The following is a 47712-nucleotide window of genomic DNA, read 5'->3' as shown; positions in this document are numbered from 1 at the left end:
GGTAGGTGGAAGTACAGTAATGTATGTAGCCGAGCCGTGCTAACAGACCGAGGGCTTGACCTCTCCTCTTTCGCTTTACTTGCAGTCTTCAGGGTTTTGTGTATTTTCGATTTTTCTTTTTAGATTTGCGATTGATAATTCCAATCTAAAATCCAAAATCCAAAATCCAAAATCGACAGGTTTTCCTGGTGTTGATTGCGCGGTGGTCCCACACTGATCCCTTCCCGAACTCAGAGGTGAAACGCTGCCACGGCCACGATAGTCTGGGGGTTGCCCCACGCCAAAATAGCTCTATGCCAGGTCTATCATTTCAAAGCTCCCTCCACCGGGGGCTTTTGTTTTGGCTTTTTTTATATCATATATTTAGGGTTTGCTGAATAAAGCCAAAAGCTAGAATAATCTAGAATAATCAAGAGTTTGAGGGGGATAAGAGGGGAGCGATGAAAATGAAAACCCATGCATTCATGAACCCTCAAGACATCTATGAGCATCGGTGAAAATGATGAAAGCCCTATTCGCTATTCCCTCTTCTCTCCCCTCAAGAATAACATTTTCAACAAACCCTATTTAGATATTGAGGGACGACAAAGAAGTAAAGTAGTTGCTGATAAGGCTTATATTCCTCAGACCCGGCTGATAAAATGGCTGCTTATTGCGATAGCTTGCGTGGCGTAGCCATACTAACACCATCATTTCCAAGACTAATTCCTGAGACTCATCCAAATTATAGATTTTCATCATCGTGGCTACATCGTCTTGGTTTTACTTTGCTTGTCGCACCCTCAACTCCCATTTTCATAGAAGAGGTTAATTAGTCTCTTGAATCTGTAACCTAACAGTGTGTTCGGTTGCACCACTCAGTTGTAGTTCCATGACTTCCCCTCCTAGTGGTTCTACACAATTGAGAAGCAATCGCAAATTGGGTGTACTCGCACCAGTATCAACATATAATCTATCAGCCAAGTTACTGATTTTTTTCCAGGTCATGTATAACTTGGCTATGCTTTGTTCCATCTGGGAAGCTTGGTTTACCAAATCAGCAGCAATACTTAAACAACCGATTCTTTGGGCTTCTTCTAATGCAGTTTCAATATCCACATTTTCCTCTGTCAATGCCTGAACTTGAGCAGCCGATTTGAGATATTTTGCTAGTTGACGGGCTTCTGTGGTGGCTTGTTTGAGGGTATCAACGTCAGGATTAGCAGCTATATCTCTTTGTAATGCTTTCTGGTGTGATTCAGGCAATTTTTCCATTTCCTTGACCAGAGGGGCAATATAGCGGGCAGGAAGGCTATTATCTGCGGCTTTTTCCTTGACTGGTTCAGGTAATAATTCTGAGGACATGGCTGTCCATTCGTCGGTGAGTTGCCGAACTTCTCTGCGGGTGATGCGATCGCCCTTTTGCGCGGCTTCACTCACCATTTGTTGGACTTCTGGGGCGGCTTTGGCGGTTTCTACAAATGCCCGTTTACTAAAGTTATTAACACTGCCGGGATCAAGTTTGCCTTCTTCTAACAGAGTATCAGCACTGTTAGCGAGTTGAATCCAGGAGTAAGCTTGAGTTTTGCTAATTTCCCTTTCCTTCAACCATTTGAGGAAACCAGTACCTCTACTATCACCGCCTTTTTTCTCTCTATCGCGGATAGCGCGTAAAATGCGACCTCGCCAAATTTCTGTTTGCAAATCAAAGCGATCGCATACTTGCCAAGCTACATCTAACTGCTGTAAAAAGTCAGATTCAGCAATTTGTTCGTCTTCTGGATCTGGTAATTCAAAGTCTAAGTCTACTGGCTGTTGCAGTGCAGCAGCAAGGTCATTTATAGAGTCGGTATCTTGCACGATGGATAGCTCTTTTGTGTATGCGATCAACTAACTGCCACAGATTCTGCGTACTTACACAGGATCAGCAACAATAAGCAGGTAAATATTATAATTGAAAATTTTAAAATTGATGAATGGGGTTTTTAACCCAACTTGATGGATACACAACACTGATCATGTCCTGTTTTTTTAGCTTCATAGAGGGCTTAATCATTGGTGCAGCCACGGGTAGCCAATAATTGAATTATAGCATCAATAAACTGAAAACTACCCAAGCAATCGAAATAATACCAAGAAATGCTAATTTTTCTCTCGCACGCCAGTGAGTGATAGTCAAACTTAAACCCGGACTCCCCAGCAACAATATGTTTAAGATACCCTAGAAGTTAGTCTCCGACGTTTTTAGCTAAAAATCACCATGAACCAGGTAGACTATCTACGGATTAGTTTAATTGATCGCTGTAATTTTCGTTGTCTGTACTGTATGCCAGAAGGCGCAGAATTAGACTATATCCTCAAACAACAGTTATTAACTGATCAGGAACTTCTCACTCTTATTCAAGACGTATTTATTCCTGTGGGTTTTACCCGCTTCCGCTTGACTGGTGGTGAACCTCTACTGCGTCCTGGTGTGGTGGAATTGGTGAAAAAAATTGCTAATCTTCCTCAAACTCAAGATTTGGCAATGACTACCAATGGGTTTTTATTAGCGCCAATAGCCAAAAATCTCTATGATGCAGGTTTAAGAAGAATTAATATTAGTTTAGATTCTCTCGAATCAGATACTTTTGAGCAAATTATCGGTAATCATGGACGTGGACGTTGGCAGCAAGTTTGGCAAGGTATTCAAGCTGCCTATAATGTGGGTTTTGACCCGTTGAAGTTAAATGTGGTTGTAATTCCTGGTGTCAATGACCACGAAGTTTTAGATTTAGCTGCCCTGACCATTGACAAACAATGGCACATCCGATTTATTGAGTTTATGCCTATTGGTAATGGGCAATTATTTAGCGATCGCGGTTGGATCTCTTCTGCTGATTTAAGACACAGCATCCGCGCACGTTGGGGTTTGACAGAATCGCAAGTTTGTGGTAATGGTCCTGCTGATGTCTTTCAAATTCCTGGAGCGAAGGGAACACTAGGATTTATTAGTCAAATGTCAGAATGTTTTTGCGATCGCTGTAACCGATTACGTCTGAATGCAGATGGTTGGCTACGTCCCTGCTTATTAAATGAAACAGGTCAAATTAATCTCAAGACTGCTTTACGTGCTGGGATTAGCACCTTGCAATTACAAGAACAAGTTCAGCAATTATTAAACTTCAAATCAGAAATAAACTTTAAACAACGCGACTCAGGTACTGTCGGTGCTTACACCCGTACCATGTCGCAAATTGGCGGTTAAAACAGTCCTGAGTTATGAGTCCTGAGTCCTGAGTCATAGTCATACAAACTCAGCACTCGGTACTCAGCACTCAGCACTTCATTAAGCCTGACGTGAGTAGTATTCCACCACCAGCAGTTCATTAACTTGTAGTGCTACCCATTCTCTTTCAATCACACCATTGACTTTACCAGCCAATTTATTTTTATCAAACTCCAGGTGATTAGGAAGGTTAGCTAGACCGGGATATTGCAAGTTAGTTTCTACCAATTTCTTGGATGCTTCTTTATCCCTAACAGCAATTTCTTCACCAGGACGGCACTGATAGCTGGCAATATTCACTACACGACCATTAACGGTGACATGACCATGATTTACCAGTTGACGTGCTGCGGGAATGGTGGGAGCCATGCCCATGCGAAAAACTGTATTATCTAACCGCATTTCTAACAATTGCAGCAAGACTTGTCCGGTAGAGCCAGTAACACGCCTAGCTTTACGTACATAGCGAAGCATTTGCTTTTCTGTCAAGCCGTAATTCAAACGGAGCTTTTGCTTTTCCTCTAGACGGATAGCATACTCAGAACGTTTTTTCCGGTTTTGACCATGTTGTCCAGGTGCATAAGCACGTCTAGCACTTTTCCGAGTTAAGCCTGGTAATTCGCCCAAGCGGCGGACAATTCTGAGGCGAGGCCCTCTATATCGGGACATGAGTTTCCTTAATTTAATCCTGTTTAAACTTTACCCAAATATTCTATTATGACATTCCTTGCTGCAATTAGCTAGAGGATTATCAATAAAATTATCTGTGAACACAAAACTCAAACAAATTGCTCTGATATCAATAAAATAGAGCATTTTGCCGTTTACTTGCTGTTGCTACCAAGCTAATGGTAGGTTTTTATCCACAGATATTAATTTTGCACTTGTGATGTGTGCTTCATGATTATACACAAAGACAGAAAAATCAGCACAATTCCATCCTTTGTTCACAAATCCTCTAAATAGGGCATCCTGATTTGACACTCAGCCCTAAAAGGTAGAGTCCCTACACCCCACACCCTACACCCTGTTCCTCGAAAATTCCTGAATTTGAGAACAGTTTGAGAAGATTCTAAGTTAGCATAGCCTTGGGTGTTTGGAGCATAGCGGAGAATAGCAATGATAAAAAGCCAAAAACGAATTAACAGCAGAATTTTCACTGTTCCAGTTATAACTATAGCTGGATTATTGACAAGCATTCTACCAAGCCAAGCTGTTATAGATTCTTATAGAAATGATTACCGTGCTTGTGCGGCACAATTATTGAGTGTGGGAGTTACAGCACAAGAAGCATCTAAAGGTTGTGCATCTGCACTCCGACCCAGAGAGTTATCTACCTGTGTGGCTAAAATCAAAAAGCAGACACAAATTAGCCCTACAGATGCCCTCTATTCCTGTAGTCAAGCACGCCGTCCTGAAGATTTAGCTGCCTGTGTCGTGGGTATTAGCAAAAGCACTAAGGAGGAAAATAACCAGGCTACTTTGGCCTACTGTGGACGCAGTTTATTACCCGTAACTTTTGCTCAGTGTGTGGTTGGCTTGCGTAAAGAAATTGATATAGCTCCGATTCAGGCTTTTGATGCTTGTATTGATGCCAGTGACCGAGCTAGTAACATTGGGGTGGGAACGACAACACCGCCAGGATTAATGCCTCGTTTTGAAACTGTTCCTATGCCGTCAACTCCCGGCAGCACTAAGTAAATTGATAACGCTGAAAAGCTGGTAGTTTAGTCATGATTGTAGGGTTGGTAAACTTTCCACCCTACCAGTCTGTCACATAAAAAACGACGGGTTAAGAGAAATTTGAGGAGTCTAGAAGATTAGGTTATTGTTTTAACCTAATTAATTTGATTTTTACTGACTATTTAAGACTATGTGAGAACTTTGCTTTCTACACATATTCAGACTTATATTAGCTTACTGGTCTTGATTACCAAAAACCATTTGTAGAACCATAGGCATACCTCCATCTCGGTGATATTTATCTGCCCAAGCACGGATGATTTCATCCAACTCTTCCATAGCCTGTTGCATTTGTTCAATGGGGATGTCCAGTTCTTCTACAGCACGCATAGAATTAGCTTTTCTTTCTGCCCAATCTTTCATCATGCGGAAATAGCGAGCGGTATCTTCCACCATTGTGTAAGTGCGCTCTTGGTCGTCTGCCGGGGCGTAAAAAGGACGAGTTAGGGCATAAAAAGGCATTCCCCAAGGTGAATCAATGCGTGTGACTGTTCCTGAGTATAGTAAACGGCGCTTGATATGTTCTGCCAAGGCTTCACTCAGGGGCATTTGGTGGTTGGGTGGCAACTCTTCTTGCGATCGCTTGTGCAGAAATTCGATTAACTCTAAAAACTCAAAGGAAGTTACTAACTGAGCATCAGGTAAGTTTTTAGGCAGCTTGCGTTCAATTTGCTTTTTTTCTTCGCTAGTTAGACTTGTACCAGGAACACGGGATCTTCCTGGCTGCCAAGGATATTTTTCCATCCACAGATATGGCAATTGAATTAAATAGCGGGGTTCTTGAGAACCCAACATTTTCAACAATTTACCTTCTGTCAGGGCTTGTCTTACTTCCTCAACAATTATTTTTACTCGCTTTGGCTCTAGATGGTGCAAATGTCCAGTCATTCGCAGGTTTTGTCCCTGCTCCAGATAGGTCATGTAAATTGCACACTTCGCTGCGGTTGCAGCTGCATCTAAAAATGCTCCATGCCTATGTCCACTTGTACGCATGGCACTGAAAGCTAGATAAAGCATGATCTGATCCATCGCACTTGGACCCAGACGTTTGATCAGATCTATGTCGTTACTCATATTCACAGACAGATGAATGGCACGTTTACAAGAGTGGTATTCAAATTAAACTACTAATTATACACCCAACTGCAATTTTTGTCTTCACCTGAAATGAAGATTTGTCATGTTTTCACCATAAATTTCCTATGGTTTTCATAATTTTAGGGTGTAAATCGTTAATCTTAACAAGAATGATGACTTGGCTTATTACCAAATCAGTGCATTGAGCTACATCAATTGCAAATTACTTGATGGAACTAATTTCAGTCATAAGTTGTTGCACATCTAAATTGCTTTTTTGTCAGATGAAAATCAGGATAAGAACCTGCTTGCTTATAAAAGCTAATCATAGTCTAGCACCAAATTTAATCTAGATTTAGAAATATGACAATTATCTGATATCAAAAGTAAATAATCCTGCTGGATATATACTTTTACAGCATATTGTATGTCAATCAATTACAACATTATTTAAATCAAAAAAACAAGTATCAAGAGGTTTTTACTCTTGGATAGAGTTAGCGTTGCTAAATCCCTACTGATTCCTGACTGCTGCTGTATATTTCTTGCTCATTTAACTTTTGGGACTAGAAGATTGAAGCTGACTTCGCATTTTTTCAAAGCTGACGGCAACTGCACCACCAGTTACTAATAGGACTCCCAAAATTTGGAGAATATCTAATTTTTCCTGAATGATTAATCCAGCAAAAATTACTGTTAAAACTGGAACAACAGCACCAATTATAGCCGAGCGTGGCCCACCTAATTTGCGAATTCCAAAGTTGTTAAATAAATATCCGCAAAGGGTGAGGACACCCAACATGAAAGCACTTAAAATCACTTCCAGTACATTAGCTGATCTGATGGCTAAACTCCAGTCACTTGGTAAAGGTATCATTAAGCAAATGAAGCTTAACAGTAACATGGTGGCGAAGTTGATTAAAGCAAAAGAAACTGGATGCAGTTTCGGAGCGCATAACCTAGTAAGAATTACGTATACAGCAAAAGCTATTCCGGACATAATTCCAGAAATAATTCCTAAAGAGGTATTACTATTACCAGTTGAATAACTACCCAAGATTAATAATTGACCACAAAAGATGCTGGAAATCGCACCAGAAGTGAATAAATTAGGACGTTCACGAAAGAGAAACCACGCTAACAGTCCAGTAATCATGGGATAGATAAAAAACAGGGCGATTGCAACTCCGGTGGTCACGTTACCAATAGCAATGTAAATGAGGACTTGAGATAAAAACAAAAATCCACCACTCACAGCTGATAACCATAAAACTTGTTGTGTTTTTTCTCGATTGGGAGTAGCATTTCTCCCGACTGAATCAAATAGATTTTGTAAGTCTTGCCAAACTGGGGGATGTAAGATAGGAGCCAAAAGTAACATCAATGGCACAACCACTAATAATCTGAGCATTAAAATTAAGAAAATATTCCCCAAGGTTGGTGATATCAATTGCTGTGTCTCGAAATTTCCGAGTAAATCAGAGCCTTGATTGAACAGCGCCTTTACAGCTACGTTATAAAGGGATGACATCACTGTTGACGATACAACCAACAAAAAACCTATCTGAATCGGCGACCAATTTGGAGAACTACGGGATCTTTGTCGTCGGGATGTTGTTTCCAGATTGGGTCTTAATGGTGGTTGGTATTTTGTTGATGGTGATGCTGAAAAATCAGGAATAGGAGATGAAATTGACTCAGAGGTCTTTTCCTGAGTTGTTGATTCTGTTGTTGATGGTGATGCTGAAAAATCAGGAATAGGAGATGAAATTGATTCAGATGTCTTTTCCTGAGTTGTTGATTCTGTTGTTGATGGTGATGCTGAAAAATCAGGAATAGGAGATGAAATTGATTCAGATGTCTTTTCCTGAGTTGTTGTTGTTGATGCTAAAGAATCAGGAATAAAAGATGAAATTGACTCAGATGTAGCTGGTGGAGTTGCTGATTCTGTTGTTGTTGTTGATGCTAAAGAATCAGGAATAAAAGATGAAATTGACTCAGAGGTCTTTTCCTGAGTTGCTGATTCTGTTGTTGATGGTGATGTTGAAGAATCAGGAATAAAAGATGAAATTGACTCAGAGGTCTTTTCCTGGGATGGTGGTAATGTAACCACAGCCTCCATTGATGATGAATTTTCTGTTTTTGGTAATTCCTGAGTTACCAAAGCAATTGGTTCCGCAATAATTCTTTCTGGTGATTTTTCTAAAAAACCGTTTTTGTGAGGTTCAGTCAGTTGTAGTACAGTTGGCATACCTCCTGTTACTACCTTAAGAGGAGTGGGTTCTTTGGTCTTTTCCAGTTCTGCTCGGAGACGATTCACAAATTCTGCCAAAATCTCTTCCCCTTGCTGCTGTTGGTCATACATTCTTAACAACTGCTGGGAAAGATGACTTTGATAATTTTTCAATTCTTGTTGCAGGGAACTAAAGGTAATGGTGACAGTATCATCGAGATTGTCGAGCATTTTGCTGACATTTTCATTGAGATCACTTACTACCGTAGAATTTACTTCAGCAGATTTGAGAGCGGCTCGTTCAGGAGATTCACTCTCAATAGATCCAATAGCTAAAGTTTTCAAAGAAGATTGAAGTTGGGAAGATATGTGCTTTGCCAAAACTTCCGCCAGCTGACGAATGAGAACTTGTTGTTCAGTAATTTGTCTGGCCTGTTGTAACTTTTCTTTTTCTTCTATCAATCTTTGAATATCGTTAGCTAAACGGGTTTTTTCAGCCTCCAGCCGCTTGACATCATCTTGCAAAGACCGGAGAACATTCTGTTGCAGATTTTCTAAGTCTTCAACTATATCCCAGAGAGCATTTTCAGCTGCTCTGGATAGGTCGCCTCTGCTTCGTTGGTTGTCTGGTCGCTTCTCAAATCGCCCCATTAGTTTCTAACCTCTAACACCTTGACGATAAATCAGTTATCAGTTGTCAGTCTGTTTACTGTTTACTGTTCACTGATAACTATTCGCTGTTCACTGTTTACTGTTCACCGTTTACTGTTCACTGATAACTGTTTCAAAGCCTTGCAGATTGGTAGGTTGTTAAAAACCAAAGTTTGTGCGAAGTGTAAATTGCGTGACAGTTTCCGTTGCTCTGAGGAATTAAAATATCGTTCTAGAAAAATAGAAGAAAATGCTATCTCCTGCACAATATTCTAATAAATAACCAGCTATTCTGCAAAAATATGCTTTAATTTTAATACTTATTGCAGAAGATAGCGGTTTGTGGGTTGGGATTTGGGATGTAGGGATACAGCACCGAAATTTTTTGAGTGAAACAGTAATCTTACTTATGCCTTGATTCTAGAATTTATTGCATTCATGATGAGAATGGCTAGGTAAGAATCTCCATAAATTTCAGTTTAAATTTAATATCATCCGGATAATACTGAATATTGAGGCGCTGATTACAGCACTGATGGGGACTGTAATTACCCAGGCTGCGGCGATTCCCTTGAGTGTTTGAAATTTAATTGATTTGAGATTCTGCACCAGTCCAATGCCAACTACACCACCAACAAGAGCGTGAGAGGTGGATACAGGCAATCCTAACCGGGAGGCTATTAAAATTGTGGTGGCGGTAGCAAGTTCGGCACAGAATCCGCTACTAGGTTGTAAGGATATGATATTTTCCCCAATTGTGGCAATAACTTTTTTGCCCCATATTGCTAATCCGGCAACAATGCCAGCACCTCCAAGGATCATAATCCATAAAGGTATGGAGATTCCATGGTTGGGGACGCTACTTGTCTGATTGATATAGAAGATTACTGCTAGAGGTGCGATCGCATTACCCACATCATTTGAACCATGTGCAAAGGCGACGAAGCAAGCACTTAATAGTTGGAAACGACCGAATAATTGCTCTGTGGGATTTTGGACTGTAGCAAAATCTAATTTTCGCCAGCTATAAATTGTTAGTCCGATTGCTGCTGTTGCGCCTGTAAAAATGGGGATGTCGTGAGCAGGTATGTTTAAACCGAATTTCTCAAGCACAAGATTTGTCAGTGGTTGAGTTAAGGATGGGAGAACTATTACACCAAATATACTCAGTAAAATTGTGCTTAACCAGGGAATCCATTCTTGTAATTGTCGGTGAGGATTAGGTTGCAATAAAATCCAGTGTTGGATGAGGCTATAAAAAAAAGCAGCAATAACTGCGCTAATGATTGGTGTTAATATCCAACCAATAGTAATTAAACCAATGGATGACAAATCTATAGCGTTTAATCCTAATGTTACCCAAGTAAACCCGGTGATCGCACCGACAACGGCATGAGATGAAGAGACTGGTAAACCCCGTGCTGTGGCTATTTGCAGCCATACTCCCGATGATATCAGTACCGTTGCCATCCCTAAAGCTAGGATTTGGGGTGTAGCGATGAATAAGTCGGGGTTGGCGATTTTTGTTCCTAGTGTTTCTGTAACTCCATGCCCGAATAATACCGCACCTGTAAATTCTAAGACTCCTGCAATAATGATTGCTTGTTTGAGGGTAACAGCTTTTGAACCGACAGAGGTTCCCATTGCATTAGCAACATCATTGGCTCCCAGGTTAAATGCGACGTATAAGGCCAGTATAACGACTATAACGAGAGAAATAGACATCTGGTTTGGGATGATGGGGATATGGGCAGATGATAAATATATTACTCCCCCTGCTCCCCCTGCCACCCCTGCTTCCTCTAAGGATAAATCAAAATTTTGTAAGTATCTGGTGTGGGTGCGATCGCTTGGTTTACAGCTTGTGATAAATCTTGCAAGGGATAGCGATCGCTAATCAAGGCTTTAACATCAATGCGACGATTAAAGACAATATCCGCAGATAGATTTTGCAGACGGTAGGATGAGCTATAGCTACCCATTAAATCAATTTCTCGACGGTAGAGAAGATTCGGGTTGATGGGAATTTCCACTTCATCGGGGAACTCAGCGAAAAAGAGAATTTTTCCACCTTTGCGGGTACAGTCTAATGCTTGAAAAAACGCTTTATCACTGGGTACTGCTAACAAGGTTACATCAACACCCATTCCTCCAGTTAAAGCTTGAATTTTTGCAGGTAAATCAGCATCTCGCGCATCAAAAGCTGCTTCTGCACCCACTTCTAGAGCTTTTTCAATTCTAGAGGGTAAAAGGTCTGTGGCGATCGCCTTTGCTCCTAAATACTTCACCAACATGATAAACATTAAGCCAATTGGCCCAGCCCCGGTTACTAACACAGTTTGTCCTGGTGCAATCTGGGCTTTTTTCACCGCTTTTAAACAGCAGTTAGTGGGTTCTACGAAACTTGCTTCTTCAAAACTGATATCATCAGGTATGGGAATTAACCCACCATTCTGCACAATATGACCTGGTACTTTCACATACTCGGCAAACCCACCACCACTAGCATTAAAACCTGCGGTAGTAGAAATATTTTTATAAACATCGCACATGGAAAAATTATCATTTAAGCAATAGGCGCAACGCATACATGGTATGTGGTGCATCACCGCTACCCGTTGTCCTACTGTCCATCCCTTCACCTGTGAACCAACAGCCGCAATATTTCCAGCGGTTTCGTGTCCAAATATGCGTGGTGGTTCATACAGAGGATAGCGAATTTTTTTAATATCTGACTGACACAAACCCACAACTCTCACCTGTACTAGCACTTCATCTGCTTCTAGGTTAGGAACTGGGATTTCTTCGTAGGATAATTGATTTACGCCTCTAAATACTTGTGCTTTCACGTTGGTTTCTGATTACTCAACGTTACTAGATTTAACATTTTGTGGTTGAGGTTAGGTTAGGAATTTGGAAATTTAATATTAATCCGTAAGAATTTAGGAGTCAGGAGTCAGGAGTCAGAATATGTGTGTGTAGCAGTTAGCTACAGTTTCACTGTAAATTAAAAATCTAAAATCTAAAATCTAAAATCTAAAATCTAAAATCGAATGACCGCTTTATTGACAAAATAACTATGGTTTGTTTTTTTTATGCAAAAATAACGCAGTTATGGCACTTTATCTAGATTCAGCGATCGCATCGGAAGCCGAAATTGTTAAACGATGGGGTTGGGTAAAAGGTATCACCACTAATCCCACGCTGTTAGCACAAGCCAATACCCCACCAGAAACCACCCTGAAAACCCTGGTTTCCTTAACCTCTGGGCCAGTTTATTATCAACTTTTAGCCTCTGATAAAAAGAGCATGATAGCAGAAGGCATCAAAGCCTTTACAATTATCGGTTCTCAAACAATATTAAAAATCCCGGCTACACCCCTTGGTTTTGAAGTCGTGGCCACACTTTCAGCAGAAATTACCTGTTCTGTGACCGGTATTTACAGTCCCGCACAAGCTGTAGTAGCCAAGGAAGCAGGTGCAAAAGTCGCCATAGCTTACGTCAATCGTGCCACACGCTTGTTAGGTGATGGTATTGCTTTAGTGCGGGACATGGCCAGCGTTCTCAAAGGTACTGGTGTAGAAATCTTGGCAGCTAGTATCAAGTCACCAGAAGCAGCCGCCGCATCTATCCAAGCAGGTGCCGATCATCTCACCTTACCTTTAGCAATGTTGCAAGCTATGGCCACACATGAACTTTCCCATCAAACCGTTGCTGATTTTGCGGCTGGTGGTGTTGGGTTAAAGATTTGAATTTTATTCCCTATACCCCAGACTCTCAACCCTACACCCTGACATTTTAGGGACTTCCAACTCAAAAAATATTCCATCGTTTGGGTCAGCAGGGGAAGCAGGGGAAGCAGGGGAAGCAGGGGAGGAAGAATCATTGGTTCTCACTCATTGAATAATTTAATTTCTGGAAGTCCCTTAATGAAGGGTTAAACCCCTCATAGCTAAAGTATTGATGTTGCATGGTAAGCTAAGTTAAAAATCCCTTTTCAGCTTATAAATCAATTGTGTTAAAAGCCACTGTAATGCAGTCATAATGCGGATGATGGGTGTCACCCCTCATTGATTTCCTCACAGTCTCTTGCTCGTAAACCGGAAGTTTTACTGTTGCATTAACAGAAATTAATGTTGTTAAATGTTAGAAATGAACAATCAAAAAATTTCAGAAAAATGCCAATTTGGCAACCATACCCTGATGAGGCAAGTTAAATTAAATTAGACAAACGAAAGCAAGGCAGTTGTTAAAAGGTTAAACAAAATCACAATTGAATTTTGTTAAATATGTCGAAAAAATAAATACAATTAGCGTTTGCTGCAATAGGAATACTCACTGAGTAGAGGCGTTATCGTTAAACTGTAATTACCCCCCTAATTAACGATTAGCGTTATGTGTATATTCCTGAATCGCTTCAGCAGCAAATAGTAGAGTGGGAGTGAATGGCGCTTGGTAATGCCTCCTCCCACTCTCTTTTTTTGGGGTAATACCAATTAGATCATGTCCGGTGAAACACTTACGATATCTGTTGGGGCTATTAATAGGGAATAGGAAATAGGGAATAGAGAAAAGCAAATATGTCCAAAACTTTTATACAGATGCAGACAAATAACTATATTTGATTATATTTTTGTTATTCAAACACAATACCTTTGGTCTACTAAATGAACATTCCTCCACCCAAAGCACACATAGTTATACATATTTCGCATTTCGTGGCATAAGTTATAAATAGTAATGATGCTTTGTGCAGATTTTCCCAAATTAATTAAATTTTTTTTTCTTAAACACTCATGTCTTCCACTCCCCAGTATCTTAGCGGTAACGATATTCGCGCTTTATTCCTCGACTTCTACACCCAACGGGGACACCAACCGCTTCCCAGTGCTTCCCTTGTACCAGAAGATCCCACGGTGCTGCTAACTATAGCGGGGATGTTACCATTTAAACCCATATTCTTAGGACAGCGCACACCGGAATTTAAACGCGCTACCACTTCTCAAAAATGTATCCGTACCAATGATATCGAAAATGTGGGACGGACAAAACGCCACCATACATTTTTTGAGATGTTGGGTAATTTTAGCTTTGGTGATTATTTTAAAGAACAAGCGATCGCCTGGGGTTGGGAAATATCAACAGAAGTTTTTGGTTTACCTCCCGAACGTTTAGTAGTTAGTGTCTTTGAAGAAGACGACGAAGCATTTAACATCTGGAAAGATAAAATTGGCGTTCCAGAAAAACGCATCAAGCGCATGGGTGCAGATGATAATTTCTGGGTTTCTGGTCCCACAGGTCCTTGCGGTCCTTGTTCAGAAATTTATTATGATTTTCACCCAGAATTGGGAGATGATCATATTGATTTAGAAGATGATACCCGATTTATCGAGTTTTATAACTTGGTTTTCATGCAATATAATCGGGATGCAGAAGGAAATCTCACCCCATTACAAAATAAAAACATAGATACAGGAATGGGTTTAGAGAGAATGGCGCAAATTCTCCAAAAAGTTCCTAACAATTATGAAACAGATTTGATTTTCCCCATAGTAGAAACTGCGGCGAAAATTGCCAAAATTGACTATCATCAAAGTGATGAAAAAACAAAAGTTTCCCTAAAAGTAATTGGTGATCATGTCCGTTCCGTTGTACACATGATTGCTGATCAAATTCGTGCTTCTAATGTGGGTAGAGGTTACATTTTACGGCGTTTAATTCGTCGCGTTGTTAGACATGGAAGATTAATTGGAATTTCTGGGGAATTTATTAACCAAGTTGCAGAAACCGCAATTTCTCTTTCTGAAAATGTTTATCCAAATTTGCGACAAAGGGAAGCAGCTATTAAAGCAGAATTAGCCAGAGAAGAAGCTAATTTCTTAAAAACCTTAGATAGAGGTGAAAAGCTGTTAGCGGAAATTATCCAAGAGGTGAAACAAAAAGGTTTAACTTCAATTAGTGGTGAAAGTGCTTTTACTTTATATGATACCTACGGTTTCCCATTAGAATTAACCCAAGAAATCGCCGAAGAACAGAATTTAACTGTTGATGTTGATGGTTTCAATGCAGAAATGCAAAAACAGGTAGAACGTGCAAAAGCTGCACACGAAACTATTGATTTAACTGTACAAGGTTCTTTAGATAAACTAGCAGAACATATCCATTCTACCGAATTTTTAGGATATACCCAAAACCAAGCAACTGCAAAAGTTGAAGTATTGTTAGTTAATGGTATTTCCCAAGAAGAAGCGGAAGCAGGAACAGAAGTACAAATTGTTTTAGATAAAACCCCATTTTATGCGGAATCAGGTGGACAAATCGGAGATAAAGGTTATATTTCCGGTGATGGGGTTTTAATTAGAATTGAAGATGTGAAAAAAGAATCTGATTTCTTTATTCACTTTGGTAAAATAGAACGTGGTACAATTAGAGTTGGTGATCAAATTACCGCCCAAATTGACACCGCTTGTCGTCGTCGCGCTCAAGCTAACCACACAGCAACTCACTTATTACAAGCAGCATTAAAGAAAGTTGTTGATGAAAGCATTTCCCAAGCAGGATCATTAGTTTCTTTTGATAGCTTACGGTTTGATTTTAACTGTCCTCGCGCTTTAACTGCGGATGAAGTTCAGCAAGTTGAAGAATTAGTAAATACTTGGATTTCTGAAGCGCATTCTGCCAAAATTGAAGTATTACCTTTAGCAGAAGCAAAAGCTAGAGGTGCAGTTGCAATGTTTGGTGAAAAATACGGTGATGAAGTGCGAGTAATTGATTTCCCTGGTGTTTCAATGGAATTATGCGGGGGAACTCATGTTAAAAATACTGCGGAAATTGGCGTTTTCAAAATCATCTCTGAAGCGGGAGTTTCTTCAGGAGTGAGAAGAATAGAAGCGGTGTCTGGTGCATCGGTTTTAGATTATTTAAATGTGCGAGATCAAGTAACAAAAGATTTGTGTTTCCGTTTTAAAATCAAACCCGAAGAAATACCCGACAGAATCACAACTTTACAAACCGAACTCCGCAACAGTGAAAAAACAATTCAAACCCTAAAATCACAACTTGCAATAGTTAAATCTGACAGTTTATTACAAACTGCGGAAACTGTAGGAGAACATAAAATTATTGTTTCTCAACTGGAAGATGTTGACGCAGAATCATTAAAAGATGCTGCTGAGAGATTACTGCAAAAAATTGGTAATGGTGCTGTGGTTTTAGGTTCTATTCCTGAAGAGGGGAAAGTAAGTATCGTTGCTGCTTTTAGTTCGGAAGTGAATAAAAAAGGAATCCAAGCAGGAAAATTTGTAGGTGCTGTAGCGAAAATTTGTGGTGGTGGTGGTGGTGGAAAACCCAATCTCGCGCAAGCTGGGGGAAGGGATGCAAGTAAGTTACCGCAAGCTTTGGAAAGTGCGAAGAATGATTTATTAGCAGGGTTGAAATAGGATTTAGATCCCCGATTTTTTTAAAAGAAGTCGGGGATTTGAATGTTATAATAAACCTACTCTCATTATTTCTCTGTTGTCTTCATCTTAAAAATTATGTTGAAAAGTGTAAAAATAGAGAATTTTCGAGGTTTCAAATCTTTTGAACTTCAACAATTAGGCAGAATTAACTTACTGGTTGGTAAAAATAATAGCGGTAAAACTTCAATTTTAGAAGCTATTCAGCTTTTATGTTCACGAACTAATCTTGAATCACTCGGTGAAATAATGATTAACCGGGGTGAGTATTTTTGGAGTGATGATCCAAGAGAAGAGCGTGAACTAGATATTTGTCATTTATTTTATGATCATCAATTTGATATAGATAGTCAATTTTCTATTTCAGGAATTAACGACGATGTTAAAGAAGAGTTCTCTGTCAATATAGGAAGCATAAAGTTACATATTGATGCTGATTTAGAAGAATTGGAAGAGTTGGATGAAGAAAAAAAAAGAGAACTTATTGAAGAGTTATCAAGTAATTTCAAAAGCCTAAACTTCCGAGTAATTTGGAAGAGAGAAGATGAAGCTAAAGAAATTGTAAATATGCCTCTGTTAGATAATAATTGCTTATCCTTGAGACTGATTAAACGTTCTAGCCGAGACAAAAAGAATCAATTGAATAAGACAATATTTGTCAATGCTTCTTCTTTAAATACCACAAATATGAAAGAATTATTTGAGGAAGTTGTATTAACTCCTGAAGAAGAACTAACAACAGAAGCTCTGAGAATTATTGATCCAAAAATTGAACGTATTGCTACAGCAAATGTCCAAAAAACTAATAAAATAGCGAGATTACGTTCTGCGGTTGCTGACTCACATACTGGTTTTTTTGTCCGTCTTAGTGATAAAAAACAGCGTGTACCTATTGGCAGTATGGGAGATGGTATTTGGCGAATATTAGGACTTGCACTAGCTATAGTATCAGCTAAAGATGGTTATTTATTTGTAGATGAAATAGATACTGGACTTCATTTTACTACAATGTCCGGTATGTGGAAAATGATTTGGGATACAGCTAAAAGACTAAATGTACAAGTTTTTGCAACTACACATAGTAATGACTGTTGGCAGAGTTTAGCTGACATTGCAGAAACAGAGAATGTAACAGATGATGGTATTAGGATTCACAGAATTGAGAAAGAGCAAAAAAACAGTATTATCTTTGATGAATCTGAAATCGTTATTGCTGTTGAAGAAAAGATTGAGGTGCGGTAGTAATGGCAAATAATGATAAATCTAAAGTTGTGATTGTTAATAAACGACTAATTGTTGAAGGTGAACAAGATAAAAGAGTTATTCCAGAACTCATGGAAGCTAATGGAGTTAATTGGCAAAAAGGTAAAGAACCTGTTTACATAGAAGCTTATGGGAGTGATGAATTTATTGATAATAAAAAAATATCTACAAGATTGAAAGCAAGCTGGTTAACTCATTTAGGTTTAATAATAGATGCAGATCAAAATCCTGAAGATCGCTGGCAAAGTATTAGAAATGCTTGTTTAAAGGTAGAAGCAATACAAAAAAATATAGATGATTTGCCTGAAGAAATGCCAGAATCAGGAATCATTCTTAATATGATTAATAATCAAAAATTCGGTATTTGGATGATGCCAGATAATCAAAATAGAGGTATGTTAGAAACATTTTTAGCTTACATGATTAAAGATGAAAGTGAACCTCTTTGGCTCTATGCACAGGAGGTAGTTATAGAAGCAAAGATTAAAGGTGCAGAATTTATAGATGAACATATTGATAAAGCCTATATTTATTCCTGGTTAGCTTGGCAGAAACCCCCAGGAAGACAATTACATAATGCTATTCAGGAGAAAATTCTAGATCCTAAACATCCCAAAGCACAAGTATTTGTTAAATGGTTTAAAGATTTGTATGATTTGTAATATCAAAACCACAATATACAGCACTTTGCACGTCTATCTGGTACAGTTCATATCCTATTTTCTAGCTTGATGTAATAATTCTGTCTTATGTTTTTGTACCTAAACGTTACGCAAAGTGCTGTAAAAATATTGACATCACCTTTTATAAATTCTGCCATGCTGCATCTTCCTCTGGTTTTAACCAATCTTTTGCCAGCGAAGATTCACTCATGATCGTAATTTCTAATATCTCTTTTTGTTGCTGTTTAGTTTTTAAAAACTGCACAAAATCTAAAACCTCTTTTAACACTGGTTCAGGTAGTCTTTCTAACTCCTGCGTAATTTGTTCTTTAATTGTCATTGGATTTTTACCTTTTCCTGACTGTCAATAAATATCATATCAAATTCAGCAGTAAGTATAAAGTAATTAGATTTATATATTCACTGCGACTTTACCAACTTCTGTAGAAGGTTTGGGTATAGGTTTTCCATCTTCTTTTAACACTTCCAAATACAATTCTATAGCTTCTTTAATATTTTCCTTTACTTCTGCTAAAGTATCCCCAATGCTGACACAACCGGGTAAGTCAGTAACATACGCACCCCAGTTTTTCTCACCACTTTCGTAAATAACTGCATATTCAATCAGTTGATTTTTAATTTTATCCATCCGTTCATCATTACTCATATTTTATTTTTGTGAATACATAGCAAATACCGCATTATAATTATAACAGAGTTAAAAGATTAAAAATTATGACTCTTGCACAAGAAACACGCTACTATTCACCTGAAGAATACCTAGAATTAGAGGTAAACTCAGAAATACGTCATGAATATATCAATGGATTAATTATACCAATGACAGGCGGAACACCAAATCATAACCAACTTGCGCTTAATTTTAGCGGTACACTCAATTATCTTCTCAAACGTCAACCCTATCAAGTCTTTGTCACAGACCAACGGCTTTGGATTCCTGACAAAAAAATCCACACCTATCCTGATATTATGGTTGTGAAAAATCCCTTAATTTACGAAGAAGGAAGAAAAGACACCTTAGTAAATCCTGTAATGATTGCAGAAGTTTTATCCAAATCTACCAGCAGCAAAGATAGAGATGAAAAATTTGCAGCTTATCGCACAATTCCCACATTACAAGAATATATTTTAATTGATCAATATACAATGCACGTTGAACAATATTTCAGAACTGATAATAACAAATGGATATTTTGTGAATTCACAGATGGAGAAGAAAGCTTAAATTTAGCTTCGATTCCCTGCCAAATATTACTAGCAGACATTTATGATAAAGTAGATTTTAACACAGAAGAATAAAAAACCTTAAACTAAATCTTCCTCCTTGCGTCTTTGCGTGAGACTATAATAATTCTAACTACCAAAGGAGTAACTAAAAAATGGGACGCATTAACCCCTACACCCTACAAATGCAAATTACCCAAATGTTTGCCCAAGGACAATCATTTTTTGCATTAACAAAAGTTCAAGATTGGTTAAGAGAGCATAATCAAAACCCTTTAGATTATGATATTATCTTCCATCAAAAACCTGCACCTCCTGGTTCAAAAGAAGTGATAGCAATAGAAATTGAACTCAAACGTAAAGACGGAAAACCTGTGGATCCTTGGTTACAAGAACAAGCCAATTTACACGCTTAATTGATGGCTAGATAAAAATTCCCAATCTAAAACTTACCAAATTGCGGAATACAGATTGATGTTCCTGTAGATAGCAAAAACACCATTCAAAATCATTCAAATGACAACTCATCAACGTTGGGTTTTTGCTTTTTGGATTTATTTGGGAATTTTACTTTCTATCTTTATCTCAGCCTACCTGAGAATCATGCCCACAGAATTAGCAATATTTGCCCACTACGATACAATTATGCATTTCTTTTTGCTAGGAATTGCAGCTTTTTTCAGTCATCAAGCATTAAAAAAACGTAAGTTTAAAATATTCAATATTACTCTACCTCTTGCACCATTAATAGTCATCTTTTTTTGTGTTATTGACGAGATAATACAATCTTTTGTCCCTTATCGCAGTGCTGATATTATAGATTTTACTGCTGATGTTTTGGGTATTATTGTATTTACTTGGGTAGCAGAAAAAATACCTGATGAAAGGGTACAGGGGAAAAATTAAAAATTTAATTCTTGCTTCTGTCACCTGTCACCTGTCATCTCCTTCCCCATCTCTGCGTCCTAGTTCATAAATACCTGCACCCATACAGGCGAGTATACCAGTGCTGATGCCCCAGCTATCACCTAAACTGATTTTCAGAAACCAGTTAAATACAGCACCAACTACTACAAAAGGAACAATGCTAAAAAGTGAGGCATAAAAAGCATTTTGTGATTCTCTGGCTTTGCGTGTCTTTTCAAATTCTGATTGACTAGTATACAGCGATCGCTCGGCAAAATTAAACCACCGATTCAGTTGTTCTGTCACCCATTCACCAACCGGGGAAAACGCCAGATATAGCGCCAAAGACCACAAACACGCTCCTGCAATGGCAATTTTATCTATCTCAAAGTGAAAAGGGAATATATCAAGCATGGCATCGGGTAATTCTGCAATGTTTAATTTTAGCTTTTATTCGCTGCTAAATCGGAAATGGGGAATACAAAAACTCTTGCCTGATGATAGCGCAACGTGGTCTTTGGGAATACTTACGATATCTGTTGGGGCTATTAATAGGGAATAGAGAAAAGCAAATATGTCCAACACTTTTATATCGTAAGTAATTAGCCGAACTTGATATCATAGATAGAAATGCACCCAAGTAGCTAAAAGTCAATAGTCTATCACATTAGACCATTGACTTTGAAAGACTTAACTAATGCGGTACAGCTAACTTTTGATCTTTCACCTGAATTTGCGTATTTTCCTCAACTATCTTGCGGAATAAATCACCATCAATTGTTTCCTGTTCTGCTAACAAATCAACTAAACGCTCCATTACCATGCGATTTTCTTGCAGTAGTTCTTTGACTTTGATGTAACAATTGCTAACAATATCTCTGACTTGAACATCAATTTTAGCAGCAATTTCTTCAGAATATTCTGATTTATTCCCCCAGTCTCTTCCCAAAAAGACTTCATGATTTGGACTTTCTAGAGACAATGGCCCTAGATCAGACATTCCAAACCGCGTTACCATTTGTCGTGCCATATTTGTGACTTGTTGCAAGTCATTTCCTGCACCTGTGGTCACTTCAGCTTTACCAAAGACAATTTCTTCAGCCGCCCGACCACCTAAAGCCGCCATAATCCGCGCTAAAATTTGGGAACGAGAAATTAAACCTTGTTCTTCATTAGGAGTAAACCAGGTTAAACCTAATGCTTGACCTCTGGGAATCAGGGTAACTTTTTGTACTGGGTCATGGTCTTTAATTAAAGTACCCACTAAAGCGTGTCCCACTTCATGGTAAGCAATTAAACGTTTGTTTTTGCTGTCTACCAAAGCCGCACCTTCCATCCCTGCAACTACCCGGTCTACTGCATCATCAATTTCTAGGATGGTAATAGCTTCTTTGCGTCTTCTGGCTGTAAGAATAGCTGCTTCATTGAGCAAGTTAGCTAAGTCTGCACCTGTAAAACCAGGAGTCCGACGAGCGATCGCATCTAAGGACACACTCTTGTCTAATTTCTTATTCCGCGCATGAACTTGTAATATTTCCAACCGTCCTTTTAAGTCTGGTGCATCGACAATTACTTGTCTATCAAAACGGCCTGGACGTAAAAGTGCAGAGTCTAAGACATCAGGACGGTTGGTAGCAGCAATAATAATGATGCCTGTGTTACCTTCAAAACCATCCATTTCTGTTAATAGTTGGTTTAAGGTTTGCTCTCTTTCATCATTACCACCACCAATACCTGCACCCCGTTGTCTACCAACCGCATCAATTTCATCAATAAAGATGATACAAGGTGCGTTATCTTTAGCTTTCTTGAACAAGTCGCGGACACGGGAAGCACCCACACCCACAAACATTTCTACAAATTCTGAACCGGAAATACTAAAGAATGGTACAGCTGCTTCTCCAGCGATCGCTTTTGCGAGTAAAGTTTTACCTGTTCCTGGAGGGCCAACTAACAAAACACCTTTGGGAATTTTTGCACCTACAGCAGTAAATTTCTCTGGCTGTTTCAAGAAGGTAACAACTTCCTGTAATTCTTCTTTTGCTTCTTCAATCCCAGCTACATCATCAAATTTTACTCCGGTTTTCGCTTCCATTTGAAAGCGAGCGCGGGATTTACCAAAATTCATTGCTTGGTTAGAAGCATTGGTAGAACGACGGAGGAATAACAGCATTAAAGCTACTAGTGGTAAAATCCACATCAAATTAATTAATAGCCCCACAGCAGCCCTACTGTTAGCAGAGGAAACCTGGCCGAACTCTACATTTTTTTCTTTGAGTTTGTTAATTAATTCGGTGTTTTGTTCTAGAAGTCGTACTGGTATCGGTGGTGCATCTGGTTTTTGATCCACCAGATAAACCTTAGCTATTTGTTCAGCTTCATCAAGTTCTACTTTTCTCACTTCTCCTTGCTCCGTTTTTTGGAGCAATTCCCCGTAAGATAAAGAGTTACGCTCTGCTTTTTGCGCCAAAACGGGACTACCCCCAAAAATTCCTGGCAACATAATCATAGTAGCTGCTAATGCCCCAGTCCAAGCTACACGCTTTGTCGGGTGCTGTTTTCTCAATGCCTTGTTACCAACATTTGTCATAAAATTTACCCTTTTTCTTTTGGCATAAGCGGATTTTTGGTTTTATGCCTATTCTTCTAGCAGAAATAGCAATAACTGGAAATTGCAGTTTTCTTATCTAGTCTAGCTTCGAGATATGAAGAATTGGTGATTTGATGAGCAGGAGTATGGCTATAGCTTGCGTGACGACGTAGGAGTCATACGCCACGCTTCGCTATCAGGAGTTACAGGAGGAAGAATTAATTTTTCTCCCCATCTCCCCACACCCTACACCCTACACCCCACACCCTCTTCTTATTCCCCCCAATGGAATTTGACATAAAACAAAAGTCATCGTTACAATAATCATAGTCGTAATGACTCCGCTTTTTAACAATTCATTCTAATTTTGAGGGGAACTATGGTAAAGATTGTTGGTATTGGTGGTAGTTTAAGACCTGGCTCTTATACCCAGTTAGGCTTACAGGTAGCAGCACAGAGAGTAGCAGCTTTAGGTGCGGAAGTAGAAATTCTGGATTTGCGAGAAATGCAACTACCTTTCTGCACTGGTGCTAAAGAGTATCCAGAATATCCAGATGTGCAACGGTTACGGGATACTGTCAGCAATGCTGATGGCTTGATTTTGGCTACCCCAGAATATCATGGCAGCGTTAGTGGTGTAATCAAAAATACCTTAGATTTAATGAGCTTTGACCAATTATCTGGAAAAGTGACAGGATTAATTAGTATTTTAGGTGGTCAATCCAACAGTAACGCCCTCAACGATTTAAGAATCATTATGAGATGGGTGCATGGCTGGGTAATTCCCGAACAGATTTCCATAGGACAAGCTTACAGTGCTTTCAGTCCCGAAGGTAAGTTGCTGGATGAAAAGTTATCTCAACGGTTTGATCAGTTTGCTCAAAGTTTAGTTGACAATACCAGAAAACTACGCGGAGTCAATTAGGCAGCGGGGACAATTGATAATTGATAATTGACAATTGACAATTGATAATTGGTTAATTTGGTTTAAAACCTCTCTTTTTAAAGAGAAAGATTCAGAAAAACTTTTCCTTACTTTCAATCCTCTATCCTTTAGGGAGAGGTAATTTTTCATTGACCATTGTTCATTGTCAGTTGTTAATGCCCTGTTCCCTATTTCCTGACCACTGAATGCTTATATCTTCACCAACTGCGGAACTAAATTTTTCAAAGCATTACCGCGATGACTAATTGACTTTTTCAATTCCGGGGACATTTCGGCAAAGGTCAACTGTTTTTCTGGGACGTAAAAAATGGGATCATAACCAAAACCGCCTTCACCACGGACTTCGTAGAGAATTTCACCACCACAAACACCCTCAGATTGCAAAACAATTTCTCCTTGGGGATTGGCAACAGCTACTGCACAGATAAACTGTGCCTGACGATTTTTTGTATCGCCTAATTCTCGTAATAACCGAGAAATGCGTTCTGCATCTGTTTTACCATAACGGGCAGAATATACACCGGGCGCACCATTGAGGGCATCGACCGCTAGACCAGAATCATCTGCGATCGCCCAATTTCCTGTAGCTTTGGCAACTTCGGATGCTTTTAAACAAGCATTGGCTACAAAGGTTTCTCCTGTTTCGTCAACATCTAAATCTTCAGGTTTAAGGGTTAATTCCCAACCAGAATCAGCTAAATAAGCTTGCATTTCCCGCAATTTACCGGGATTTCCTGTAGCTACTACGAGTAATTTAGTCATGAGAATTAGGTGACAGGTGACAGGTGACAGGTGACAGTAAGAAGGGAATAGGGAACACTTCGACAAGCTCAGTGCATCGCAGGGAACAGGGAACAGGGAATAGGGAATAGGGAATAGGGAATATAATAAATTTCTCCCCACACCCCACACCCTACACCCCACACCCTAATTTGATTCTGCCCAAGTTTTTGCCCAATTTAGGGTTTGATGAACTTGTTCTATTGTGGGTGCTTCGCAGTAAAGGCGTAAAACTGGTTCAGTGCCACTAAAACGAATCATTAACCAACTTTGATCAGCGAGACGGAATTTATAGCCGTCAATTGTGTTGCAATCAATTACCTTTTTTCCGGCAATTTCTGTTAAAGGTTGGGTTTGTAGTTGTTGCAATAACTTTCCTCTCACTTCCATACTAGCTAAAGGTAAATCTATGCGGTCGTAAGCTGAGGAAAAATTGGTTTTTTGTTGCAATTGTTGATAATATTCACCTAAATCTAAGCCTGATTCTACAACTGCTTCTAATACATACAATGCAGATAGTAGAGCATCTCGTTCGGGAATGTGACTACCATAACCAATCCCACCAGATTCTTCACCACCTAGTAATACTTCTGTGACTAACATTCTATCGGCAATGTATTTATAACCGACTGCGGTTTCAAATACAGACAAGTTTAATAATTCGGCAACGCGAGGAATTAAATCAGAACCGCTAACTGTTTTAACGATTTCACCGGTGAAGTTACGTCTACGAGTAAGGTGGTCAATTAAGATCGGGATTAATATCTGAGAACTGAGGAAATTAGCATCTTTATCTACTGCGGCAATGCGATCGCAATCTCCATCAAATACTAAACCTACTGTCAAACCTGAGTTATTTCTTTCCCCGTGAATTTTGATTTCTGCAAATAGTCGGGAAAGGTATTTTGGTAAAGGTTCGGGCGCACCACCTTCAAATAAAGGATCACGGTTGCTGTTGATTTCTTTAACTTTTTCGCCCAATAATCTACCCAAACCACTAGCAGCGGCACCGTGCATTACATCTGCAAATAATGTTAATTTGCCTGATGATATGGCTTGGCGAATTTTTTCAATATCAACTTTCCCTTCTAAGGCTTGACAATAACTCGGCCAGGGGTCAAATTTCTCTTCTTTCCCAGGAGTAGCGGCGGTTGGTACTTCCTCTGTTAATAGACTTTCTATTTCCTTAGTAACTTCTGGTGGTACAGAACCGCCAAAAGCACTCTTGACTTTTAATCCTAAATATGATCCAGGATTATGACTAGCTGTAATTACTAGCGCCCCTAAAGCATTGAGGTCTTTCGCTGCCCAACTAAAAGCCGGGGTTGGGGCATAGGTTTCGCTAAACAGCACATCAAAACCAACGGCAGTGACAGCATCAGCGACAACACGGGCAAATTCTTCCGCCATAAAACGGCGATCGTAACCGACAATAATGGTACGGCTACCAACTGTAGAATAATAGGTATTATATAATACTTTAGCTGCTACTGGGGCGACTAGGGCTAGGCGTTCAAAGGTAAACTCATCAGCGATCACGCCCCGCCAACCATCAGTACCAAACTTTATCGGGTTAGTTAAAACAGGCATGGATGTATCCTAAAAATTTCTAACTGAGGATTGTAACATTTATACAGAGTTAGGGAACAGGGAACAGAAGGCAAGAGGCAACACTTCGACTTCGCTCAGTGACCAGAGGCAAGTTAATATTCTCCCCCTGCTTCCCCTGCCTCCCCTGCCTCCCCTGCTTTCTTCACTGTCACCTAGCCGCTAGGAAAGCTATCGCTAATGGTAAAATTCGGTGTTCCTGAATTTGGATTCTTGCGTGTAGTGTTTCGGCTGTATCATTTGGCAATACTGGTACTGCGGCTTGCATCAAGATCGGTCCACTGTCCATTTCTAAACGCAGGAGATGTACAGTACAACCAGTGATTTTTACTCCTGCTTCTAAAGCCTGTTCCACAGCCCGAACTCCTTTAAAACTGGGCAATAAGCTGGGATGGATATTAATAATTTTGTCAGGAAAAGCATCAATTAATTCTTGTGTAACTAGGCGCATCCAACCAGCCATAATCACCAAATCTACATCATATTGACGCAAGGTTTTCACAATTTCTCTATCCAAATCTTCACGGGTTTTATAGTCACGGTGATTTAATAATACAGCTTTCACACCGCGATTTACTGCCCTTTCTGCTGCTTTAGCTGAAGGGTTATTGTAAATTAAAACTTGAATTTGGGCGTTTAGTTTTCCTGCTTGGATGGCTTGGACAACTACTTCAAAATTGCTGCCATTTCCAGAAGCCATCACTCCTAGTTTCAATGGCTTACTTGATTGTAAATTTTGGCTAGAAATATCGGGTGAAATGAGGCTAGGTGTTGCGTCAATCGGGTAATATTGATTCATAAAATTATGAATATTGTCTGAGTTACTAAGATTATCATGAAAACACGCCGCTTTCCTGCCATGCAATTGTTAGATAATGATACGGTTGCTGCCTGGATTTTTCTCACACCCGCACTAATTTTGTTAGGCTTGTTTATAATTTGGCCAATTGCCTATTTATTTTATCTAAGTTTCACTGCTGGTAGTTTTACATCAACTGGGATTTATTTAGTAGGCTTCAAAAACTATTGGCGGTTGTTATTGAATTCTGATTTTTGGCAAGTTATTTTTAACACGGTTTATTTTACCCTTGGTAGTCTTATTCCCAGTTTGGTAATTCCCTTGGGATTAGCAGTTTTATTAAATCGTTCTTTGGCTTTACGGGGAATTTTGAGAAGTGCTTATTTTCTACCTTCTATTATCTCACTTGTTGCTGCTGGTTTAGGATTTCGGTGGCTGTTTCAAAATACCGGGCCTGTAAATGGGCTGTTGGATTTTTTTGGTTTTGCACCAATCTCTTGGCTAGGCGATACTTTTTGGGCAATGCCAGTAATCATTTTATTTAATATTTGGAAGCAAATCGGCTTTAATATGGTGGTTTTTTTGGCTGGTTTGCAAGTGATACCTTTAACTCTATATGAAGCAGCAGAACTTGATGGGGCAAATAGTTGGCAACAATTTTGGCATATTACCTTACCAGGATTAAGACCTACTTTAATCTTTACCTCAGTAACTACTGCTATTTTTACATTACGAAGTTTTGAACCTGTTTATGTAATTACAGGTGGTGGTCCTTTAAATTCTACGAATTTACTTGTTTATTACATTTATCAAGAAGCTTTTGGTCAATTTGATTTTGGTTATGCAGCAGCAGTAGCAACTGTGTTGTTAGCGGTGACTTTGGTATTAGTTTATTTCCAGTTAAGAACTTGGGGAGAAGAGTAATAATTGATAATTGATAATTGATAATTGACAATTGTTTAATTCAAGGGTTAAAGTCTCTCTTTTCCAATACTCTCACTTCTACAAAGAGATAATTGTTAATTTTCAATTGTCAATTGTTGAATACTTTTCCCTGTTCCCTATTTATTAAAACTCTCTTCTTAAAAAGATAAAAATAGCTATTGCTAACAGCATGAAACTGTACAGTAAGCCATAAGTTGCGTTACCTATTAATGTAACGGTATCTGGTATTGCTTGCAGTCCATAAACGGCATCATTTTTTAAATCTAGGCGAGATAAATTGGGAAGTATTAGATATAAACCTTGGGTGATACGTTCTACACCAGGGTTTTGACTAAGACGGCCAAGTGCGACTAAATCTTGTGTAATATTTCCCATTAAATAAACTGCAAATGTTAAAGCCGTAGCTATGAGGGAACTAGTGAAAACTCCTAATGTAATTGCTACAGCCGTAATTAAGGTTAATTGTAAAAATAAAAACAGAACGGCAATAAGAATGCTATTTCTGGGATAGGACATTTTGCTAAATTGCAAGAAGACCATCAAAATCACTGTCATAGCAGCTATGATGACAGCTAGTACACTGGATAATCCTAAGTATTTACTAGTGATAAATTCACTACGGCTGATAGGTTTAGCGATTAACATGAGAATGGTACGTTTTTCAATTTCTTTGTTAACTAGTCCTGTACCGATAAATACGACAATAATTAAGCCGATAATATTCATTGCGGCTAAACCAAAGTCTAAAAATATTTTGTCTTGGGTTGTAGCGGCAAATTCAAAAATCGCACGGTTAGCAACTGCGAGGATAATTGCATAAAAACCGATGATGTACAGGATGCGATCGCGTATCACTTCCTGAAACACATTTTTGGACATTACAAAAGTTCTGCTTATATTCATGATTCTCTTGTCATTGGTCAGTGGTCAATTATTTTCTTAATTTTTAGTTTTTACAGCAGATTTCAGGTAAATAAGGTACAACATTTAAGAACAAAGCCACACAGCAAAATACTTTCAAATCTATTCCCTATTCCCTATTCCCTATTCCCTATTCCCTATTCCCTGCTATAATTTTTCATTGTTTTGGTGGTGGTGTGCCGATGAAAAATTTGTTGGTGCGATCGCATTCAATTTCTGCCACGGCGTTTTGATTTTCTGTTTTGTTTACTCCTGCAACTGGTTGAATTAAACAAGATTTCTGGAGATAAAATCCTCGTGGGTTTGCACTTGGGCCTGTCCAAATAGTGAGGATATCTAATCTATATCCTGACTTGACATTGACTACACGCGGTTCAATCCGCCATAAGCCCTGTTCTTTATATTCATCCAGGTTTTTATCAATTACACTTTTACCTAAGTTTCCCAGTTGCTGGTTAGCTTCTATTAACCATTTTTCTACTTCTGACCAAGGTCTTTTAAATATTTGTTCTTCTACTAAGGGTTGAATTTTATTTAAAATTACAGTACCGTTTTGAGGTGTTTTAGTTTTTGGTTCTAGTCTAATCACAAAGGCACTACGTTGAAAATTATCTGCGCGTAAACTAGGATAGTCTTTTAACCATTTATCTATGACAAAGTAAAACTGAAGCCAACAACTGATTAACATCGACCAAGCCAGCAAGACAATGATTTTTTGACGTACTTCTAGCTTGGGAATTGCGGCTTTTGCGGCTGTACCTGTACCTGCAAAAAATTCTGGGATGGCGGTAATGATAGCAGCAATGGTGGGCCAGAGAACAATTGTTTTTGGTGTGACGACATTTACCTGATGTCCAAAGGCAAATACACTAACTAAGAACCCTGTTATTAATGCTCCCACTGGCATAAAAGTACCAGGAACTCTTAAAGGGTCGTCAGTTGTATACCAAGCTGTACCAGCTATTAAAAATAACCAACCCGAAAAGGCTATTATATCTTTAATAAACCCGATGGCAAAATATGACATTCCCCAAGAAAAGACACTTAAATATATTAATGTCTGCCAAGAAAAAGCCTTGGGAGGCATAATCAGTTTTTGAATTCCTAAAAATAAATCCTGAATAAATTTAAAGAGAATTATTACTTCTTTGAACAATGATGAATTCATACTGTTATACAATTTTGGATTTTGGATTTTGGACTGTGAAAATCTTGCTCAAACCAGCTTGTAATTTTTCCATCTGTCACAATCATGTTTCTAATTGGTATTGCCTTAACTAATTTAGGCTATGTAATCACTTATTTTGTGGCTATAGAAAAGTTACGAATCACCAAGATTAAAGTTATGGCTGTATAACTCATGGAGTTGGCTATTAAAGTGGTAGTGATTAAATTGGCATTTTGTAATTTTATCTTTTCATTTTTGAGAAGCTTTTCGCGTTGAGAACTGTCAGAAATCTCTTTTTTGCCACCTTCACTTAAACTGATAATTAATATTTTCAATAAGTGTAATTTTACCAAAAAAGTACCAATGAATATTAATAAGCCAAGAACAATTAGAGAACTTTGTGTACTGGGTCTTTTGAAGTTATTAAAAAATATATAACTCATCAATTCCGACTTTAGTTGTACATCTAATATCGGTTCAACTAGAAAAAATATATTCCAGCCAATGACGCTAGAAAAAACGTTCATAGCTATGGCATAGAAAATGCTGGTTTTTTTGTCGAATTTTAGTGATCTATTGAGAACATATCCTTCTATAGCAATGGCAATTAGTAAAAATAAAGTTTCAAACACAATCGCACCAATGGGCAAAATTCTGGGAAGTGATAATTCTTCAGACATAAAACATCAATAAATTTTAGATTTTGGATTTGAGATTTGAGATTTTGGATTTGAGATGGAAGCTACCTATGATCAGGACTTCAGGATTTTAGATGTTAAGTAACCAGAGGTAATTAAATGTAAAATCTTAACAAGATAAACCTGTTCAGGAACAGGCTTTTACTTTCATTTTGTAGCCAGACTACCTCCTGCATTTTACTTAAAAGGCTGAACTTTAGAGAGTATAACTGACATCATACAAATGATGCTGGAAATTATCTCATTCTTTTGGTAATTTTGGGCATGGGGAAAAATTAATTCTTGTTTTTCGTCAAGTGTGTTAAGTGTTCTTAGCCATACTTGTAACTCAATACTCAGTAATTTCCTCAAATCCTAGGTTCTGAAAATTTATTTTTCAAATTTATTTTTCTCCCTCACACCCTACATCTTGGGTAAAATAGGAAACTGCCACATTACAGCTTTTCCAGAGATGACAAGAAATGGGATCGGTATTCGCACAGCGCAAGTGCGTTCTGAACGGCTCACTGGTCAAATTCACGTCTATGATGGTCTTGGGAAAGGTAAGTCCCAAGCGGCTTTAGGGGTGGTTCTGCGTTCAATTGGTTTGGGAATTAATGCACCAAGTGATTCTAATCGCGTGTTGCTGCTGCGGTTTTTGAAGGGTCCAGAGCGGGATTATGATGAAGATGGGGCGATCGCAGCTTTACAGCGTGGGTTTCCCCATCTCATTGATCAGGTTCGCACTGGGAGGGCGGAATTTTTTGGCCATGACGAAATTATACCCTTTGACAGAACGGAAGCTGCACGGGGTTGGGATGTGGCCAAAGGTGCGATCGCTTCCGGTTTGTATTCGGTAGTGGTTTTGGATGAAATTAACCCGGTTTTAGATTTGGGTTTGCTTCCTGTTGATGAGGTGGTACAAACTTTAAAATCTAAACCCCAAGAACTGGAAATTATCACCACAGGACGCGCTGCACCCCAACAGTTACTAGATATTGCAGATTTACATTCGGAAATGAAACCTCAGCACCATCCCACTGCGGATGCACTGTTACTAGAAGGGATTGAAATTTATACTGGTGCGGGTAAAGGTAAATCAACCAGTGCTTTGGGTAAAGCTTTGCAAGCTATAGGTAGAGGCATCAATCACCCTGGGTCAACTCGTGTATTAATTATGCAGTGGTTGAAAGGTGGTAGTGGTTATACGGAAGATGCAGCGATCGCCGCTTTGCAACAGTCTTATCCTGAAGTGGTGGATCATCAACGTTGTGGAAGAGATGCAATTGTTTGGCGTAATTCTCGGCAAGAATTAGACTATGTAGAAGCAGAAAGAGGTTGGGAAATTGCCAAAACTGCGATCGCATCTGGTATCTATAAAACCATTATTCTCGATGAACTTAATCCTACTGTGGATTTAGAATTGTTGCCTGTTGAACCTATTGTTCAAGCTTTGTTGCGTAAACCCCGCGATACAGAAATCATTATTACTGGTCGTTGTCAACATCAACCTGCTTATTTTGATTTAGCCAGTATTCATTCTGAGGTTTATTGTCATAAACATTACGCTAATCAAGGGGTAGAATTGAAGCGGGGGGTTGATTTTTAGAAATATTCAGATTCACATATCCGACTTCTTTAAGAAGTCGGAGATCTAGTTTTTAGACAAGGACATTTTTCCAAAAAACTGACTGCTTTTTTCTCAGCATCTACATTATTAATATGTGCTGGTGTTGGTCGAATAAGACCATTAAATAAATCATCTAAACCGTAGGGAGTGAAAAATTGCCATTCTCCATTTTTATTCATGCGAACTCCCACAGCAGTGGCGGTATGTAACCAATTTTCAATTCCATTTTCTGTACTATGAAAAATAATATTTCCAGATCGCCAACGCCCAAAACTGGCTTGATTTTTGACATCAAATTCCTGTTCAGGAAATTGTGTTTTGAGAGTAGATTTAGCTAATAATTCTTGTTCACGGTTTCCTGTATCATCAAAAAAAGCAATATCAAAATCTTTGATAAATAAAGCACATTCTTCTCCAAAAAGAGAACGCCAAACTGTGTTTCTGACTGCACCACCAGCTAACCACCAATTAGGTAAATTAACTGCGGATATTGCGGGTAAAATAGTGGCGATAATGGAATTAGAAAGAATAGTTTGTAGTTGTGTATTGTTCATAAAATATTAGTGTTAAAAGTTCAACAGCAAAATTATTTATTCCCCTACGTGGTAAAGTCCAATATTTTGAATATCTTACCACATCCACAACTAGAATTTAATTGTCAGAATCAGGATATCCAGGATTTAAGGATTTACAGGATGTTTGCTTGAGTTGCGTTTTTAGGGTTTGAGGATTCTATACTTTTCGGTTAGACTCCTTACTATGAACGAGGGATTTTTCACTCTGTTTTAGGAGATAAGCTGTTTGCAATCGCGGATTTTAAACAAGCGGCTGATTTATTTTATGTGTATTGAAAGAGGAAATTTGAGGTTACTAGATCGTGTAGACAATTTCCTGATATCCTAAAACCCAGAAAAATCAAAATCTAGGAAAATGGAAACCCCAACCCCAAAAACCCCACATTGGTTTGTTCGCAGAGATATAGACGGTTTATTTGGTCTAGCACTAGATAACTTAATTCAAATATTATTAATAGTCAGTTTATGCCAAGGTGTACTAGGTTTCCCAGTTTCCCTAGTCTATGGACGAATTTTGCCCGGTGTCGCTTTTAGTTTAATTGTCGGTAACTTTTATTATGGTTGGTTAGCCAAACAGCAAGGAACAAAAGAACAACGTGATGATATTACCGCCCTTCCCTATGGTATCAACACCGTTAGTTTGTTTGCCTATATTTTCTTAGTCATGTTACCTGTGCGGTTAGCAGCAATGGCTAAAGGAGTTTCTCCTGAACAAGCATCAGAGTTAGCATGGCAAGCAGGGATAGTAGCTTGTTTAGGTTCAGGTTTAATTGAATTATTAGGCGCTTTTATTGTCAACCCCCTACGTCGCATCGCTCCCCGTGCAGCTATGCTTTCTACCCTCAGCGGTATCGCTATCACCTTTATTGCTATTGGCTTTTTATTTCGCACCTTTGCTCACCCCGTCGTGGGTTTAGTTCCCCTTGGTGTTATTCTCGTTACCTACTTTGGGAAAGTGCGTTTTCCTATTCCTGGAGGTTTATTAGCTGTTTTATTAGGAATTGCTTTAGCTTGGGGTACAGGTTTAGTAACTTGGGATAATGCTAAATTTACTGCTGCTGTTGCACCTATTGGTTTTTATTTCCCCAATATATATTTAGGACAACTGTGGGAAAGTCGCGCAGTTTTAGTAGAATACCTGAGCATTATTTTACCAATGGGATTATTTAACTTAGTTGGTAGTATTCAAAACTTAGAAAGTGCAGAAGCAGCGGGTGATACTTACCCAGCTATACCATCTTTAGCTGCTAACGGTATTGGTACTATCGTTGCTGCTGTTTTCGGTTCTTGTTTCCCCACAACTATTTATATTGGTCATCCTGGATGGAAGGCTTTAGGCGCAAGAGTTGGTTATTCTATTGCTAATGGTATCGTGATGGGCATTCTGTGTTTAACTGGTGCGATCGCCCTATTTGCCTATTTTGTCCCCATTGACGCAGGTATGGCTATTGTCCTGTGGATAGGTATTGTCATAGTTGCCCAAAGTTTCACTGCTACACCCTCTCATCACGCGCCGGCGGTGGTTGTAGGTTTATTACCTGGTATTGCGGGGTGGGGGGCATTAATAGCTAAAAATGCCTTGCGGGCGGCTGGTTTAGGTACTCCAGAAAAGCCATTTACACCTGCATTAATTGAGCAGTTTAAGTTAAGTGATACCTTTATTGATGGAGCTTTTGCCTTAGAACAGGGCTTTATTTTTTCAGCCATGATTTTAGCAGCTATCACTGTTTTTATTATTGAACGAGATTTTCGTCAAGCTGCCTATTGGTCATTAGCAGGTGCGGTTTTATCTTGGGTAGGTTTAATGCACAGTTATCAGTGGACTATTGCAGATACAGTAGTTAATTTAGGTTGGGGAACAGGTAGTAGTTGGGCTGTGGGTTATATTTTGTTGGCTATTTTGTTGTTTTATGTTTCTTGGCAAACAAGACACGAAAAGCAATAATCAGCAATTAAAAATTAAATTGAAAAATGACAAGCGTTTATTTTTGATGTTGCGTCTGGAATCGTTTTTCCATAGATAAATATATCTCCTGTGGGACTATCATTGAGTTTGTCAGCAGACTGGAAAACATTAACTACAATGTTCGGGTATTGTCTAGCAATTTGCAGTCCAACTAGTCTTTCGTAAAATTGACTCTCATTGACATCTTTACAACCAACAATGACAATACTTTTAACATTTTCTAACTGGGCTTTATTTGATAAAGTAAAACTACCCGTAGGAAAGGTATTCAGATCAAAGACTTTGCCAATATGGAAAATTGTATGAACAGTTGCTAGGAATAATACTCCATTTTTTATCCAAGCAGATTTTTTAGTAAGTCGATTTCTCCACCATAGAATTAATGGTAATAAACCAAAGATAGCCAGCGGATAAATCAGACTGATAGCAATTTTCATCAGCCGATAAGTATGTTCCAAGGGTATAAAAGCCAATAAATATCCGCCGTATGTTCCCACTCCTACCAGTGCAGCCAAAAGATTTTTATCTTTACTAGTTTTGTAGATTTGCCAAATTCTCCAGCCCAAAAATGCACTAAAAGGCAAGCTGATACTGAGATGAAAATACCAGCCGAAATCTCTGGTTAAAGGCATTGGTTTGGGGGTTTCTTGCAATAAACTCCAAGGATTTAAGGGAACAAAATTTGAACCGTGTCTATCTAATAAATTCAAACTTTTATTGACTTCATGTAAACCCAATTGAGATGGAAAGACAAGATAGAAAAATAAACCACATCCAAGAATCACTCCTATAAACTTGAAAGCGATTTGAGTCAGTTGTGCTGTGTCGAAATTTTGGCGAGGCAAGTAAATAAAAATCGCTATAAAATAAGTGGCTATGATAACAGGTAAAAATGCTGGATAAAAGGCAAATACAATAGTTAAAATCGCAAATAAACAAACAAGATTTTCTACTGCATCAATCTTACAAGCGAGTGCTATTTCTCTGCAATGCCTTAAGGTCAAACAAATGACAATGACAAATAAAGTATTAGAAAAATAGGCACTAACCAACAACCAATAAAGAGGTGGTGCAAATAATACCCATGTTATTAGTATTAGTTTACCAAATGAAAATCCCTGTCGATTTGATAATTTAACATCAAACCATTCTTTGAATAAAGATATAAGTAAAGTGCCTCCTAACATCCCTTGAAATACTGCTATACCAAGAGATGATCCATTAAATGGATATACAATTAAAGAACCGAGAAATGAACTAAATTTTTTGGGACTACCCAATAGATATGCACAGGCTGAGTTACCATTGAAGATGGTATCTTCTTCACCAGAAAAACTTAAATTATCTGTGGTCATTGCTGCAAAACGTCGAACATAAGCCCACATATCTGGGTTAGTATTGGAAATCATATAATCCAGAGATTGGTGATGGTTGAGAACTGCCCAGAACGCAAAAATCAAACACCACAAACAAGTATAGAAAACTAAGGCTAAATTTTGTTTAATAATATGAATACCAAATATATCAAATTCTTTCTTAAATTGTGTGGGAATAAAAAGAAAAGCAACAGTGAGAAATATCTCTAAAATACCAGTGGCGTATACACTATTAAAGCAAGAATTGAGTGCCGCAGTGGAAATGCTTAAAATCGCTAAAGGCATAGCCCCGATTAAGCAAATCTTCGCCATAGAACTTCTGTTTTCAGAAGATTCATTATTATTGTGATTGATTGTATTTTTATTACCAAAAATTCGTGCATCAGTATGAATAAAATAGAGAATTATTTTTCCATTATAGTGGCAGACAAACCAAAATAAATAAATTGCGATCGCACTACAAAAAAATAAGGAAGCAAAGAAAGTTATATCGTTCATATAGGATTAGGATATAAATATATACAATGTTGTATTTCTATAGTACAATAGAAGTGATATCTGTTGGGCTTTGAGCAGGAGTTCCCGTTATTCATCGGTCATAGCAAAACGCCTTCTTTACGGATGTTCCTGAGTAATGAACCGTTGCGGGTTTGATAGTGGTTTTCGTCCATGAAAAGACAGCTAATCACAACATCATAGTCTAGGGAAAGGTCTGCGATCGCCTTACCTGTGCGTTTAATTTCTTCACCTGGGTTAACGGGAGGTTTCAGCACTACCAGCACATCATCTGATCCGGGTTCTGCATCACCACGGGCTTGAGAACCAAATAGGGTGAGGTTTTGTAGGCGATCGCCATACAGATTAGTGAGTTCTGTTTTCAGGCGAGTGAGAATAGGTTGAAGGTGAATGTTCATGGTTATGAGAGTGATCTGAATTTTTCACAGGAATTAGGCATACAATAGCTGATTTTTAATTTCATCAGCCATTAAGGTACTGACCAAAATGCCAACCCGTTGTGCAATTTCATAAGCATTTTTCTGAGGAACAACAATAATTCCAAAATGCTGTTTTTCTTCCTCTATAAATTGAAGATGCAATCTTTCAAAATCAACTCGGTTATGGGTGAGGATACATCTACCTAGAGAAGTGGCAAATTCTAGCTGTTCACGATCAGTTTTTCCCAGGGTTGCTTGTTCAGGAACAGTTGTCACATCCAAACCACGAGAACGCAAAAGGGTTGCGACTAATGCGGACATATCCTCATCTATGTAAAGTGCTGCAAATATTGTCATACTGTGCCTAATGCAGCCTTTACAGCAGGATGTACTAATTCATTAGGTACTTGATTTCGTTCAATATAATCATTAATTTCTGCTTGATGATCTAAATAAAAACTCAAGGCATCAAATACTTGTGCTAGTGTTAAATGCGGTAAATGATTAGGGATTTCTTCAGGCATAATTCCCAATCGCCATAAACCAACAATAGCACGGATGGATGTACGAGTACCTGTAATAATTGGCTCTCCACCTAAAATTTCAGGATTGCGTATTACATATCTTGAGGATGTTTCAGCAAACATAATAAAAGTTGCTCAATTAGTATGATTTTTATTCTAGTTTATCTTATGCGAATTGCTTTCTGTATTTCTTGATTTTGGAAATTACTAAAAATTATCAAGGTTAAGAAGGAATGAACCACGAAGGAGCGAAGGACACGAAGAGAAGAGAGTTTGAGAGGGATTTTTAGTTGGTTATGAAAATTTAATCCTTCAATATCGCTTCCCTATCAAACAAACACAAAAAGATCGCACTTACTCTGTTGAACAGCAAGCATTGTTAGGATGAAGTTTTCTCAACCTTATCTCTAATGTCACTAAATATGACTGTTGTTTTGCTTCAGGTGGTGTGTCATGTCCAATGTAATAAAAGGCATCAACGATATCACCTTCTGTTGCAATATAATCAAGAATTTTTTTAGGATCCGCAAACCAACCTAGAGCTTCTCTTTGCATAAAAAAGAAATTTGCACCATCAAGAAATACAGAAATTCTCATGATAACTCCGTTGAATTAAAATACTTGCTTCGTAAATAAATATACTTTAAAACGAACCACTCCAGAGACAGAGAACACAGAGAAAAAATATGAGTATGGAGTGGGAAGGAAGTATAAAGTCGAGGCTTGTATAAGTAATGATGCGTAATTAGTGTTAAAATTCCGTCTCCATCCTGTAAATCCTTAAATCCTGGACATCCTGATTCAGACAACAGCATGGCAACTTATAAAAAAGTCAATCAGTCCTAAATTTAGTTACAGTTAGATCACAAAATAAATCGTGAGGGGTGATACTATGCGTGTCTTGCTAGTTTATCCAATATTTCCCAAAACCTTCTGGTCCTATGAAAAAATCCTGGAACTGGTAGATAGAAAGGTTCTATTACCACCATTGGGTTTAGTCACAGTGGCAGCCATCCTACCCCAAGAATGGGAGTTTAAGCTAGTAGATCGTAACATCCGCGCCGCCACCGAAGAAGAATGGGCATGGGCAGATATAGTCATTTTCTCGGCGATGATCGTCCAAAAACAAGATTTACTAGATCAAATTCGGGAAGCAAAAAGACGTGGTAAGTTAGTCGCATTGGGTGGACCCTATCCCACATCTACACCCCATGAAGTGCAGGAAGCAGGTGCAGATTTCCTAATTTTAGATGAAGGGGAACTCACTTTACCCATGTTTGTGGAAGCGGTACAAAAAGGTGAAAAATCTGGGACTTTCCGTGCTACTGAAAAACCAGATGTCACAACCACACCCATTCCCCGCTTTGATTTATTAGATTTTGATGCCTATGATATGATGTCTGTGCAGTTTTCGCGGGGTTGTCCTTTCCAATGCGAATTTTGCGACATCATTGTATTATATGGACGCAAACCGAGAACCAAAACCCCAGCCCAACTTTTAGCAGAATTAGATTATCTCTATGAGTTGGGTTGGCGGCGTGGTGTGTTCATGGTTGATGATAACTTTATTGGCAATAAACGCAATGTCAAATTGTTGCTAAAAGAGTTAAAAGTTTGGATGGCTGAACATCAATATCCTTTCCGTTTTGATACGGAAGCTTCTATAGATTTAGCCCAAGATCCAGAGTTAATGGAATTGATGGTTGAGTCTGGTTTTGCAGCGGTATTTTTAGGAATTGAAACCCCTGATGAAGATAGTTTACAACTAACTAAGAAGTTTCAAAATACCCGCAGTTCCTTAACTGATGCAGTGCAAAGCATTATTAAAGCTGGACTGCGACCAATGGCAGGGTTTATTATTGGTTTTGATGGAGAAAAAGCAGGTGCGGGCGATCGCATCGTTAGATTTGCTGAACAAGCTGCCATTCCTTCTACTACTTTTGCCATGTTACAAGCATTGCCAAATACTGCTTTATGGCATCGTTTAACAAAAGAAGGTAGACTGCGAGAAAATCAAGATGGGAATATTAATCAAACCACTTTGATGAACTTTATTCCTACTCGTCCTTTAGAAGATATTGCACGGGAATATATAGAAGCATTTTGTGCTTTATATGATCCAGTTGCATATTTAGACCGCACCTATCGTTGTTTCTTAATGATGGGTTCACCCCAATGGAAAGCACCTTTTAAACTGCCCGAATTGATTGTTATTAAAGCACTATTAATAGTGATTTGGAGACAAGGAATAAAAAGAGAAACCCGCTGGAAATTCTGGCATCATTTATTTAGTATCATCAAACGAAATCCCAGCGTTGCAGAACATTATTTAGCAGCTTGCGCCCATAATGAGCATTTTCTTGAATATCGGCAAATTGTCCGTGATCAAATTGAAAGTCAGTTAGCTGCTTATGTAGCCCAAGGTGCAGAAAAACCTTATGTACCAGAAAAGGAAAAAGTAGAAGCAGCAGCTTAATAATATCTCACGCCAAGACGCAAAGAAAGCAGAGAAAATCAAAGGTAAATAATTTGATTTCTTTGCGTCGATTATGATTAAATCAACTTGAATCTCACGATGCCTTATGACTCACAAAATTCCTCTGCGTCTCTCTGCGCTTACTCTGCGTACCTCTGCGTTTCAAAAACGCTATAACTTTAGAACCAAAACTTCCTCACCAGCAGAAACCAAAGTTTTCCCAACAGGTAACACAGCCAAAGCATTAGTTTGAGCCAAATTAATTAAATTACCCGAACTATCATTACCCTCTGCTTTGTGAAATTGATAAACACCATTGACCAGATGTAACTTACCGTGAATATAAGTTTCCATCTTACCATGAGATTGTAATTCTGATTGCGATCGCACCTTTAAAAATTTTCCTTCCCAACCTTGAGAAAGTCCCGCCAGTTTTTTAATTACAGGTTGCACAAACCGCCAACAAGTCACCAACGCAGACACCGGATTTCCGGGTAAACCAAAGTATAGTGAATTGGGGAAAGTTGCAAAAGTGAGAGGTTTTCCTGGACGCATTTGTACAGCGCGAAAGTGAACCTTTGCACCCAAAGATGCTAAAATTTTACTTATGTAGTCATAATCGCCGACAGACACCCCGCCAGTGGAAAGAACTACATCAGAATTAGCGATCGCATAATCTATAATTTCTGATAAAGCTATAGGATCATCCTTAATAATTCCCAACAGTAACACTTCTGCCCCCAGTTCTCTCACCAAAGTTGCCAAAGCATACTGATTAGAATCAGCAATTTGTCCAGTTGTTAGCATTTCTTCTGGCATTACCAACTCATTACCACTGGAAAAAATCGCCACACGGGGACGACGGAAAACACAGACTTGCTCCCGTTGTGCAGCAGCTAAAACCGCGATTTCGGATGCTGTTAAACTAATTCCTGCTGGCAACAATTCACCACCAGCTTGATAAAAATCACCCTTGTGTCTAACAAACTCCTGGGGTTGAGGTGCAAGAAAGACAAAAACACGGTTGTCTTGTCGGTGAGTTTTTTCCTGCATAACCACAGTATCAGCACCTGCTGGCATCACTGCACCAGTGAAAATTCGCGCTGCTTGTCCTGGTTTAATGGTCACTTGGGGTTGATATCCGGCGGGAATTTCCTCCACAACTTCCAAAATAGCAGGTTTGTCAGCCCTAGCTTGCTGCACATCTGCATAACGCACAGCATAACCATCCATTGCCGAATTATCCCAATGGGGAAAATCCAGGGAACTGGTAACAGGAGTGGCTAAAATGCGATTATTTGCCATTAATAAATCGACAAATTCTATATCCTGCTGGTTATTCAGCGGTTGTATGGAATTTAAAATAGTAGCTTCTGCATCTCTGACTGACAGCATAGTTAATGATGATAGTTTTGTATATTTTAATCTGGTGTTGTGTTATTTATAGCAGGAATGAAGAGGGTGTAGGGGGTAGGGTGTGGGGTGTAGGGAACCCCATAATTAAAATCAGGGGTTTCCAGCAAGGACGCTGTATTTTTCGCACTACGCGCCTCAAAATACATCTTTTTTCTGTTTCTATACTTAAAAGTAGGGGCTTGTACCTCAACTGCGGGGCTTTTTCTTCCCCACACCCCACACCCCCAAAGGGACTGGTCAAAAGTCAGGAGTAAAACCATCTTGTAGTGAGAGTTTAATTATCAAAAAGTAAACGCACCTTGCCCAAACAGCCAAAGTGCGATCGCATAAATCTTTTGATATCTCAAATTAATCCAGGCAAAATGACCAAAAGCACTAAACCTTTCTGCTTCCTGCCTCCTGCCTTCTGCTTTTAAACATCCTGTTCACTCAACTCACGAGTGATATGGTCAAAAGGCTCATCAACAAAAGCAGTATTAGCAATACCAGCTGCTGCAACTTGCTCCTTCACAATGCCCTTCATAATCTGGACACCTTGAACAGTTGAACCAATGGGTACACCCAAGGAATTATAAGTTTCCCGTAACCCTTGCAACACACGCTCATCCAACACATTCATATTACCAGCCACCAATGCATAAGTAGCATAGCGCAAGTAATAGTCCATATCACGCAAACAAGCTGCATAACGACGAGTTGTATAAGCATTACCACCAGGACGAATCAATTCTGGTAGTTCTTCAAACAATTTAGAACCAGCTTGCTTGACAATAGCAGCCGCATTAGAATTAATCACAGCTGCCGCTTGCACTCTTGCTGTACCAGTTTCAAAGTAAGACTTGAGGCTATCGATCGCATTCCGGTCAAAATATCTTCCGGTTACGTCATAATTCTTAATTAAAGTAGTAACTGCATCGCGCATTCCTTTTCTCCCAATCGTTGCTATCTATGATTTGATATTAATTTGGTTGCAGTTATGCACCATTGACGTTCTCACGACTGTTGGTAGTGAGATTCTTGATCTGCTCAAGCCGTGAGTCAATCCCGGACTTACAGAGCATAGGATGTCCTTACAGACACCTCCTCAAGCTTGAGTTCGGGTGCGTCCCACCCTACCTGACTCAATCAAATTTTGTGCTATCTGCATAAAATAGATTCGGCACAAAACTATCCATACCACTACTTAAAGGATTCTATGCCAAAGTTGACCCCGTTAAGATGAAGTTTCTTGTTTTGTGCAGATTAAGAAAGAAAGGTTAATATAACCTGTAATCCAGACAATCTGTAACAAAAACCACAAACTTGTCTCAAGTCAACTATTTACGATATTCCAGGTGGTGTGTCACAACTTGGGTTAGCGCCGCAGGGTGAGGATATTTTGGCAAAGTCTGGTTTATTTTAGAAAATTGGGTACACAAGGAGTAACAATGACAACCCCACAAGAAGTCTTGAAGATGATTCGGGACCAAAACATTCAGATGATCGATCTGAAGTTCATAGATACACCAGGTACATGGCAGCACTTGACTGTGTACCATGACCAAATTGATGAAAGTTCCTTCTCCAGTGGTGTACCCTTCGACGGTTCCAGTATTCGGGGTTGGAAAGGCATCGAAGAATCTGACATGACAATGGTCTTAGATCCCAACACTGCTTGGATCGACCCGTTCATGGCAGAGCCAACTCTAAGTATTATTTGTAGCATTAAAGAACCACGCACAGGCGAATGGTACAACCGTTGCCCCCGCGTTATTGCCCAAAAAGCAATAGATTATCTGGCTTCCACAGGACTCGGTGACACAGCTTTCTTTGGTCCAGAAGCTGAATTCTTCTTGTTTGATGATGTTCGCTATGACCAAACCGCCAACGAAGGCTACTATCATGTAGACTCCGTAGAAGGTCGTTGGAACACAGGTAGAAAGGAAAGCCCCAACCTGGGTTATAAAACACGCTTCAAAGAAGGTTATTTCCCAGTTCCTCCAACGGATACCTTCCAAGATATTCGGACTGAAATGTTGTTAACAATGAAGAATTGTGGCGTACCCATTGAAAAACAACACCACGAAGTTGCTACTGGTGGTCAGTGCGAACTCGGTTTCCGCTTTGGCAAATTAATTGAAGCTGCTGACTGGTTGATGACCTACAAATACGTCATCAAGAACGTGGCCAGAAAGTACGGCAAAACTGTCACCTTCATGCCCAAACCCATTTTTGGTGATAATGGTTCTGGTATGCACTGTCACCAGTCCATCTGGAAAGGTGGTCAACCCCTCTTTGCAGGTGACAAGTATGCTGGCATGAGCGATATGGGCTTATACTACATCGGTGGTATCCTCAAACACGCACCTGCTTTGTTGGCTATCACCAACCCCACTACAAACTCTTACAAACGCCTCGTACCTGGTTATGAAGCACCCGTGAACTTGGCTTACTCCCAAGGAAACCGTTCTGCTTCTGTACGTATTCCTTTAAGTGGTGATAACCCCAAAGCCAAGCGGTTAGAATTCCGTTGTCCTGATGCAACTTCTAACCCCTACTTAGCCTTCGCTGCCATGCTTTGCGCTGGTATTGATGGTATCAAGAACAAAATCCATCCTGGTGAACCCTTAGATAAGAATATCTATGAACTTTCTCCAGAAGAACTAGCTAAGATTCCTTCTACTCCTGGTTCTTTGGAACTGGCTTTGGAAGCACTGGAAAATGACCACGCTTTCTTAACCGAAACAGGCGTATTCTCAGAAGATTTCATTCAAAACTGGATTGACTACAAACTAGCTAACGAAGTTAAGCAGATGCAGTTACGTCCTCATCCCTACGAATTCTTCTTATATTACGATTGCTAAGGGCAATTGAGCAATAATAGTAAATTTTTCAGCCACCCTCAAGGGTGGTTTTTTTTTACCAAGGCAGGAGGCAGGAGGCAGGAGGCAGGAGGTAAAAGGCCGTTTTTGTAACGGAGATTTATTTATACCCCACTCCAAAAACTTTGGACGAAGTCCGGTTTTAGACCCGATTGTTTCGATAACAGTAAAACGCAGAGCATTGGACATTGGGCATTGATAAAAGGCAAGAGTTCTTAATTTTGACTTTTGACTTTTGACTTTTGACTTGATTTTTTCCCTGCTCCCTTGCCTTTCTCTAGCTCATCGCTGCATTACTGCGGCTGTAAAGGGTTTGAGTGGTAGGATCTACCTTCCCTTGAATGGGATTCCAATAATTGGATAGTTCTTCAGGAAGACCGAGTTCTTGTGCTGCACGCATCAGCATGGATTGTTGACGGTTTTTAACTTGCTGATGTTGACGCACCATTAACGCACGAGATTTTTCTTGAATAGACATAGCTTTAAACCTCTTGTTTTTTAGTAAGTAATAGAATTAATTTTGTCTTGCATATTCATGATAGACAAAATTCTGTATCGTAAGCTACGAAACTACTATTTCGTCACAAAAATTTACAATTGAGTGATCGCCTTTGTCACAATTCGGATCAAAGACGGGAAAAATAGCCGGTCAGATCGAGAACTTTGACATCACAACATAGCTGAAAACGGGAATTTTTTCTTATAAAGTTCTGTATTATTCATTTCTATTCACATAAAATGATTAACTGTAATAAAGCTTAATTATTTTTTTATGTCTGACACCTTAACGAAACTCACCTATCAGACCTTTCAACAAGGAAAGAATTACTTCGGACTAGCTCACAAAACCCTCAGTTCCCAGTTAAGAAATTTACTGTATCCCACACTAGCGCCAGCAGACCAACCCATTCCTCAAGAGTTAATACTCAAACTGCAAAACAGATTTAACCAGCTACTAGAAACAGACTGGCAGGATGCAGAAACAGGAATATATCCCCACAGTTTATTATTTGACAATCCCTGGGAAGACTTTTTCCGCTACTATCCACTAACGTGGCTAGATTTACCCCTCATCTGGGAGCGAATTAAAAACAACAGTCTGCAAGAGTTTTCACCAGAAATAGATAAAGAAGGCTATCCGAGCTACTATGTCCAAAATTTTCATCACCAAACTGACGGCTATTTGAGCGACCTGTCAGCCAATTTGTATGACCTACAGGTAGAAATTCTGTTTGGTGGTTCAGCTGATGCCATGCGGCGACGTATTCTCGCTCCCCTCAAACGCGAACTGGCCAAATTCCAGTTTCTTCCTCAAAAGCAAATCCGAATTTTAGATGTAGCTTGTGGTACTGGTCGAACTTTAAAGATGATTCGATCCGCTTTAGAGCAAGTTTCTTTATTTGGTACAGATTTATCCCCGGCGTATTTGCGAAAGGCCTATGAGTTATTATCTCAAAATCCTAGGGAATTGCCACAACTTTTACAAGCCAATGCTGAAGAATTACCTTATCTAGATAACTATTTTCATGCTGTCACGTCTGTTTTCCTCTTCCATGAATTACCAGAGTCTGTGCGTCAAAAAGTTATAGAGCAATGCTTCCGAGTGACAAAACCAGGAGGAACTTTTATTATTTGTGATTCAATTCAGTTGAATGATTCACCCGATATGGAATTAATGATGAATAATTTCCCAAAAACTTTCCATGAACCCTATTACAAACATTACACTACTGATGATTTGGTAGAGCGTTTGGAGAAAGCAGGTTTTGAGAATATAGAAACCCAAGTTCACTTTATGAGCAAATATTTTATTGCTCATAAACCAGATTAACAATTGACAATTGATAATTGACAATTGACAATTGACAATTGATCCATTCAAGGTTTAAAGTTTTCCCTGTTTAAGGGGAAAATGATCAAAGTTTTCCCTTTGACAATTTAATCCTCTTCCTTCCAGCCAGAGGTAATTGTCAATTGTACATTGTTCATTGTTGAATGGGTTGGGTGTAAAGGGTAAGGTGCGAATCCCGAAAGAGTATAAGAAACATGGGAAAGGGAAAAACTCTTACCTTTTACCCCTTCTCCTTTTCCCTCAGAAAACTTGACATATTGCGGTTGAATCACCCCTGCTTACAGTGATTTTTGGGTAAATGAACCATATATTTTTTGTTTCGCACCTGGACACCTGAAGGGTAGCTTCCCGCTTTCTTAAACGCAACGGTATATAAAAGCGGATTCGCTGAACTTAGAGTAGGAAAAATACATCAACAAGAGTATGGTCTAAATACTGGAAAAATGCCGAAAATATCCACCTTGGTATCACATCAAATTTTCAGCTAGGTTAACACTGATATGAGTGATGAGTGGCTTAATCACCAGTACAAGGCCAGGTTTTTGCAATTACCGGATGTTTTTTGAGAAATACTAAACACCAGTCAGTTGTGTAGTGCTGGAACTGTCTTTGTCTCTGTCAGAGAAGATGAAATCACAGAACGCTTGTTGAGTTATGTAGTGCTTAAACTGTCTATATCTCTGTCAAAGAACATACAATAAAAAACAGTGGAAGAATTGTGTAGTGCTTTAACTGTCTTTGTCTTGGTCTGACTAGTTGTGTAAAGGATGTGGGACACCCGATTATTCCGGTACATTGATTCTTGTTCTGGCAAGAAATTCTCCTAAAAGCAGTCTGACCCAGGGGGTGCTAAACAGCAGAATTGATATTTAGGAAAAATTCAATTGACTCTTTACGTCCACTACCCCGATGAGGTGCTGGCTGTTCTGGTTCGTTAGGCCCGGGCTTAGAATTGTCTGCAAGTAGCTTTCCTGAACCAGAATTACCAGTCAGCGGATGGAAAATGCCAGTGAATTCTGCTTCATAGTTAAAAGCTAAGGAGCCGAATACCAGACTCGATACTAAAAGTGAAATGGCAGCACGCATAGTAGATGTCTATTTTAGAACTCTCTACTTCACTGATACTTAGCTTTGATATATTCATCCGGACAATTTGTAAAAAAGTATTGTATTTAACTGTTA

The 47712-nt window shown here is 39.0% G+C and carries 43 protein-coding genes and 1 rRNA gene; 18 read left to right on the top strand and 26 right to left on the bottom strand.

The genetic code is table 11. The features are described from left to right. The first annotated feature begins 184 nt into the window (after positions 1-184). Positions 185-302 (top strand): 5S ribosomal RNA (gene rrf / locus A0J48_RS02540). Positions 303-483: 181 nt separating this feature from the next. After that, positions 484-675, top strand: coding sequence for a hypothetical protein (locus A0J48_RS02535; RefSeq protein WP_200320035.1), 192 nt, complete (start codon positions 484-486; stop codon positions 673-675). 132 nt (positions 676-807) lie between these two features. Here A0J48_RS02535 and A0J48_RS02530 read toward each other — a convergent pair whose 3' ends face one another. Then, entirely contained in the window at positions 808-1839 is a 1032-nt protein-coding gene (locus A0J48_RS02530) for a hypothetical protein (protein ID WP_200320033.1), read from the bottom strand. A 400-nt stretch (positions 1840-2239) separates the two neighbouring features. Here A0J48_RS02530 and moaA point away from each other — a divergent pair, with 400 nt between their 5' ends. Beyond that, entirely contained in the window at positions 2240-3226 is a 987-nt protein-coding gene (gene moaA / locus A0J48_RS02525) for a GTP 3',8-cyclase MoaA (RefSeq protein WP_200320031.1), read from the top strand. Positions 3227-3307: 81 nt separating this feature from the next. Here moaA and rpsD read toward each other — a convergent pair whose 3' ends face one another. After that, positions 3308-3916, bottom strand: a complete 609-nt coding sequence (gene rpsD, locus A0J48_RS02520) for a 30S ribosomal protein S4 (RefSeq protein ID WP_200320029.1) — start codon at positions 3914-3916, stop codon at positions 3308-3310. A 450-nt stretch (positions 3917-4366) separates the two neighbouring features. Here rpsD and A0J48_RS02515 point away from each other — a divergent pair, with 450 nt between their 5' ends. Next, on the top strand, positions 4367-4948 hold the full coding sequence (locus A0J48_RS02515) for a hypothetical protein (RefSeq protein ID WP_200320027.1): 582 nt from the start codon (positions 4367-4369) through the stop codon (positions 4946-4948). A gap of 216 nt (positions 4949-5164) precedes the next feature. Here A0J48_RS02515 and hetR read toward each other — a convergent pair whose 3' ends face one another. The 4 genes from hetR to A0J48_RS02495 form a co-directional block, all read right to left on the bottom strand. Then, on the bottom strand, positions 5165-6064 hold the full coding sequence (gene hetR / locus A0J48_RS02510; RefSeq protein WP_200320025.1) for a heterocyst differentiation master regulator HetR: 900 nt from the start codon (positions 6062-6064) through the stop codon (positions 5165-5167). 556 nt (positions 6065-6620) lie between these two features. Further along, a complete protein-coding gene (locus A0J48_RS02505) occupies positions 6621-8951 on the bottom strand; it encodes a DMT family transporter (RefSeq protein ID WP_200320023.1) in 2331 nt (776 codons plus the stop codon). A 474-nt stretch (positions 8952-9425) separates the two neighbouring features. Further along, positions 9426-10676, bottom strand: a complete 1251-nt coding sequence (locus A0J48_RS02500; RefSeq protein WP_200320021.1) for an inorganic phosphate transporter — start codon at positions 10674-10676, stop codon at positions 9426-9428. A 77-nt stretch (positions 10677-10753) separates the two neighbouring features. Beyond that, entirely contained in the window at positions 10754-11800 is a 1047-nt protein-coding gene (locus tag A0J48_RS02495) for a zinc-dependent dehydrogenase (RefSeq protein WP_200320019.1), read from the bottom strand. Positions 11801-12065: 265 nt separating this feature from the next. On the opposite strand from A0J48_RS02495, the gene A0J48_RS02490 reads away from it, so the two are divergent. The 4 genes from A0J48_RS02490 (at position 12066) to A0J48_RS02475 (ending at position 18334) form a co-directional block, all read left to right on the top strand. Further along, entirely contained in the window at positions 12066-12704 is a 639-nt protein-coding gene (locus tag A0J48_RS02490; protein ID WP_200320017.1) for a transaldolase family protein, read from the top strand. A gap of 1044 nt (positions 12705-13748) precedes the next feature. Continuing rightward, positions 13749-16391, top strand: a complete 2643-nt coding sequence (gene alaS, locus A0J48_RS02485) for an alanine--tRNA ligase (protein ID WP_200320015.1) — start codon at positions 13749-13751, stop codon at positions 16389-16391. A 96-nt stretch (positions 16392-16487) separates the two neighbouring features. Next, positions 16488-17651 (top strand): AAA family ATPase, encoded by a 1164-nt coding sequence (locus A0J48_RS02480; protein WP_200320013.1) that lies wholly within the window; start codon positions 16488-16490, stop codon positions 17649-17651. A 2-nt stretch (positions 17652-17653) separates the two neighbouring features. Further along, a complete protein-coding gene (locus tag A0J48_RS02475) occupies positions 17654-18334 on the top strand; it encodes a DUF3226 domain-containing protein (RefSeq protein ID WP_200320011.1) in 681 nt (226 codons plus the stop codon). 142 nt (positions 18335-18476) lie between these two features. On the opposite strand, the gene A0J48_RS02470 is transcribed toward A0J48_RS02475, so the two are convergent. Together A0J48_RS02470 and A0J48_RS02465 are read right to left on the bottom strand one after the other, a co-directional pair. After that, entirely contained in the window at positions 18477-18674 is a 198-nt protein-coding gene (locus A0J48_RS02470; protein WP_200320009.1) for a DUF2281 domain-containing protein, read from the bottom strand. Between the two features lie 72 nt (positions 18675-18746). Further along, the gene (locus A0J48_RS02465; RefSeq protein ID WP_234300672.1) at positions 18747-19001 is read right to left on the bottom strand and encodes a type II toxin-antitoxin system HicB family antitoxin; all 255 of its coding nucleotides are present in this window, start codon (positions 18999-19001) and stop codon (positions 18747-18749) included. Between the two features lie 68 nt (positions 19002-19069). Here A0J48_RS02465 and A0J48_RS02460 point away from each other — a divergent pair, with 68 nt between their 5' ends. The 3 genes from A0J48_RS02460 (at position 19070) to A0J48_RS02450 (ending at position 20485) form a co-directional block, all read left to right on the top strand. Continuing rightward, positions 19070-19654: a Uma2 family endonuclease gene (locus tag A0J48_RS02460; RefSeq protein ID WP_200320007.1), complete on the top strand. Its 585-nt coding sequence runs from the start codon at positions 19070-19072 to the stop codon at positions 19652-19654. Between the two features lie 80 nt (positions 19655-19734). Next, on the top strand, positions 19735-19995 hold the full coding sequence (locus tag A0J48_RS02455; RefSeq protein WP_200320005.1) for a hypothetical protein: 261 nt from the start codon (positions 19735-19737) through the stop codon (positions 19993-19995). A 100-nt stretch (positions 19996-20095) separates the two neighbouring features. After that, positions 20096-20485 carry a VanZ family protein gene (locus tag A0J48_RS02450; protein WP_200320003.1) on the top strand — a complete coding sequence of 130 codons (390 nt, stop codon included), beginning with the start codon at positions 20096-20098 and terminating at the stop codon, positions 20483-20485. 27 nt (positions 20486-20512) lie between these two features. Here A0J48_RS02450 and A0J48_RS02445 read toward each other — a convergent pair whose 3' ends face one another. Then, positions 20513-20899: a hypothetical protein gene (locus tag A0J48_RS02445; RefSeq protein ID WP_200320001.1), complete on the bottom strand. Its 387-nt coding sequence runs from the start codon at positions 20897-20899 to the stop codon at positions 20513-20515. A gap of 280 nt (positions 20900-21179) precedes the next feature. After that, positions 21180-23075: an ATP-dependent zinc metalloprotease FtsH gene (ftsH, locus tag A0J48_RS02440; protein ID WP_200319999.1), complete on the bottom strand. Its 1896-nt coding sequence runs from the start codon at positions 23073-23075 to the stop codon at positions 21180-21182. A 379-nt stretch (positions 23076-23454) separates the two neighbouring features. Between ftsH and A0J48_RS02435 the strand changes: the two genes are divergently transcribed. Continuing rightward, on the top strand, positions 23455-24000 hold the full coding sequence (locus A0J48_RS02435; RefSeq protein ID WP_200319997.1) for an NADPH-dependent FMN reductase: 546 nt from the start codon (positions 23455-23457) through the stop codon (positions 23998-24000). 210 nt (positions 24001-24210) lie between these two features. Here the strand turns inward: A0J48_RS02435 and rdgB are convergent, their stop codons facing one another. The 3 genes from rdgB to purN all read right to left on the bottom strand — a co-directional run bounded on the left by rdgB (position 24211) and on the right by purN (position 27208). Continuing rightward, the gene (gene rdgB, locus A0J48_RS02430; protein ID WP_200319996.1) at positions 24211-24783 is read right to left on the bottom strand and encodes an RdgB/HAM1 family non-canonical purine NTP pyrophosphatase; all 573 of its coding nucleotides are present in this window, start codon (positions 24781-24783) and stop codon (positions 24211-24213) included. A gap of 165 nt (positions 24784-24948) precedes the next feature. Next, entirely contained in the window at positions 24949-26391 is a 1443-nt protein-coding gene (locus tag A0J48_RS02425) for a phosphoglucomutase/phosphomannomutase family protein (protein WP_200319994.1), read from the bottom strand. A gap of 169 nt (positions 26392-26560) precedes the next feature. After that, entirely contained in the window at positions 26561-27208 is a 648-nt protein-coding gene (gene purN / locus A0J48_RS02420; protein ID WP_200319992.1) for a phosphoribosylglycinamide formyltransferase, read from the bottom strand. Positions 27209-27244: 36 nt separating this feature from the next. Between purN and A0J48_RS02415 the strand changes: the two genes are divergently transcribed. Next, positions 27245-28132, top strand: a complete 888-nt coding sequence (locus A0J48_RS02415; protein ID WP_200319990.1) for a carbohydrate ABC transporter permease — start codon at positions 27245-27247, stop codon at positions 28130-28132. 144 nt (positions 28133-28276) lie between these two features. Here A0J48_RS02415 and A0J48_RS02410 read toward each other — a convergent pair whose 3' ends face one another. The 3 genes from A0J48_RS02410 to fraC form a co-directional block, all read right to left on the bottom strand. After that, positions 28277-29056: an ABC transporter permease gene (locus tag A0J48_RS02410; RefSeq protein WP_200319988.1), complete on the bottom strand. Its 780-nt coding sequence runs from the start codon at positions 29054-29056 to the stop codon at positions 28277-28279. 175 nt (positions 29057-29231) lie between these two features. Further along, the gene (gene fraD / locus A0J48_RS02405; protein WP_200319986.1) at positions 29232-30242 is read right to left on the bottom strand and encodes a septal junction protein FraD; all 1011 of its coding nucleotides are present in this window, start codon (positions 30240-30242) and stop codon (positions 29232-29234) included. Between the two features lie 131 nt (positions 30243-30373). Further along, positions 30374-30922, bottom strand: a complete 549-nt coding sequence (fraC, locus tag A0J48_RS02400) for a filament integrity protein FraC (protein WP_200319984.1) — start codon at positions 30920-30922, stop codon at positions 30374-30376. Between the two features lie 469 nt (positions 30923-31391). Here fraC and A0J48_RS02395 point away from each other — a divergent pair, with 469 nt between their 5' ends. Continuing rightward, positions 31392-32528 carry a cob(I)yrinic acid a,c-diamide adenosyltransferase gene (locus A0J48_RS02395; RefSeq protein WP_200319982.1) on the top strand — a complete coding sequence of 379 codons (1137 nt, stop codon included), beginning with the start codon at positions 31392-31394 and terminating at the stop codon, positions 32526-32528. Between the two features lie 29 nt (positions 32529-32557). On the opposite strand, the gene A0J48_RS02390 is transcribed toward A0J48_RS02395, so the two are convergent. Continuing rightward, positions 32558-33103, bottom strand: coding sequence for a nucleotidyltransferase family protein (locus tag A0J48_RS02390; protein WP_200319980.1), 546 nt, complete (start codon positions 33101-33103; stop codon positions 32558-32560). A gap of 376 nt (positions 33104-33479) precedes the next feature. Between A0J48_RS02390 and A0J48_RS02385 the strand changes: the two genes are divergently transcribed. Then, on the top strand, positions 33480-35069 hold the full coding sequence (locus A0J48_RS02385; protein WP_200319978.1) for an NCS2 family permease: 1590 nt from the start codon (positions 33480-33482) through the stop codon (positions 35067-35069). A gap of 14 nt (positions 35070-35083) precedes the next feature. On the opposite strand, the gene A0J48_RS02380 is transcribed toward A0J48_RS02385, so the two are convergent. From A0J48_RS02380 to A0J48_RS02360, 5 genes are all read right to left on the bottom strand, one after another. Further along, positions 35084-36964, bottom strand: a complete 1881-nt coding sequence (locus A0J48_RS02380) for a hypothetical protein (protein WP_200319976.1) — start codon at positions 36962-36964, stop codon at positions 35084-35086. A 98-nt stretch (positions 36965-37062) separates the two neighbouring features. Next, positions 37063-37380 carry a nucleotidyltransferase domain-containing protein gene (locus A0J48_RS02375; protein WP_200319974.1) on the bottom strand — a complete coding sequence of 106 codons (318 nt, stop codon included), beginning with the start codon at positions 37378-37380 and terminating at the stop codon, positions 37063-37065. A 33-nt stretch (positions 37381-37413) separates the two neighbouring features. Continuing rightward, on the bottom strand, positions 37414-37758 hold the full coding sequence (locus tag A0J48_RS02370; protein WP_200319972.1) for a DUF5615 family PIN-like protein: 345 nt from the start codon (positions 37756-37758) through the stop codon (positions 37414-37416). After that, positions 37755-38048, bottom strand: a complete 294-nt coding sequence (locus A0J48_RS02365; protein ID WP_200319970.1) for a DUF433 domain-containing protein — start codon at positions 38046-38048, stop codon at positions 37755-37757. The genes A0J48_RS02370 and A0J48_RS02365 overlap by 4 nt, the downstream gene beginning before the upstream one ends. Positions 38049-38279: 231 nt before the next feature. After that, entirely contained in the window at positions 38280-38522 is a 243-nt protein-coding gene (locus tag A0J48_RS02360) for an NYN domain-containing protein (protein WP_200319968.1), read from the bottom strand. A gap of 295 nt (positions 38523-38817) precedes the next feature. Here A0J48_RS02360 and A0J48_RS02355 point away from each other — a divergent pair, with 295 nt between their 5' ends. Continuing rightward, complete coding sequence (locus tag A0J48_RS02355; protein ID WP_200319966.1) at positions 38818-40401, top strand: B12-binding domain-containing radical SAM protein; 1584 nt, start codon at positions 38818-38820, stop codon at positions 40399-40401. Between the two features lie 171 nt (positions 40402-40572). Here A0J48_RS02355 and A0J48_RS02350 read toward each other — a convergent pair whose 3' ends face one another. After that, positions 40573-41796, bottom strand: a complete 1224-nt coding sequence (locus tag A0J48_RS02350; protein WP_200319964.1) for a molybdopterin molybdotransferase MoeA — start codon at positions 41794-41796, stop codon at positions 40573-40575. A gap of 433 nt (positions 41797-42229) precedes the next feature. Further along, entirely contained in the window at positions 42230-42739 is a 510-nt protein-coding gene (gene apcB, locus A0J48_RS02345; protein ID WP_200319963.1) for an allophycocyanin subunit beta, read from the bottom strand. 505 nt (positions 42740-43244) lie between these two features. Between apcB and glnA the strand changes: the two genes are divergently transcribed. Then, entirely contained in the window at positions 43245-44660 is a 1416-nt protein-coding gene (glnA, locus tag A0J48_RS02340) for a type I glutamate--ammonia ligase (RefSeq protein WP_200319961.1), read from the top strand. Between the two features lie 295 nt (positions 44661-44955). On the opposite strand, the gene gifA is transcribed toward glnA, so the two are convergent. Then, positions 44956-45156, bottom strand: coding sequence for a glutamine synthetase inactivation factor IF7A (gene gifA / locus A0J48_RS02335; protein ID WP_200319959.1), 201 nt, complete (start codon positions 45154-45156; stop codon positions 44956-44958). 294 nt (positions 45157-45450) lie between these two features. Between gifA and A0J48_RS02330 the strand changes: the two genes are divergently transcribed. After that, complete coding sequence (locus A0J48_RS02330) at positions 45451-46509, top strand: class I SAM-dependent methyltransferase (RefSeq protein WP_200319957.1); 1059 nt, start codon at positions 45451-45453, stop codon at positions 46507-46509. Between the two features lie 870 nt (positions 46510-47379). Here A0J48_RS02330 and patX read toward each other — a convergent pair. Then, positions 47380-47616 (bottom strand): heterocyst-inhibiting protein PatX, encoded by a 237-nt coding sequence (patX, locus tag A0J48_RS02325; RefSeq protein ID WP_200319955.1) that lies wholly within the window; start codon positions 47614-47616, stop codon positions 47380-47382. Positions 47617-47712 lie beyond the last annotated feature (96 nt).

It is taken from the genome of Sphaerospermopsis aphanizomenoides BCCUSP55 (assembly GCF_001586785.1).
Lineage (GTDB): Bacteria > Cyanobacteriota > Cyanobacteriia > Cyanobacteriales > Nostocaceae > Sphaerospermopsis_A > Sphaerospermopsis_A aphanizomenoides_A.
Note: the sequence above shows the minus strand (reverse complement) of the source record. Positions and strands in the feature narration are given on the sequence as shown.

Bases quoted from the DNA above. Each gene is read 5' to 3' on its own strand.
- A0J48_RS02330 (WP_200319957.1), top strand. From the start codon at position 45,451: ATGTCTGACACCTTAACGAAACTCACCTATCAGACCTTTCAACAAGGA.
- A0J48_RS02490 (WP_200320017.1), top strand. From the start codon at position 12,066: ATGGCACTTTATCTAGATTCAGCGATCGCATCGGAAGCCGAAATTGTT.
- A0J48_RS02390 (WP_200319980.1), bottom strand. From the start codon at position 33,103: ATGAACAATACACAACTACAAACTATTCTTTCTAATTCCATTATCGCC.
- alaS (WP_200320015.1), top strand. From the start codon at position 13,749: ATGTCTTCCACTCCCCAGTATCTTAGCGGTAACGATATTCGCGCTTTA.
- A0J48_RS02410 (WP_200319988.1), bottom strand. From the start codon at position 29,056: ATGAATATAAGCAGAACTTTTGTAATGTCCAAAAATGTGTTTCAGGAA.
- A0J48_RS02425 (WP_200319994.1), bottom strand. From the start codon at position 26,391: ATGCCTGTTTTAACTAACCCGATAAAGTTTGGTACTGATGGTTGGCGG.
- A0J48_RS02460 (WP_200320007.1), top strand. From the start codon at position 19,070: ATGACTCTTGCACAAGAAACACGCTACTATTCACCTGAAGAATACCTA.
- fraD (WP_200319986.1), bottom strand. From the start codon at position 30,242: ATGAATTCATCATTGTTCAAAGAAGTAATAATTCTCTTTAAATTTATT.
- A0J48_RS02535 (WP_200320035.1), top strand. From the start codon at position 484: ATGAGCATCGGTGAAAATGATGAAAGCCCTATTCGCTATTCCCTCTTC.
- glnA (WP_200319961.1), top strand. From the start codon at position 43,245: ATGACAACCCCACAAGAAGTCTTGAAGATGATTCGGGACCAAAACATT.
- A0J48_RS02480 (WP_200320013.1), top strand. From the start codon at position 16,488: ATGTTGAAAAGTGTAAAAATAGAGAATTTTCGAGGTTTCAAATCTTTT.
- A0J48_RS02515 (WP_200320027.1), top strand. From the start codon at position 4,367: ATGATAAAAAGCCAAAAACGAATTAACAGCAGAATTTTCACTGTTCCA.
- purN (WP_200319992.1), bottom strand. From the start codon at position 27,208: ATGAATCAATATTACCCGATTGACGCAACACCTAGCCTCATTTCACCC.
- A0J48_RS02465 (WP_234300672.1), bottom strand. From the start codon at position 19,001: ATGAGTAATGATGAACGGATGGATAAAATTAAAAATCAACTGATTGAA.
- gifA (WP_200319959.1), bottom strand. From the start codon at position 45,156: ATGTCTATTCAAGAAAAATCTCGTGCGTTAATGGTGCGTCAACATCAG.
- A0J48_RS02505 (WP_200320023.1), bottom strand. From the start codon at position 8,951: ATGGGGCGATTTGAGAAGCGACCAGACAACCAACGAAGCAGAGGCGAC.
- A0J48_RS02450 (WP_200320003.1), top strand. From the start codon at position 20,096: ATGACAACTCATCAACGTTGGGTTTTTGCTTTTTGGATTTATTTGGGA.
- A0J48_RS02355 (WP_200319966.1), top strand. From the start codon at position 38,818: ATGCGTGTCTTGCTAGTTTATCCAATATTTCCCAAAACCTTCTGGTCC.
- A0J48_RS02415 (WP_200319990.1), top strand. From the start codon at position 27,245: ATGAAAACACGCCGCTTTCCTGCCATGCAATTGTTAGATAATGATACG.
- A0J48_RS02385 (WP_200319978.1), top strand. From the start codon at position 33,480: ATGGAAACCCCAACCCCAAAAACCCCACATTGGTTTGTTCGCAGAGAT.
- A0J48_RS02475 (WP_200320011.1), top strand. From the start codon at position 17,654: ATGGCAAATAATGATAAATCTAAAGTTGTGATTGTTAATAAACGACTA.
- rpsD (WP_200320029.1), bottom strand. From the start codon at position 3,916: ATGTCCCGATATAGAGGGCCTCGCCTCAGAATTGTCCGCCGCTTGGGC.
- A0J48_RS02380 (WP_200319976.1), bottom strand. From the start codon at position 36,964: ATGAACGATATAACTTTCTTTGCTTCCTTATTTTTTTGTAGTGCGATC.
- moaA (WP_200320031.1), top strand. From the start codon at position 2,240: ATGAACCAGGTAGACTATCTACGGATTAGTTTAATTGATCGCTGTAAT.
- ftsH (WP_200319999.1), bottom strand. From the start codon at position 23,075: ATGACAAATGTTGGTAACAAGGCATTGAGAAAACAGCACCCGACAAAG.
- rdgB (WP_200319996.1), bottom strand. From the start codon at position 24,783: ATGACTAAATTACTCGTAGTAGCTACAGGAAATCCCGGTAAATTGCGG.
- A0J48_RS02445 (WP_200320001.1), bottom strand. From the start codon at position 20,899: ATGCTTGATATATTCCCTTTTCACTTTGAGATAGATAAAATTGCCATT.
- A0J48_RS02360 (WP_200319968.1), bottom strand. From the start codon at position 38,522: ATGAGAATTTCTGTATTTCTTGATGGTGCAAATTTCTTTTTTATGCAA.
- hetR (WP_200320025.1), bottom strand. From the start codon at position 6,064: ATGAGTAACGACATAGATCTGATCAAACGTCTGGGTCCAAGTGCGATG.
- A0J48_RS02350 (WP_200319964.1), bottom strand. From the start codon at position 41,796: ATGCTGTCAGTCAGAGATGCAGAAGCTACTATTTTAAATTCCATACAA.
- A0J48_RS02395 (WP_200319982.1), top strand. From the start codon at position 31,392: ATGACAAGAAATGGGATCGGTATTCGCACAGCGCAAGTGCGTTCTGAA.
- A0J48_RS02365 (WP_200319970.1), bottom strand. From the start codon at position 38,048: ATGTTTGCTGAAACATCCTCAAGATATGTAATACGCAATCCTGAAATT.
- apcB (WP_200319963.1), bottom strand. From the start codon at position 42,739: ATGCGCGATGCAGTTACTACTTTAATTAAGAATTATGACGTAACCGGA.
- A0J48_RS02500 (WP_200320021.1), bottom strand. From the start codon at position 10,676: ATGTCTATTTCTCTCGTTATAGTCGTTATACTGGCCTTATACGTCGCA.
- A0J48_RS02370 (WP_200319972.1), bottom strand. From the start codon at position 37,758: ATGACAATATTTGCAGCACTTTACATAGATGAGGATATGTCCGCATTA.
- fraC (WP_200319984.1), bottom strand. From the start codon at position 30,922: ATGTCTGAAGAATTATCACTTCCCAGAATTTTGCCCATTGGTGCGATT.
- A0J48_RS02375 (WP_200319974.1), bottom strand. From the start codon at position 37,380: ATGAACATTCACCTTCAACCTATTCTCACTCGCCTGAAAACAGAACTC.
- A0J48_RS02435 (WP_200319997.1), top strand. From the start codon at position 23,455: ATGGTAAAGATTGTTGGTATTGGTGGTAGTTTAAGACCTGGCTCTTAT.
- patX (WP_200319955.1), bottom strand. From the start codon at position 47,616: ATGCGTGCTGCCATTTCACTTTTAGTATCGAGTCTGGTATTCGGCTCC.
- A0J48_RS02455 (WP_200320005.1), top strand. From the start codon at position 19,735: ATGGGACGCATTAACCCCTACACCCTACAAATGCAAATTACCCAAATG.
- A0J48_RS02470 (WP_200320009.1), bottom strand. From the start codon at position 18,674: ATGACAATTAAAGAACAAATTACGCAGGAGTTAGAAAGACTACCTGAA.